General features: G+C 61.4%; 44 protein-coding genes (2 of these 44 only partly in view). 19 read left to right on the forward strand and 25 right to left on the reverse strand.

Annotated elements, in window-relative coordinates; all coding sequences use genetic code 11:
- From BSZ35_RS06360 to BSZ35_RS06370, 3 genes are all read right to left on the reverse strand, one after another.
- Positions 1–1,179: the 5' portion of a TonB-dependent receptor gene (locus tag BSZ35_RS06360; RefSeq protein WP_105011650.1), read on the reverse strand. Its footprint begins 1,092 nt before the window's first position; 1,179 of the gene's 2,271 nt are visible here — the first part of the coding sequence; the start codon lies at positions 1,177–1,179; the stop codon falls past the left edge of the window.
- Positions 1,180–1,354: 175 nt separating this feature from the next.
- Entirely contained in the window at positions 1,355–3,154 is a 1,800-nt protein-coding gene (locus BSZ35_RS06365) for a RagB/SusD family nutrient uptake outer membrane protein (RefSeq protein WP_105011651.1), read from the reverse strand.
- Positions 3,155–3,259: 105 nt separating this feature from the next.
- Entirely contained in the window at positions 3,260–6,421 is a 3,162-nt protein-coding gene (locus BSZ35_RS06370) for a SusC/RagA family TonB-linked outer membrane protein (protein ID WP_181149206.1), read from the reverse strand.
- A 1,114-nt stretch (positions 6,422–7,535) separates the two neighbouring features.
- Here BSZ35_RS06370 and murB point away from each other — a divergent pair.
- Positions 7,536–8,573, forward strand: a complete 1,038-nt coding sequence (murB, locus tag BSZ35_RS06375; RefSeq protein ID WP_105011653.1) for a UDP-N-acetylmuramate dehydrogenase — start codon at positions 7,536–7,538, stop codon at positions 8,571–8,573.
- A gap of 99 nt (positions 8,574–8,672) precedes the next feature.
- On the opposite strand, the gene BSZ35_RS06380 is transcribed toward murB, so the two are convergent.
- The gene (locus tag BSZ35_RS06380; protein WP_105011654.1) at positions 8,673–9,644 is read right to left on the reverse strand and encodes an ADP-ribosylglycohydrolase family protein; all 972 of its coding nucleotides are present in this window, start codon (positions 9,642–9,644) and stop codon (positions 8,673–8,675) included.
- A 103-nt stretch (positions 9,645–9,747) separates the two neighbouring features.
- Between BSZ35_RS06380 and BSZ35_RS06385 the strand changes: the two genes are divergently transcribed.
- The 5 genes from BSZ35_RS06385 (at position 9,748) to BSZ35_RS06405 (ending at position 12,873) form a co-directional block, all read left to right on the forward strand.
- Positions 9,748–10,416, forward strand: a complete 669-nt coding sequence (locus tag BSZ35_RS06385; protein WP_105011655.1) for a heme exporter protein CcmB — start codon at positions 9,748–9,750, stop codon at positions 10,414–10,416.
- Between the two features lie 318 nt (positions 10,417–10,734).
- A complete protein-coding gene (gene ccsA / locus BSZ35_RS06390) occupies positions 10,735–11,448 on the forward strand; it encodes a cytochrome c biogenesis protein CcsA (protein WP_105011656.1) in 714 nt (237 codons plus the stop codon).
- 190 nt (positions 11,449–11,638) lie between these two features.
- Positions 11,639–11,920, forward strand: a complete 282-nt coding sequence (locus BSZ35_RS06395) for a CcmD family protein (RefSeq protein ID WP_105011657.1) — start codon at positions 11,639–11,641, stop codon at positions 11,918–11,920.
- 55 nt (positions 11,921–11,975) lie between these two features.
- Positions 11,976–12,410 carry a cytochrome c maturation protein CcmE gene (locus tag BSZ35_RS06400; protein ID WP_105011658.1) on the forward strand — a complete coding sequence of 145 codons (435 nt, stop codon included), beginning with the start codon at positions 11,976–11,978 and terminating at the stop codon, positions 12,408–12,410.
- A 34-nt stretch (positions 12,411–12,444) separates the two neighbouring features.
- Positions 12,445–12,873, forward strand: coding sequence for a DUF1499 domain-containing protein (locus tag BSZ35_RS06405; protein ID WP_258096102.1), 429 nt, complete (start codon positions 12,445–12,447; stop codon positions 12,871–12,873).
- A 72-nt stretch (positions 12,874–12,945) separates the two neighbouring features.
- Here BSZ35_RS06405 and BSZ35_RS06410 read toward each other — a convergent pair whose 3' ends face one another.
- The 6 genes from BSZ35_RS06410 to BSZ35_RS06435 form a co-directional block, all read right to left on the reverse strand.
- Entirely contained in the window at positions 12,946–13,284 is a 339-nt protein-coding gene (locus BSZ35_RS06410; protein ID WP_181149207.1) for a phage integrase N-terminal SAM-like domain-containing protein, read from the reverse strand.
- Between the two features lie 212 nt (positions 13,285–13,496).
- Complete coding sequence (mgtE, locus tag BSZ35_RS06415) at positions 13,497–14,903, reverse strand: magnesium transporter (RefSeq protein WP_105011660.1); 1,407 nt, start codon at positions 14,901–14,903, stop codon at positions 13,497–13,499.
- A 117-nt stretch (positions 14,904–15,020) separates the two neighbouring features.
- A complete protein-coding gene (gene rsmA / locus BSZ35_RS06420) occupies positions 15,021–15,830 on the reverse strand; it encodes a 16S rRNA (adenine(1518)-N(6)/adenine(1519)-N(6))-dimethyltransferase RsmA (RefSeq protein ID WP_105011661.1) in 810 nt (269 codons plus the stop codon).
- A 101-nt stretch (positions 15,831–15,931) separates the two neighbouring features.
- On the reverse strand, positions 15,932–16,783 hold the full coding sequence (locus BSZ35_RS06425) for a hypothetical protein (RefSeq protein ID WP_146110013.1): 852 nt from the start codon (positions 16,781–16,783) through the stop codon (positions 15,932–15,934).
- Positions 16,784–16,821: 38 nt separating this feature from the next.
- On the reverse strand, positions 16,822–17,064 hold the full coding sequence (locus tag BSZ35_RS19215; protein WP_181149208.1) for a hypothetical protein: 243 nt from the start codon (positions 17,062–17,064) through the stop codon (positions 16,822–16,824).
- Positions 17,065–17,174: 110 nt separating this feature from the next.
- Positions 17,175–18,704, reverse strand: coding sequence for a sulfatase (locus BSZ35_RS06435; RefSeq protein ID WP_181149209.1), 1,530 nt, complete (start codon positions 18,702–18,704; stop codon positions 17,175–17,177).
- A 1,021-nt stretch (positions 18,705–19,725) separates the two neighbouring features.
- On the opposite strand from BSZ35_RS06435, the gene atpD reads away from it, so the two are divergent.
- Together atpD and atpC are read left to right on the forward strand one after the other, a co-directional pair.
- Positions 19,726–21,225 carry a F0F1 ATP synthase subunit beta gene (atpD, locus tag BSZ35_RS06440; protein ID WP_105011664.1) on the forward strand — a complete coding sequence of 500 codons (1,500 nt, stop codon included), beginning with the start codon at positions 19,726–19,728 and terminating at the stop codon, positions 21,223–21,225.
- An 81-nt stretch (positions 21,226–21,306) separates the two neighbouring features.
- Positions 21,307–21,753, forward strand: a complete 447-nt coding sequence (gene atpC, locus BSZ35_RS06445; RefSeq protein ID WP_105011665.1) for an ATP synthase F1 subunit epsilon — start codon at positions 21,307–21,309, stop codon at positions 21,751–21,753.
- A gap of 334 nt (positions 21,754–22,087) precedes the next feature.
- On the opposite strand, the gene BSZ35_RS06450 is transcribed toward atpC, so the two are convergent.
- Positions 22,088–26,062, reverse strand: a complete 3,975-nt coding sequence (locus tag BSZ35_RS06450) for a response regulator (protein ID WP_181149210.1) — start codon at positions 26,060–26,062, stop codon at positions 22,088–22,090.
- Positions 26,063–26,649: 587 nt separating this feature from the next.
- On the opposite strand from BSZ35_RS06450, the gene BSZ35_RS06455 reads away from it, so the two are divergent.
- Both BSZ35_RS06455 and BSZ35_RS06460 read left to right on the forward strand, forming a co-directional pair.
- Positions 26,650–28,671 (forward strand): peptidylprolyl isomerase, encoded by a 2,022-nt coding sequence (locus tag BSZ35_RS06455; protein WP_105011667.1) that lies wholly within the window; start codon positions 26,650–26,652, stop codon positions 28,669–28,671.
- Positions 28,672–28,991: 320 nt separating this feature from the next.
- Entirely contained in the window at positions 28,992–30,608 is a 1,617-nt protein-coding gene (locus BSZ35_RS06460) for a PAS domain S-box protein (protein WP_181149211.1), read from the forward strand.
- Between the two features lie 226 nt (positions 30,609–30,834).
- On the opposite strand, the gene BSZ35_RS06465 is transcribed toward BSZ35_RS06460, so the two are convergent.
- The 3 genes from BSZ35_RS06465 to rlmN all read right to left on the reverse strand — a co-directional run bounded on the left by BSZ35_RS06465 (position 30,835) and on the right by rlmN (position 34,142).
- Positions 30,835–32,526, reverse strand: coding sequence for a DUF87 domain-containing protein (locus BSZ35_RS06465; RefSeq protein ID WP_105011669.1), 1,692 nt, complete (start codon positions 32,524–32,526; stop codon positions 30,835–30,837).
- Between the two features lie 45 nt (positions 32,527–32,571).
- Complete coding sequence (locus BSZ35_RS06470) at positions 32,572–32,829, reverse strand: hypothetical protein (protein ID WP_105011670.1); 258 nt, start codon at positions 32,827–32,829, stop codon at positions 32,572–32,574.
- Positions 32,830–33,038: 209 nt separating this feature from the next.
- The gene (gene rlmN / locus BSZ35_RS06475) at positions 33,039–34,142 is read right to left on the reverse strand and encodes a 23S rRNA (adenine(2503)-C(2))-methyltransferase RlmN (RefSeq protein ID WP_105011671.1); all 1,104 of its coding nucleotides are present in this window, start codon (positions 34,140–34,142) and stop codon (positions 33,039–33,041) included.
- Between the two features lie 399 nt (positions 34,143–34,541).
- Between rlmN and BSZ35_RS06480 the strand changes: the two genes are divergently transcribed.
- Positions 34,542–35,021, forward strand: coding sequence for a hypothetical protein (locus BSZ35_RS06480; RefSeq protein WP_105011672.1), 480 nt, complete (start codon positions 34,542–34,544; stop codon positions 35,019–35,021).
- Between the two features lie 99 nt (positions 35,022–35,120).
- Here the strand turns inward: BSZ35_RS06480 and BSZ35_RS06485 are convergent, their stop codons facing one another.
- The 4 genes from BSZ35_RS06485 to BSZ35_RS06500 all read right to left on the reverse strand — a co-directional run bounded on the left by BSZ35_RS06485 (position 35,121) and on the right by BSZ35_RS06500 (position 39,029).
- Entirely contained in the window at positions 35,121–35,900 is a 780-nt protein-coding gene (locus BSZ35_RS06485) for an ABC transporter permease (RefSeq protein ID WP_105011673.1), read from the reverse strand.
- Positions 35,901–35,985: 85 nt separating this feature from the next.
- Positions 35,986–36,960: an ABC transporter ATP-binding protein gene (locus BSZ35_RS06490; RefSeq protein WP_105011674.1), complete on the reverse strand. Its 975-nt coding sequence runs from the start codon at positions 36,958–36,960 to the stop codon at positions 35,986–35,988.
- Positions 36,961–37,048: 88 nt separating this feature from the next.
- The gene (gene cyoE, locus BSZ35_RS06495) at positions 37,049–37,993 is read right to left on the reverse strand and encodes a heme o synthase (protein ID WP_105011675.1); all 945 of its coding nucleotides are present in this window, start codon (positions 37,991–37,993) and stop codon (positions 37,049–37,051) included.
- A gap of 46 nt (positions 37,994–38,039) precedes the next feature.
- A complete protein-coding gene (locus BSZ35_RS06500; RefSeq protein ID WP_105011676.1) occupies positions 38,040–39,029 on the reverse strand; it encodes a COX15/CtaA family protein in 990 nt (329 codons plus the stop codon).
- Between the two features lie 195 nt (positions 39,030–39,224).
- Between BSZ35_RS06500 and glmM the strand changes: the two genes are divergently transcribed.
- Positions 39,225–40,634, forward strand: coding sequence for a phosphoglucosamine mutase (gene glmM, locus BSZ35_RS06505; RefSeq protein ID WP_105011677.1), 1,410 nt, complete (start codon positions 39,225–39,227; stop codon positions 40,632–40,634).
- A 72-nt stretch (positions 40,635–40,706) separates the two neighbouring features.
- Here the strand turns inward: glmM and BSZ35_RS06510 are convergent, their stop codons facing one another.
- The 4 genes from BSZ35_RS06510 to BSZ35_RS06525 form a co-directional block, all read right to left on the reverse strand.
- Entirely contained in the window at positions 40,707–41,567 is an 861-nt protein-coding gene (locus BSZ35_RS06510; protein ID WP_105013761.1) for a 3-hydroxybutyryl-CoA dehydrogenase, read from the reverse strand.
- A gap of 139 nt (positions 41,568–41,706) precedes the next feature.
- Positions 41,707–43,035: a mechanosensitive ion channel domain-containing protein gene (locus BSZ35_RS06515; protein WP_105011678.1), complete on the reverse strand. Its 1,329-nt coding sequence runs from the start codon at positions 43,033–43,035 to the stop codon at positions 41,707–41,709.
- 138 nt (positions 43,036–43,173) lie between these two features.
- Positions 43,174–43,602: a secondary thiamine-phosphate synthase enzyme YjbQ gene (locus BSZ35_RS06520; protein ID WP_105011679.1), complete on the reverse strand. Its 429-nt coding sequence runs from the start codon at positions 43,600–43,602 to the stop codon at positions 43,174–43,176.
- Positions 43,603–43,636: 34 nt separating this feature from the next.
- A complete protein-coding gene (locus tag BSZ35_RS06525; RefSeq protein WP_105011680.1) occupies positions 43,637–44,836 on the reverse strand; it encodes an endonuclease/exonuclease/phosphatase family protein in 1,200 nt (399 codons plus the stop codon).
- A 279-nt stretch (positions 44,837–45,115) separates the two neighbouring features.
- Between BSZ35_RS06525 and BSZ35_RS06530 the strand changes: the two genes are divergently transcribed.
- Together BSZ35_RS06530 and BSZ35_RS06535 are read left to right on the forward strand one after the other, a co-directional pair.
- Complete coding sequence (locus BSZ35_RS06530; RefSeq protein WP_105011681.1) at positions 45,116–46,186, forward strand: polyprenyl synthetase family protein; 1,071 nt, start codon at positions 45,116–45,118, stop codon at positions 46,184–46,186.
- Between the two features lie 88 nt (positions 46,187–46,274).
- Positions 46,275–47,039, forward strand: a complete 765-nt coding sequence (locus tag BSZ35_RS06535; protein WP_105011682.1) for an MBL fold metallo-hydrolase — start codon at positions 46,275–46,277, stop codon at positions 47,037–47,039.
- A 2-nt stretch (positions 47,040–47,041) separates the two neighbouring features.
- Here the strand turns inward: BSZ35_RS06535 and BSZ35_RS06540 are convergent, their stop codons facing one another.
- From BSZ35_RS06540 to BSZ35_RS06555, 3 genes are all read right to left on the reverse strand, one after another.
- A complete protein-coding gene (locus BSZ35_RS06540; RefSeq protein WP_105011683.1) occupies positions 47,042–47,698 on the reverse strand; it encodes a hemolysin III family protein in 657 nt (218 codons plus the stop codon).
- 730 nt (positions 47,699–48,428) lie between these two features.
- A complete protein-coding gene (locus BSZ35_RS06545; protein WP_105011684.1) occupies positions 48,429–51,623 on the reverse strand; it encodes a hypothetical protein in 3,195 nt (1,064 codons plus the stop codon).
- A gap of 364 nt (positions 51,624–51,987) precedes the next feature.
- The gene (locus tag BSZ35_RS06555) at positions 51,988–52,431 is read right to left on the reverse strand and encodes a CBS domain-containing protein (RefSeq protein WP_105011686.1); all 444 of its coding nucleotides are present in this window, start codon (positions 52,429–52,431) and stop codon (positions 51,988–51,990) included.
- A 224-nt stretch (positions 52,432–52,655) separates the two neighbouring features.
- Between BSZ35_RS06555 and BSZ35_RS06560 the strand changes: the two genes are divergently transcribed.
- From BSZ35_RS06560 to BSZ35_RS06580, 5 genes are all read left to right on the forward strand, one after another.
- On the forward strand, positions 52,656–53,219 hold the full coding sequence (locus tag BSZ35_RS06560) for a YeeE/YedE thiosulfate transporter family protein (RefSeq protein WP_105011687.1): 564 nt from the start codon (positions 52,656–52,658) through the stop codon (positions 53,217–53,219).
- A gap of 50 nt (positions 53,220–53,269) precedes the next feature.
- Positions 53,270–53,734, forward strand: coding sequence for a DUF6691 family protein (locus tag BSZ35_RS06565; protein WP_105011688.1), 465 nt, complete (start codon positions 53,270–53,272; stop codon positions 53,732–53,734).
- 156 nt (positions 53,735–53,890) lie between these two features.
- Positions 53,891–55,345: an MBL fold metallo-hydrolase gene (locus BSZ35_RS06570; protein WP_105011689.1), complete on the forward strand. Its 1,455-nt coding sequence runs from the start codon at positions 53,891–53,893 to the stop codon at positions 55,343–55,345.
- A gap of 108 nt (positions 55,346–55,453) precedes the next feature.
- On the forward strand, positions 55,454–56,215 hold the full coding sequence (locus BSZ35_RS06575; RefSeq protein WP_105011690.1) for a sulfite exporter TauE/SafE family protein: 762 nt from the start codon (positions 55,454–55,456) through the stop codon (positions 56,213–56,215).
- Positions 56,216–56,495: 280 nt separating this feature from the next.
- Positions 56,496–57,671, forward strand: the 5' portion of a protein-coding gene (locus tag BSZ35_RS06580; protein ID WP_105011691.1) for a solute carrier family 26 protein. The gene runs 555 nt beyond the window's last position; 1,176 of the gene's 1,731 nt are visible here — the first part of the coding sequence; the start codon lies at positions 56,496–56,498; its stop codon lies beyond the right edge, outside the window.

Here is a 57,671-nt window from a genome sequence, read left to right on the forward strand (position 1 = left end):
TTCTTGTTCAATATCAAAAAATCCTCTTCGCAGCCCTGCCGAGCGCTCCGGGTCGCCAATCGTTCCCGCCGAGTTCGTAAACTGGGAATACCCGCCACTGACCTCCAAGGCGTAGTTGAGTCCAGTCCCGAACAACAAACAGTTGCCTCCAATTGCGGAGTTGGCCCACGTCATCGCAGTGTTCTGCTCGTTACTGAGCCGCCCCTCGTCGTACGTGCGCATGCCTGTGATGGAGCAGGACGCGCTTTCGTGCTGCAGGGAATATCGCCCGGTCATATCATAAAAGGTGAGGGGAACCTCTTGCCCCAACAAAGGATCGGCTGTTTTCCTCACCGTTGAGTGCCGGACCACCGCCAAAAAGGACTGGCTTCCTTTTTCAAGAGGTCCTTCAACGCGCGCAGAGCTGATAAACGGACTGACCGACGCACTTCCGGCATACTTCTTCATGTTTCCCTTTCGAAGCGTGACGTCAACCACGGCGGAGAGCTTTCCCATGTACTTTGCCCCGAACCCGCCGGCATATACATCTGCGCTTTTTACGGCCTCTTTTGGAAACGCCGAGTAGAAGTTTGAGATGTGTAAGGGCTTCACGATCGGGATATCATCCACGAGGAAGAGATTCTGACTCACCTTTCCTCCTCGAATATTGAGCCCTCCCCCTCTACTTCCAGCAGACACAACACCGGGAAGCGTTTGGAGGTAGGACGCCAGATCCCCACTTGGTCCGGGCGTAGGTATGCGCTCCAGATCCGCTACCCCAACCGTCTGAAGACCTGCCTGACGACGCGTGGCTCCTTTCTCGACCTCCACGCGCACTTCCTCCAGGCGCTTGGCCTGGGACGTGAGCTCTATACTGTACGCCCGCTCCTGTCCATCAAGCCGGAGCGTGTCGCGGTAGGTCTCAAACCCAATAAAGCTCACCCGGAGAATATAGGACGCAGGGGGAATCCCTCGAAGTTCGTAGTAGCCGTCTTGCCCGGACGAGGTCGCCTTCCGTACGTCCGACTCTCGCCCCCGCAGCACGACGTTTGCACCGGGAAGCGTCCGCCCATCCTCGGCGGACGTAATCACGCCTCGGAGGACGGAATCGGACTGGCCGATTGCCGACGCGGGGATGAGGAATGCGAGTACGGTGCATGCCACCACGCCCTTCAGCGTTTCCTTTAGGGTCCAGTTCATGATTGATGACAATCAGTCTGTAGCACGACGACGAACATCTGCAGTAGCTCCTACGTCCCCGTTTGATCCCTCTCGTAGAACGAGGATACGCCCAACAGAAAAAGGGCCGAGGGCTTTCTCGCCCTCGGCCCCTGAAATATTCGTCCAACGCTCGGACAACATCCAGAATGGTGCCCTACTGAATGGAAGCACGCTGAGGCGTCGGTCCGCTAGCGGACGTCTGCGCGCTCGGCGCGGTGCCCGAAGGGGCAGTGTAGGGACCGTCACATCCATTGGGCGAGACATTCCCCGTAGACGTGACGTTGCCATTCACAGGCTTACACCAGGCCTGATCGCCACTGGCCGTTCCCTCTTCAGACGTGAAGCTGGTGCCTCCGAAGGTATACACGGACGCCTGGACAGTCTGAAGCTCACTGGCCGGGACCGGCAGATGCAACGGCGTACCGGCCTGCATGGCACTGCGACGCCGCAGGTCGAAGTAGGACTGGCCGTGAACCATCCGATAGAGCTCCAGGTCTCGCTCGTAGAAGATGGCATTCAGGACCTCCTCCTGACCCGCACTCGAAGACAGAGGATCAAGCCCACCGTTCTCCACTCGGGTGCCGTTGTTGATGATCGAGCGAGCACCGCTCACGTCACCGTTTGCACGGATGAGTGCCTCAGCCTGCATGGTGTTGTTCTCCACCGCCAGGAAGAAGGGACGCGGACCGGCTCCGAAGGGAGTCGTGGAACCAGTCGCCTGCGGAATGGCGAAAGGACGCGCCCACCAGTAGTTGCTGTAAAGCCGGGGCCCACGCGAAACCGTGAAGAAGCTCAGGTCCGTAACGTAGGCAAAGTAGCAGCCTTCCGGCTTATAGCTGGCATCCGCGGGAGGCGCTCCCGTCCCCGTCGTCGTCGACGTACACAGTCGCTGGTCCTCCGATTCGGCCTTGGGCAGCAGATTTCCGTTCTGTGCCTCGCTGGTGGGATACTTCACCGGGTAGCTAGAGTCCATGAGGTTGAGCAGCCGATTGTCCACCCGATAGTACCATTTCACCACCACGCTAAGGTACTGATAGGAGTCAACCCAATCTCCGGCGAATCCATCCAGCGTGAGGGACACGGTATTCTTGACGCCGTTCTGCGTGAACGTCAGCACGTCGCCCCACGAGTAGCCGTCCACACTGCTCAGGTCCGAGTTCTCGGACGCGGTACGGCTGTTGCTTACCGCCACCCGGGCCGAAAGCGTGTTCGCGATCGCTGCGAACTTCGAGCTGCTCACGTCCGTCGACCACGGCAGGAAGCGAGAGAGCGTGAAGCCATTGTTGCTGGCAATTGTGGCCGCCTTCTGCAGATCTTTGACGGCCTGACCGGCCACTGCCGGGTACGGCTGAAACTCAAGCTCCGCCACATTCGCGTCCTTCGTCAGAATGTAGGCTTTGTCGAAGATATTGGCCAGCCGACCGTGCGCCCATCCTCGAAGAAGATAAGCAGCTGCCCGCACCTTCTGTGTTTGATCCGAACCGTCAATGACAATGTCCAGATTCTCATTCTCAATCTGGATGATCACGTCATTGGCAGTCGAGAGGGACGAGTTCAGCGGTCCCCACACCGGCTCCGAGATGTTGCTCGGAATATTGCTGGAGATCGAATTCTGAAATCGCACCTTCGGTTCCTTATTGGGCGTCCAGAGGCTCGCAAACGCATTCGTCATGGTCTGCGAATCCGCCCAGCCATCAAGGTGAGGTCCCGGAGCGTAAAAGGAGGCTCCCCCACCGGATCCTCCGTAAATGGCCTGATAGAACGTCCGGTACCCTCCGGAAAGCAGCGAGACAACGTCTTGAGGACGGTTCAGGGCCTCCGATCGGTTCGGCGCGTTCTTGTTGTCAACATTCAGGTCAGCAAGGCCATCGCAGCCTGGAAGGGTAAAGGCAAGCGCAAGGACCAGAAGGGGCGCCGCCCACCGGATCTTTCCCTGTGTAACTGAAAGACTCATAATTTCGGTGTCGTTAATCGAGTATCGCGTAGATAGAGCGGAGAAAAGGCCTGTGCTGCACGCAGCGTTCTCCGCTGCGTGCAGCCGGCCGTGGAGTGGAGGGCGTTAGAACAACAGCTCAAGCGAGAAGGTGTAGCTCCGGAAGTTGGGATATCCGAAGTCATCCACCTTGAAGTTGGTGGGCTGCGTGTCACCATCTCCGCTCTGCACCGACACCTCAGGGTCGTACCCACTGTACGGCGTGATGGTGAAGAGATTTCGCCCCGACACGCTGAGCTCCGCTTGCCGCAGCTGGTCGCCAATTCCGACGCCCTGCAGCAGATCCTGGGAAATGGTGTACCCGAGCGACACCTCTCGGAGCTTCAGGTACGAACCATTCTCCACAAAGTAGCTGGAGGGGTCGGACTGGTTGTACGGCCCACTCAGATAATAGCTCATGTTGTGGCGTTGGCCTTCCGGCTCATCGGCCTGATCCACAACTCCAGCCCGCTCGTTAAAGATGAGGAGCTGCTTCGTGTAGTTGTACACGTCGGCCCCCTTCTCCCAGTCCGCCACGGCGTGCACCGTGAAGTTGTTGTAGTTGAGGGTCGTGTTGAAGCCCACCGCAAAGTCCGGAATGGTGTTGCCGATCTGCTGCGTCACCTTCTGACCATTCGCGTCCGTCACGTAGAAGGCTTGCTCGTTCTGCGTGTACTGCGTTCCCTCCTCAATCACGAAGCCCTCGTCGTTGACCGTGAGGTCGTCGCGGGTAAGCGCATCGTCCGTATCGTTCCGAGACGACGAGTAGCCGTACAGCTCGCCATTGTCGTTGAACCGAAGCTGGTCAATCGAGGTGGCAAGCTTGTTTCCGTAAATCGCCCCGTACGGCACGTTCTCACCGACGCGGAAGAGGGAAACAGCGGACCCTACGTTCCGGGTGTAAGCTGGCCGATCAAGCTCGGTCACCTCCTGCGTGACCTTGCTGAACGTGACGCCTGCACTCCAGGACAGGTTGTCCTGGTCGATCGGCGTCCCTCGAAGCGACAACTCGATACTGCTGTTCTCCATCGTTCCGGCATTCCGCCACTGCGAGTTGAAGCCAGCCGCAGCGGAGAGGGGCACGTTCAGCACCTGATTGTCGGCGACTGAGCTGGCGTACGTCCCGGAGAAGAAGAACCGTTCGAGGAAGGCGATGTCGGTCCCCACGGTCCACTCCGTGAGGTTCACCGGCTCAATCTCGTCGTTCCCGAGCGTCTGCTTCGAGATGCCCGACGGGGACACCGCAAAGGTTTCGTACTGCGCGACGAAGGGCGGTCGATCTCCCGCCGTTCCGTACGTACCGCGCAGCTTGAGCTGGCCCACGTTGGGGATGTCGAAGTCTTGGGTCAGACGATACGTCCCGGAGAGGCGGTAGTACGTCTGATACCGAACCTCGGGCCCGAAGAGGGAGAGGCCATCTCGGCGCACCACCGCGTCGAGGATGTAGGTATCCCGATAGTCCAGCACGAGGTTTCCGCTAATGTTCTCAGCGAGAATCGTGGACGAGAACGAACTGGCATTCAGGTTATCCGAGATCGTATTGTCGAACTGGGGAACGTCCGCCGCGAGAAATTCGCTCCCGCTTGTGTTAAACCCTTCCTGTTCTCGCTCCTCGTAGGTGTACGTGCCCGTAAAGTCCGTCGACAACTCCCCAAAGTCCTGACTGAGAAGAATTCGTCCCGTCCCAATCGTGAGGGTCTGGACGGACGAGGACTCGAACAATTCTCCCTGGCTCGGAGAACCGGTCGGACTCGCCGGGAGAGTGCCCCGCCTCACATAGTTCGAAAACTGGTTTTCCTCTCGGTCATACGAGAAGCGCCCGTCAAAGGAAAGCCAGTCGGTCAGGTCGAACGTGGCCTTGAAGTTCCCCAGGAGACGTTCGTCCTGGAAGCTTTCATTATTCGTGGCCAGCGTGTACACCGGGTTCGATGCGTTCCCCGAATTGGAAAAGGGGTTCACTGGAGCATCGATGCTATCGGGCGCCGGCGCATCCAGATCGAGGTCCGGTGCAGCAAGCAGGGTGCCGTAGAATACATTATCGCCCTGGCCCTGCTCATCAATGTCCACACCGCCCTGTCGACTGTACAGGGTCGATACGTCAAGCTTCATCCAGTCCGTCACCTGGTTTCCCACGTTTACCCGGAAGTTTCGCCGACGATACCCCTCGGCCTGCTGAATGACTCCGCCCTGATGCAGATTTTCGAACGAGACGAGGTAATTCAGGTCGCCTCGGTTCGTCGCAAAGGAGATGTAATTCGTGAAGAAGGGCTGGGGAGTGTACAGCTCTTCCTGCTGGTCAAAGGTCCGACTAAAGTCATTATCAATGACGTTCAGCGAGCCGGGCAGCGGAGAGTACGGAGTACAGGGTGCTCCTTTACAACTCGACGACTCGCTAGGAGACGGACGGTACTGATTGACGACATTTCCGTTTTCAATCTTGCCGCGATTGTGGTGCGTGGCAAGATCAATCTTGTTCGCAAGCTGGGAGAATCCAACCTCATTGCGAACTCGGACAGCCGTTTCTCCTTCTGCCTGCTCAGCACCCGTTTTGGTGATAATCTGAACCACACCGTTAGCACCGAGAGAGCCATACAGTGAGGCCGCCGCGGCTCCCTTCACGACCTCAATCGACTTCACGTTCTGCATGTCGATGTCTTCCAGAGACCCCTGAGTGATCGCACCGTCGACCACAATGAGCGGGTCCTGACTTCCCGTAATCGACACCGTGCCTCGAAGACGAACGCGGGGAGTGGCTCCGGGCTCACCCGACGGGCGAACCACCCGCGCCCCCGAAACGCTTGCCCGCAGTGCATCCGCAGGGTTCTCGGCCGGCACATTTTCCAACTGATCGCTGCCGACCTTGTCAACGGAGTATCCAATCTTGCTCGTCTCGGTCCCCCTCGACACTCCGGTCACCACAACCTCTCCAATCTCAGCTTGGGCGGGCTGCAGTTCAAAACGCACCTGTGTGGAGGATCCGGACTCTACAGTGATCGTGCGACTCTTGTCTTGATACCCGACGAAGGACGCCTGGATCGTGTAGTCTCCAGAGGGAACCCGAAAAGAGAAGTTTCCTTCAGCGTCCGTTGCGGCCCCGATTCCCTCTGCTGGGATCTGAACGGACGCGCCCGGTAAACTCTCTCCCGTGCTCGCATCAAGAACAGTTCCTCTTACAGTCCCCTGCTGGGCAAAGACAAGCCCTGGCACCAGCAGTAGGCCTGCAAGAATTGGCAGTAGCTTTGTATTCATACTTAAGCTGTGTGGATATTCGAAGAGCGATGGTGTGGTTGACACCAAGGGTGAAACCCCGTGCTTCCGTCTGCTGAAATTCTCCGCAATCCGTGCTGAGCACATGCACGCACTCGTCTGTGCCCCGTTGTTTTCCACGTGCTTGTAAGCACAAGGGCTCAAATACTCGTCAAAGACCGACGCGCTGGCATGTCCGTGTGCATCCATCGGCGATCTCCGTTTTCAGACCGTCCCTCCCACTGGTGGATTCGTCGTGTCCACCCGGCCTGTGAACGCCTCCGGATTCAAACCGATGAAAGTGAAGCCACTACATAAAGACGCCACGTGCTAACATCGGCGACTCCGACAGTGATCAACCGCAACGGGCATGTCAACCGCAGCGCCCAACAGACCTCGGCGCTGATGATGTCGACCTCCTTCATGTGCCCTTTATCGAGACAACTCCAAGAGCGCTTTCCTCTCGGGTTTCTTCATGATTGCGTGCGAATTTGATAACGTGCAGTGAACCAATTGTCAAAGAATGCCCAAGTCCCCGACGCATCTCTTCTTGAGTCTATTCTCGGTTCAATCTCCATCTTGAGAACGATTATAAGCAAATTTTTTGTTATTAGTAATATAATATTTTTTTAACTTTAGATACTCAATTCTGGCATGCCTCCTCAATACTTCGGCCCTGCACAGGACATAGCTTAGCATCACCTAACAGATTTGGAAGCGCTTCCAAACTGAGAGAACAAACAAATATTACAAATATCTTATATTAAGGGAGTATAAAGCATTGGTAACACGAATACGAAGTGTACTCGGCCCCTTTCGATCTTTTTTATAACTTCATCTGACACGTAGAATAATTTTCCTCTCGTCGTCTCTCAGCCGCGCATCTCCACCCGTTTTGCTTTTCATTATCTGTGTTTTCACTTCTCCTCCGCACTTTTCCATAACGCCCGAGTGGTCCGCCCATCCAATCGGGGGCCTGTTTGACACGATTTCCGAGTGGACAATCTCGGAGTGAACAAACGCCCGCTCTGCCAAGACACAATATCTATTTCCCAAACATAGGACGTCGGCTCGCTTATACACCTGCAACTCCCCGTCTATCATCAATCACCCTCATATGCCTTTCTCCCTTTCCTCCTCCGCCCGCGACGATCTTCGCGCTGCCTTTGGCGACTCCGTTCAACAGAACGTTGTTCTGGCCCCGTACACGACCTTCAAGATTGGCGGTGCCGCCGATTGGTACGTGGCGGCTCAGTCGGCCGATGAGCTTGAAACCGCAATACGGACGGCGCGGGCGCACGAGATTCCGTTCTTCCTGCTCGGAACGGGCGCCAACGTCATCGTGGGAGATCGGGGCGTGCGCGGGCTCGTGATTCACAACCGGGCCCGCCACACAATCGTGGACCCGGACACGGCGCAGCTCCGGGCCGAAAGTGGGGCCATTATATACCCCGACCTCATTGAGGAGGCGGTGTCCGCCGGCCTCTCGGGACTGGAGCACTACGTCGGCATCCCGTCTACGGTCGGCGGCGCCCTCTGGCAAAACCTTCACTTCCTCTCTCCCCCACCCGAACGAGAACGCACGATGTTTCTGGAGGAGGTCGTAACCCAGGCCGACATTCTAACGGAAGAGGGCGAACGAAAAACGGTGGACGCCGAGTACTTCAATTTCGGATACGACTATTCCATCCTTCACGACCGGGACGATGTCGTGCTCTCGGCCACCTTCCAGCTCGATCCGGGCGACGAAGAGCGGATGCGGGCCATCATGGACGCAAATCTCCAGTGGCGTGCTGAGCGCCATCCCCCCCTCGACACGGAGCCGAGCGTGGGCTCTATTTTCAAAAAAATTGAGGGCATCGGGGCGGGGCGCCTCATCGACGAGTGTGGCCTCAAGGGCACACGGATTGGTGGGGCCATGGTGACGCATCGCCACGCCAACATTTTCGTGAATGCCGATCAGGCAACTGCAGCGGACGTGTGCGCCCTCATCGAGCACGTGCGGGACACGGTGGAACGGGAGAAGGGCTACCGACTAGAAACGGAGATCGACTTTGTCGGGGAGTTTGCCCCGCCCTCCAATGCGGAGCCCACCATTGTGCCAAAGGATCCGGAATTGGTGTCCGCCGAAGAACGAGCCCGACAGCGCGCCTAACGGCGAACACCCTCTGCATTTCCCCTTGGGGAGCCTTGCCCTCTCGTCGTTCGCCCCCCAGCATGCAAAACGATGGGGGCTCGCCTTGTCGGACGCTTCTTACCCGAGGAGACGGCCTGCAAACGCCTCTGCCTCTTGTTGCAGCCGATCCGCGGCTTCCAGTCCGTCGTGCCACTCGTCCGGAAACGACGACCATCCATGGAGGGCCCCCAGCATGGCGCCCATCATGGCCCCCGTGGTATCGGCGTCCCCGCCTACGTTGATCCCGGAGAGAAGGGTGTTTTCGAGAAGTCCGGGTCGGCGCGCGACCATCGCGCAGGCAAACGGCCAGGCCTCATCCGCCCGTACCCCCACCCCGTCACAGGCATCGCGCAGATCGAGCGGGAACGAGTCGATGATTCCCTCCAGGTCGCGAAGCCGATCCGACACGCGGGCATCGGCCCCGAGCCGATCCTCGGCCCACGTCGTGGCCTCAACGAGGTCCCCCCAAAACGCCGTGCGATCAAACGCGTCGACGTCGTCGAGTTGAAGCAGAGTGCGCACAGCAAACGCCTGTCCCCATCCGGCCGCAAGGGCCGATGGGTGACGGTGGGTGATCGAAAGCACGGGCCGTAGCGCCGCGAATGCCTCCTCCCGACCGGCCTCCGTTGCCGCCCACCAGCTTCCGAGCGGGGCGGCCCGCATGGCGGCTCCGTCGCTATCGCGGTCGGGCGTCCCGGCCTTCTCCGGCGAGGTGCCATTCGCCAATCGGTCAATGGCGGCGGTCGAGGTGGGCCCCCAGCGTCGTGCATCGGCGCGCAGGGTCACGTATTCCTCGGCAACCATCTCAGGCCACGCCGTTGGATCGGACTCGCGACTCAGTGCCCGCACAATCGCAAAAGTCATCTGCGTGTCGTCCGTCCACTGCCCCGCGTCGAAATCGCCTCGCTGATCGTCGTCGCGGTACTCCTTGATGCCTTTATAGTACGTGCGCACGTTCTGGTGGCTCAGACCTTCGATGGGCATGCCGAGGGCATCGCCCACAGCAGTGCCCAGAAGCGACCCGAGAACGCGGTCAGCAGAAATGGTCATAACACTCGTTGAATGACGGGAGGTGCACGGGTTGAGAATAGCGAATCGGCACTCCATTCGCTATGTTCGTATCGAATGGTTTCTTCAATCACCGTCTCTGTCTATGGACTGGCTCGCCGGGGCTTGGGCCGTCTTTCGAAAGGATCTCCGTATTGAACTGCGGACGCGGTACGCCCTTAATTCCCTTCTGCTGTTCGTGCTGGGCGCCTTGTTGCTCGTGCTCTTTGCGGTCGGGCCGCGCCCGCTAAGCGCACGGGTGCAATCGGCCCTTCTCTGGATCGTGATGCTGTTTGCCGCCTCGATCGGCCTTGGGCGCTCATTCGTCGCCGAACAGGAGCGCGGCACGGTGCTCTTGCTTCAACTCCATACTCACCCCAGCATGGTCTTCGCCGGAAAATGGCTCTTCAACCTTCTGATGGTGGGTGTACTCACTGTCGTGGCGGCCGGGCCGTTTCTTTTTCTTCTCGATATTTCGGTGCCCGCTCCCGGCCTGTTTGCAACCATCCTGGGGCTGGGCGCGGTCGGGCTTGCCAGCGCAACCACCCTGCTCGCCGCCCTCGTGGCCCGGGCCGCCCGGCAGGGCCCTTTGCTCCCGGTCCTCCTCCTTCCCCTGCTGGTGCCCCTTCTCGTGTCCGGCACCAGCGCAACCCGCAAAGCCATCGCGGGCCTCCCGTGGGTGCAGGCCCAAGACGAGCTCCTGACCCTCATCGGCTTTGCCGGGGCCACGCTCTCCGCTTCCGTCGTGCTCTTCGATTTCGTCTGGAAGGAGTAGCGCCTCGGGGTCCCATGAGGACGGCCTTGAACCTTGAGCGAATTCATTTCCCCGCGGGAAAGCCCAAACTCCAAACGGCGTTAGTATCGACCCGACCGGATAGGCTTTCCTCGATGAATGGCCATGATGTCGGAGAACAGCGAAGCGTCCTCCCATCTCAGGATGACGAACGTGAAGCGCTCTCTGGACGGAGGACTTGGGCATCCGCCCCCCGATACAATGCGCGCGCTCGAAACGCCCCCGCTGCGATGACTTGTAACGCAGTCGCACTGGGTCCCTTGTTTGCTTCTGCGTACCGCCAACCGTGACGTCCCCATCATGCCTGCCTCTTCCTCCATCGTCGACCTCCGAGTGTATCGACTCGTGCGAGGAGCCGTGATTCTCGTACTTACGAGCATCGTGGTAGCAGGATTTCTTGGCTCCATCCCTCAACTCGACATCCTGGAGCAGTCGGCCCGCAACCTCTACTTCCACGTACCGATGTGGTTTACTCTGATGGGCGCTACGATCCTGTCGGCGTACCACTCGGTCCGCTATCTACAGACCGGAGAGCCGTTGCGAGATATTCGGGCCCGAGAAGCGGCCTGGCTGGCCCTCATCTTTGGCCTGCTCGGCATTGTAACAGGAATGGTATGGGCCCGCTTCACCTGGTATGTGGGCACGGGAAAATGGTGGAACTTCGACCCCAAGCAATCAATGGCGGCCGTGCTGCTGCTCATCTACGGCGCGTACTTCGTGCTTCGAGACAGCATCGAGGAGCGAGAGACACGCGGCCGGATCGCGGCGGTGTACAATCTCTTCGCGGTGGTTACGATGCCATTCCTCCTCTACATCATCCCCCGCCAGCTTCCGAGCCTGCACCCGGGCGGCGAGGGCAGCCCCGCCTTTAGCCAAACAGATCTCGCCCCGGCCATGCGGTGGGTCTTCTATCCGTCGGTGTTGGGCTTCCTCGGCCTCTTCTGGCTCTTGTACACGCAGCGTGTACGCCTTGCCTGGATCCGGGACCAGCTTCGTGATGAACCCGACCTGTGACCCCTGCCCCCACCCAGCCCCGCCGCTCCGAAACTGCTTCTGTGCCCCCGAACGCTCTCTCCCACTGCCCTGAGCACATTCAAACGCTGATCACAATCGCACTGGGGCAGGCGGACTCGTGCCGATGACCGCGGCCCCTGAGATCGACACTTTGGAACAGAGACGCAGGCCCTCCTGTCCCTTGCTTCCCATGACCATTCATCCCGTCCGTCCCAACACTGCCCTTCCTTCGTCCCAGGAACGGCCCGACACGACCGCCGCCTACGACAGCACGTGGACGGAGCAGCCGACCACGCAGCCGCCCGACGCCCTGGAGCGTATGATGCTACCAAACGGCAAAATCTACGTCGTCCTGGCCGTCGTGCTGATTATCTGGGTGGGACTCATCACCCTGCTGGTGCGGACGGACCGCAAGATTGACCGTCTGGAACGGCGTCTCGACGATACCGGTTCAGAGAACGAACGAGAGTGACGAAAAGTACAACGGCGCCCGTTCCGCTCCCCTTCCATTTGGTTCTTAGTCCCTTATGAAGTGGAAATCGATTATCGGACTTATCGCTATGGCCGGATTTGCGGGCCTCCTCCTGCTCAACTTTGGAAGTCAGGTGGGCGGATACATGGGGTTTGAAGAGGCCGCTCAATCTGGCAACCAGGCCCATGTGGTGGGCACCTGGGTCGAGGACCGGCCCACCCACTACGACCGCACGGCCAACGTCTTCACGTTCTACATGCGCGACCAGAACGGCACGGTCCGCAAGGTGCGATACCCAAACCCGAAGCCGGCCAACTTTGAGCAGGCCGAGCAGGTCGTCGTCGAAGGACAAATGAATGGACAGGCCTTTGCGGCCAAGCACATTCTGGTCAAATGCCCGTCGAAGTACAACGAGGCAAAGGGCCTGAAGCAGAACGCAAGCCAGTCGGGCCGCCCCTCCTCCTCACAGCCGAACACCGTCCGGCAGTAAGCCTTGCCCTTCGCTCCCACCCCACGTTTGCTTCGTGTCCACTCCGCTCCCCCTTCTGTTGCTCTCCCTGAGCGTCGTGCTCCTGCTCGGCGGCTGTTCCTCTTCCGACCCGCTGCCGTCGGCCCATTCAAGCAACCCGCTCCCCGAGTGCCCGGATAGTCCCAATTGCGAGCGTCTCTCGACGGACTATCCAGTCGCCCCCGACACACTCTTTACCGCCGCCCGAACGGCACTGGACGCCCTCGGCCCAACGCGGATCGAGCTCCAACCGGACACGATGCAGGCTTCTGCTGTGTACCGCGTGGCACTGGTCTTTAAGGATGACGTTCGGATTGCCGTGGACTCGACGACAACCGGTAGCACGCTCCACGTCCGCAGCGCCAGCCGCGTGGGCCACAGCGACCTCGGGGTGAACCGACGTCGCGTGCGGCGTCTCTTACAACGCGTGGAGGCCGCCCTGTAGCTCCGACACTCTCCCTCCTCCTCTCACTGTCTCCCAAGACGGACCTCCTGGCTCGATAGCCCCCTCCCGGCCTCAAATCTGCCGGAGCACCTCAACGCGAAGAAACCGGAGGGCCATTCGCGCCTGTTCTCGCTTCTCCGGCGTCCCGCCCGGCTGGCCGGAAAGGTACGCAAGAAAGGTGCGCACATGTGCTCGGCCGAGGGTGCCCACTGGATCGGTCGGAAAAAAACGGAGGAATCGCTCGATCCAGTCGACAAAAACCGGCTCAAGCTGGGGCTTGCGGTGCTGAGCTCGGTAAACGGAACGTACTGCCTTCAAAAGCCGGTGGATGCCCCGACCACGAGCGGTGAGATGCCGGAAGGCAGCGGGAGTTGTAGACTTGATCGGGGCAGGGGAAACGGAAGGAGACATAACGCAAGGGGTCATGGGTTGGAAAGATCATCGCCCCTTCACAATACGACAGATTTTCTTGTTGGGCCTGGACGACTGACGCACCCTTCTATGCGCCGTGGCATACGGGCATCCAAGCGGTTTGGCTCGTCTCAACACGGAGCTTTGACCGCCCGTAGGCCCACCTATTCGCTACACGCTTCCTCCCGAGCAAACGGTTTCTGTGGGTCGGGTCAGAGGTACAGGGCCGTCGCGATAAGGAAGTAGATGGCAAGCCCGATAATATCGTTCAGGGTCGTCACGAAAGGCCCCATAGCACTGGCCGGGTCGATGCCAACCCACGTGAGCATAAAGGGGATCAGAGCCCCATTCGTCGTGGCTACCAAACTCACGCACAGCATGGTGAGGCCGAGCGTGGCGACAAGCGTCGCGACATCCCCCAATCCCAGTGCCGCTACGGTCCCACACAGCAGCGCTGCCACCACAACGCCGTTGAGCAACGCCACCAGCATCTCTTTGCCGAGTCGCCGAAAGGCATCGGTGAGCCAGAGCTCGCCGGACCCAAGCCCCTGCACCGCGATGGCCGCACTCTGCACGGCCGCGTTCCCGCCCATAGCCGTCACGACGGGGATGAACGTCGCCAGCACCACGGCCTGCTGCAACGTGCCCTCGAAACTGCCGATCACGACTCCGGAGAGCCCCGATCCCACGAGCCCGATAATGAGCCAGGGCAGACGCCCCCGGCTCACCTCAAAGGCCGTGTCGATGGTTTCCTCCTCACCCGTAAGCCCACTCATGAGCTGAATGTCCTCGGCCGCCTCGTCCCGAATCACATCCACCACGTCGTCGATCGTGATGCGCCCAAGCATGCACCCATCGGAGTCTACGACCGGGACCGAAAGCAGGTCGTAGCGCTGCACAATCTGCCCAATCTCTTCTTGGTCCACGTCCACCGCTACGGAAATAAAGTCGGTATTCATAATGTCCCGCACAAGAACGGACGCGGAGGAAAGCAGCAACTGCTTCAGCGACACTACGCCGACCAGCACGCCCTCGTCGTCAATCACGTAGGCGGTATAGATCTCATCTACGTCGTCGGCGTGGCGTCGAACTTCCTCAGTGGCCTCCTGGAGGGTCGAGTCCGGCGTTACCGCCACGTACTCGCGGGCCATGATTCCTCCGGCCGTCTCCTCCCCATACTCCAGCAGCTCTGCCAAATCCTCGGTATCCTCCAGGTCCGGCAGCAGCTGAAGCGCCACCTCGTCCGGAAGGTCGGCCAGCACGTCAACCGCGTCGTCCGTATCGAGCGCGTCGAGCAGGTCGGTGAGCACCGCCTGAGAGAGCCCCTCTAGCAGCGACGCCCGAAACGCATCGTCCATCTCTGCGAGGGTATCGCTGGCCACCTCGGGCGGCAACCAGCGAAACAGCCGCTTGGCCTCTTCGGCGGGAAGGTGGCGGAGAAGCAGCGCCACGTCGGCCGGATAGAGATCGGCAACGAGATTGAGCACCATGCCGCGCTGCCCCTCTGCCAGCAGCGTCACGATGTCGTCCACGACGGACTCGTCGAGCTCCAGGAGTCCACTGGACCGGCTTCCGTCGTGAGAAACCGACGGTGCAGGATCGGACGGAGACGTAGCCATACCGACTTCGAGTGATGACGTAAGAAGCAAGATGCACCCGTTCCTCCCCGAGAGCAGGACCCATCATTCCGCAACCGCACTCACACACGAGCACCGGTCCCCGATGTCGCCAACGTACTACCGCCCCTCGACGGGGTCAGCCTCTGCATTCAGAAATCGGGCGAGTTCCGCAAAATCGTCGGGCATAAGCGCCTCGGCCCGCTTTCGCCCCCAGTCGTTCGGCAGGGTCACGTCCTGGTCCTTCGCCCAGGCACTCAGGCTATTCCGAAGCATCTTGCGTCGCTGATTGAAGGCCGCTCGGACGTACGGCCGTACGTCATCGAGCGTCAGATCCTCCGGTGCCTCCTCGTCGCCGAAGGTGATGCGAACCACGGCACTGGACACATCGGGCTGGGGGGTAAAAACCTGCGGTGGCACCCCGTAACACAGCTTCGGGTCGGAAAAAAGCTGAAGCAGCACACTGAGAATGCCGTATGCCTTCGTCTTCGGCTCGGCCACCAGCCGCTCGGCCACCGCCTTTTGCATCGTAAGCACCGCCTCCGCTACGTGCGATCGGTGCTCCAGCAACGCAAAGAGCAACTCACTCGTCAGGTAGTACGGCATGTTGCTGATGACGTACAGCGGTCCCTCCTTCTCAGCGGCAAGGGCCGGCCAGTTTGTCTCCAGCACATCTGCCTGCCGAACATCGAGGGCCGGCATTTTTTCTCGCAGAACAGCCACCGCCCGCTCGTCGATCTCGATGGCCGTCAGGTGTTCGTAGCGATCCGCCAGCAGCGTCGTCAACTCTCCTGTGCCTGCCCCCACCTCCACGACGTGTGCTTCTGGTGGGGCCTGGAGGGTGTCGACAATCTTCTCGGCCATGTTCGGGTCGTGCAGAAAATTCTGACCGAGGCTCTGCTTGGGACGAAAGGGAAAACGGCTGGACATCCGGTGGAACGAGACGTATATGAAAAAGGAGCGGTCCTCTCACGCTCGGAGGACTCGCCAGGCGCACGTCGACGTACAAAACGAGGGCTGCAGATCCACTGTCAAGGACCGAACAGGGCGCCGAAGGCACTGAACGTACTCGTGATGAGCCCCTGCTTGCTTGGCTCCCGAGGCGTCTGCATGCGCTCGGCCTCATCTACATCCGCAGGGGGGCCCTCCTTGATTTGGACGGTGGCCCCCGCCTCTGTCTGGCGGTGCGTCATGGTTACAGCTTCCGTCCAAAGGGCATCGTCGGGCGTAACGTAGAGGGACAAATGGGGGGCAGGTAGTTGAACACGCTCCAGCGCCAGGGGCTCCGCAGTGGTGTTCCGCACCTTGAGCGGCGTGAGGGCCCGATGCAGCCGACGCGGCAAACGGTCAAGGTGAAGCCGACCCGCCGTACGGGTGGCGTAGCAAAGGGTGCCGTCGCGGGTCGACGCCCCAAACCAGGTATCCGACATTTGAAGCGACGGCACCTCCGCCAGCCGCCGGTCCGACTCGACCAGCTCAATGCGGATCCACAGGGGCGTACTCAAATAAAGCGTCACCGCCTCGTCCGGCAATACCGAGAGCGAATGCTCGGGCCGGGCCACCACGGGCCGGTCGGCAAGAGCAGGCCGTAGCGCAACCGATCCCCTCGTACGCCGAACGCTGTACCGGCGCGTCGTCAGGGTCTCCTCCTCAGCATCGAGCACTGCCGCCATGGCATCGTCGGGGAGCGGCACCGTGACATCGCTGCGCTGCGCCATCGGGTCGGCCGTTCCCGAATCGGTCGACGGACGGTGCACGACGCGCCAGTCGCGGGATGCACGATACACCCATAGGGTCGACGGACCGATGTGCCACTCTCCCCCTGTATACTCCTCTATCGAAACAGTCCCCCACCAGGGCGTAGGTTCCGACGACTCAGTCATGCAGCGTTGGCGAAACGGATCCGGGAAAGCACGAACGGTTACTCCTCATCGTCCTCGTCAAACTGGTCGTCACTGTCGCTGCCCTCCCCATAAAAGTCGTCGTCCTCGTAGTGGTCCTCTTCCGTTTTATAAAAGGCATCTTCGTCCTCCCAGTCGACCCAGTCGTCCTCTTCTTCTTCAAATTCCGCTTCCTCTTCTTCGTCGTCGATATCCCAGTTGTCGTCATAGTCGAGTTCCTCCTCATCCTCCGAGTCTCCCTGTAACTGAAATGGATCTGTCATCGTGTAGTCGTTGTGGTAGTTCAAGAGGAAGATGGAAGGGACGACGATGCGTACAGCAACATAGGAGGTAGCCAGACGCCCTACAAGCCCCCCTCCCAGGACGGTCGACCCTAGCGGTACGGTGTCAGCGTGCTGTCGCCTGGCCAGGACGGAATGCCGCCAAAGTACGGGGGGCGATCCAAGGTGGGGTTTGTCCCAATCGCCCGGGGATCATCACGGCGGCGAAGAAGCGTGGGGAGCCGCTCGCCCAGACGCTTCCGGACCTCCGCGTAGTCTGGATCGGTCGCTACGTTGTGAAGTTGATGCGGGTCGCTTCTTAGATCATAAAGCTCCACGGCCGGTCGTTTTGCAAACGACTGCTCGTACAGCTCCTGCAGCCGGGATCGCCCCGAGCGGTGCGCCCAGAGATAAAATTTAGTGGGCCCGTTGTCTGTGTCGCCCAGCCAGCCGTTGTTCGTGGCGGCCCTTCGGTAGTGCGGGGTACCCGCCGGCCACCGATCAGGATAATAGTTGCGAATGTACAAGTAGTCGTCTGTACGAAGGGCCCGAACCGGATATCCGCCGTCGTTGGGACTCTCCTGGGCCGGAGTATGCCGTTCGCGTCCCATGACCACGTAGTCGCGTCCCCTCTCCGGGCGATCGTGCTCGGACGGAACCAGTAGGTCCATCAGAGACTGACCGGTCATCTCCTCGGGCACAGGTACCCCTCCCACTTCGAGAAAGGTCGGCGCAAGATCTGTAAGGTTTACAAATTCGGAGATCGTTCGTCCCGCCTCCACCCGGTCCGGCCACCAAATGGCAAGGGGCACACGCGTGCCAGCGTCGTACAGATTCGCCTTGCCTCGCGGAAAGGGCCAGCCGTGATCGCCACTCATCACGACGATTGTATTCTTCAGTTCGCCGCGCTCGGCCAATGTCTGAAGCAGGCGCCCCACCTCGCGGTCAAATCGCTGCACCTCAGCATAGTAGTTGGCAATGTCCCGTCGAACAGCGGGCACGTCGGGCAGCATGGGAGGCACCTCAACCGTAGCGGGATCGATGCCCATGGCCCGTCGAAGGCTGTCCGAATAGGTACGATGCGGATCGTGACTCCCGAACCAAAACGCAAAGGGCTGGTCCCCCGATCGCTGATCAAGGAACTGCGTAAAGCGGTCAAACGCGGGCCCGGCCGGATTGTGAGACCGATCCCCAATCCGACCCGGCCCCCAGCCCTTCCGGGTATGACCTACCGCGTAGCCGGATCGCTCGGCCAGGAGGGACGGATAGACCTCCACGTCCTCCGGGAACGTCGACCAGAGGTTTGCCGCCGCTCCCAACCGCCAAAAGTCTTGCCCAGCAAGCACCGCCCCTCGTGAGGGAGTACAAGACGGCGAAGACACAAAGGCTCGGGTAAAGAGCACGCCCTCCGCCGCCAGCCGATCAAAGGTTGGGGTGTTAACGGTCGGATCGCCGTAGGCTCCGGCATGGGGATACCCCCAGTCGTCGGCAAAAGCAAAGAGAATGTTCGGGCGCTCCTGGACGTCTTGACGCTCCTGGACGTCTTGACGCTCCTGGACGTCTTGACGCTCCTGGGCGTGGAGTCCGCCGGGCCCAAGATACAGTGCTATGCAAACAAAAAGCAGCGCCCATAGACGTTTCATGGAGTGCAGTCGATCCGTGAACAAGCACTTGGCAAAACTTCTCATCGGGACTTTCGAAGAACGTTGCCATGCGGTTTATATTCAAGTGCAAATTCCCCACCTTCCCAGGCTCGCCCTTTGAGAGAAAAAAGCAATGCAGTCAGACGGAGCCACTCGTAAAGGGCATAATGATCCTGCGTAGTTGGTATTTGTGACTTTATGAGTTTAATCGATGAACCGCCCCCACGGCCCCATTTTCCCCCTTTGAAAAGGGCATAGCGCCGTTGGACTGTGCCTTTGCGAGAATAACCGCAGGAGCGACACCCCCCGGCACTGGATTCGTCTTCTGCAAAGGTCAATATTCTCTGTGTAGCGCTACACAAGGGCATCCATCACGTCCGGCGGACAATCTCACAGTCTAACAGATACCAACGTGCCAAGGACGATTGCGCACTTCGCTACGAGGTTCTTCGAAAAGACTCGTCGCGAGGCGCGTCTCGTGCTCGCCGTCAGGCGGCCGGTGATGCCCCAAATCGGCGCGCCGGCTCCGTCTCTTCTCCATCCCCGAATCGCATCGTCCGGTGCCCCGCCGGCTCCGTCATGATGGAGGGCCCTTAAAATGAATGCCCCCACAAATTCCACTCATAGACACCAGAAGCGCGCGCGGATCGACGAACACCTGCAATGATAATCCGTCGATGAGAATGTGCAGGACGTGATCCGGATGAGAACCCCTCGGAGGAACGGCAACACTTGTGCTGCGCCTCCGAAATTCCACGATTCTTTGCGGCTCTACTGTGGAATTCTCATCCATCCCGTGCGCAATTCCCGTGCTCGGATTTTACGTTGGGGCATGTAGCGTGGCGACATTGCGCTGCTCGAGCCGGTCGACTGCAGATGCACCGGTCGAGACTGCCCCCTCTGCACTGGGCAACAGCGACGCGTGGGGGCGTGTGCACCGTGAGTGACGCTATTGCATCCCAGGAGCTCTACGAACCTGCCCGTTCCGGCAACGCCAACACATCGAACAACCGACGTTCTCATGGAAGTAGGTACCAACGAAGTTCAGGGCACGATCATCGAGGTCGTCGGCCCGGTCGTCGACGCTGAATTTCCAGAAGACGGCGTCCCCGACATTCTGGACGCCCTTCGCGTGGAACGCGACGAGGGAACCGATCTCATTCTGGAGGTGCAGCAGCACCTCGGCGAGCGGCGTGTTCGCGCCATCGCCATGGACTCGACCGACGGCCTGCAACGCCAGCAAGAGATCATCGCCACGGGCCAGCCGATCACGGTGCCCATCGGGGAGGAAATCCGCGGGCGTCTCTTTAACGTCGTGGGCGAACCCATCGACGGCCTTCCGGAGCCCGACGTGGATGAGCACCGCCCCATCCACCAAAGCCCGCCCGACTTCGACCAGCTTGCCGGGTCTCAAGAGATTCTGGAGACGGGCATCAAGGTGATGGACCTGATCCAGCCCGTGCCGAAGGGCGGAAAGGTTGGCCTCTTCGGCGGTGCCGGCGTGGGCAAGACGGTGCTCATCATGGAACTCATCAACAACATCGCCAAGGCGCACGAGGGCCTCTCGGTCTTCTCCGGCGTCGGCGAGCGGACGCGTGAGGGGAACGACCTTCTCCGCGAGATGCTGGAAGCCGGTGTAATGACGTATGGCGATGAGTTTATGGAGTCGATGGAGGAAGGGGGATGGGACCTCGATAAGGTCGACTTCGAGGCCATGAAGGACAGTAATATTTCCCTCGTCTTCGGCCAGATGAACGAGCCCCCCGGAGCGCGGGCCCGCGTGGGCCTCACCGGCCTCACCATTGCGGAGTACTTCCGCGACCTTGGAGGCCGCGACGTGCTCTTCTTCCTCGACAACATCTTCCGCTTTGTGCAGGCCGGATCGGAGATGTCGGCCCTGATGGGTCGGATGCCGAGCGCCGTGGGCTACCAGCCAACGCTCGCCTCCGAGATGGGCGACCTGCAGGAGCGCATTACCTCTACGCAGAAGGGATCGATTACGTCGTTCCAGGCCGTATACGTGCCGGCCGACGACCTCACAGACCCTGCCCCGGCCACCACGTTCGCCCACCTCGACGCTACGACAGTGCTCTCGCGTCAATTGGCCACCCAGGGCATCTATCCGGCCATCGACCCGCTCGACTCAACGAGTCAGATGCTCAACGAGCGGGCGCTCAGCAAGGAGCACTACGAAACGGCGCAGGACGTGAAGGAGATTCTGCAGCGCTACAAGGAGCTGCAGGACATCATCGCCATCCTAGGCATGGACGAGCTGAGCGACGAGGACAAGCAGGCCGTCAACCGCGCCCGTCGCGTGCAGCGGTTCCTCAGTCAGCCCTTCTTCGTGGCCGAGCAGTTCACCGGCCAGCCCGGGAAGTTTGTCTCCATTGAGGAGACCATCCGCGGCTTCCGCATGATCCTCGACGGCGAGCTCGATCACCTGCCCGAGCGGGCCTTCCTCCTGAAGGGAACGATCGACGAGGTCATCGAGGAAGGAGAAGAGATGCTCGAAGAAGAATAACTCCCATTTCGAATTGCGAATGTCGAGGGCCGAATCGCTCCCACGACTCGCAATTCGCAACTCGAAATTTGACATTGACCTATGGCAGACGAACTTGACGTCGACATTGTCACGCCGGACGGACAGACGTTCCAGGGCTCGGCGAACGGGGTGCGCGCCCCCGGCGTGGAAGGGTCCTTCGAGGTGCGCAACGCCCATGCCCCGATGATCGCCGCCTTCGGGATCGGACCGCTCATCGTCAAAACCGACTCGGCCCACGAGTACGCCGACGTACACGACAACCGCATCGTGTTTGCCACGAGCGGGGGCTTTCTGGAGGTCGTGGAGAATCAGGTAACGGTTCTCGGGGAAACGGTGGAGCCGGCATCGGAAATTGACGTCGAGCGTGCCGAAAATGCGGAGGAGCGTGCCCTGCAACGCCTGGAAGATGGCGTGCAGGGCGAGGAGCGGGAAACGTACGAGGCCGCCCTCGAGCGCGCCCGCAATCGTCTTCGCGTCGGGATGGGTCAGGTCGGCACGAAGTCGTAATCGTCCCGGCTGCCTCCAGCCGACAACTCGTGCGCCGTCTCCTCCTACGACCATGGAGCACTGCGGCACGACGGTCTTGGCGGACGCCCCCCACGTGTCGCAGTCCGTCACGGGTGGTCCCCTCGTAGAGCACAGGCGCCCGTCGAATCCCATTGATACCAACTTCGGGAGCTCTATTCCGACAAGACGCAGACTTTCGTAGCACCGTTGGAGTCCAACGGCGCTTCTGGTGCCCTCCTTGACGGCACCGACGATCCGAGAGGCTTTTGCGTATTGCACCGCTGGACCTCCTACCTGAAGTCTTCAGCAGGATGCGGTGTGAGTCTTCAGGAAGCTACCCGGCCCGTCCGTCCGTTTCGGGGGACTCCTTCGTTTCCCGGGGCTCCTCTCCTCCAAACTCGGCGACGACTGTCCGCAACGCCTCGATGCTCACCGGTTTCGCGAGGTAATCGTCCATTCCGGCGCGCAGGCACTCGTTCCGGTCTTCCTTGCTCGCCCGGGCAGTGAGGGCAATAATCGGTACGGGGTCCCCCTCTTCCATCGACCGTATTTCACGGGTTGCCGCAACGCCATTCACCTCCGGCATTTGCACGTCCATCAGCACAAGGTCGAAGTCCTCCTGCTTCCATTTCGTCACGGCCGCCCGTCCTGTGGTCGCCACTGTCACCGCATGCCCCTGTCTCTCTAGCAGCCGAACAATCAGTTGCTGACTGGTCTGGTCGTCCTCGGCCAAAAGCACGCGAAGGGGATGTGTCTCCCCGTCGGTCTGTGCCCCCTCGCTCTTTTCCGCCGTTGCCGATGATCGCGAGGAACCTGCTTCGCCGGTCGTCCCTCTCCTTACACGGTCAAGACAAGTCCGCAACTGGGGTCGTGTAAACGGCTTCAACAGTCGCTCATCGACCGCGGCCCCTGATTCCACGCCGATGTCGGCTTCGGTCATGGCACTAAAGAGAACAATGTTTTCCTGGCCGTCCCTCTTCTCTTCTCGTACCTGCGCCGCCAGCACCCGTCCATCGACCTTCCCGATCGTATCGTCGATCAACACGAGGGCGTACGCCTCTTCGTCTCCGTCCGCTGCTGCTCGTTTCCGAGCTCGGGCCTTCTCTGGTGCGTCTACTAGCGTAGGGTCCACCCCCCACTCCTCCAGCACACGTCCCAGAAGCTGACGAGCCGCATCGTTCTCCATTGCAACGAGTGCCCGCGCTCCGTCCCATTCCTGGAGCGACGGTCGTTCGTCAGTCTGAGACTCTTCTGGGGCCTCTCCGTCTTGCTGACCGGCTTCTCCGAGCTTCACTGTAACATGAAAGGTGCTGCCCTCGCCTACGGTGCTGTCGAGCCAGATCTCCCCCTCCATCAACTCCACAAGTTGGGCCGCAATGACCAGCCCCAGGCCCGTCCCTCCGTACTTTCGGGTGGTGGACATGTCCGCCTGTTCGAAGGCCTCAAAGATGCGTCCCTGCTTTTCAGGAGGGATGCCCGTCCCGGTATCCCGCACCCAGAGGTGTAGCCGAACCGGTGCTCTGGTCTCTCCTGAGTCGGCCGTTCCTTCGGAAGGGGCCGCTGCCTCGCGCTCAATGCCCACCTCGACCTCTCCGGTCTCCGTAAATTTGATTGCATTATCGACGAGGTTCACCAACACCTGCGTTAGACGGGTCGGATCTCCCACGACGCGGTCGGGGACAGCCGGATCTATATCCACGATGAGCTCCAACCCCTTTCGGTGCGCCCGTCGCGCAAGGGTTCGCAGCGTGGGAATTACCTGCTCTCGAAGCGAAAACGTCGTCGTCTCCAGCGTAAGCTTGCCGGCCTCGTTCTTTGAGAAGTCCAGGATGTCGTTGATAATCGACATCAGAGAGCGTGCGGACGACTTCGCCATCGAGAGGTACTGCCGTTGTTCGGTCGTGAGGTCGGTGTCCAGCACGAGCTCAACCATCCCGATCACGCCATTCATCGGCGTCCGGATCTCATGACTCATGTTCGCGAGAAACTCGCTCTTGGCTCGACTGGCTGCTTCCGCCTGTTTTTTGAGCTGCTTCTCCGCATCCAGCTTTTCCCGAATCACCTCGGTCTGCTCCTGCACGGTCCGGCGAAGAGCAATTCCCCAGGACACCGCTCCAAGCCCCAGAACTACCAGCACCACGACGAGCCCCGTCGTATGGCGCCAATCCCACCACGGCGCCGGCTCAACGACCCTAACGTCCGTGGCGTCGCGAAGGGTCAACTCAAACGACTGCGGCGATACTCCCCGGCTCGTCTGATCAACGCGAACATTGTAGATCCCCGTCGCCTGCACCCGACTGCCCGTGCGAATGGACGCTAACGAATCGGCCCCGTTCTCCCCTTGAAGGGTTGCCTCGTACACGTGAGGTCCAGTCCGCAGGGTAAGCACGTGCTGATCGTCGAGCCGAAGGTGATCCAGCAGGGTGGCCTCCAACTGGACCAGATGCCCATCATAGGATGCTCGCAGCGCATTTTTCCCCTGCAGCAAAAACGGAGAGGGGGCCGCCCCCTCCCCACGGACCCGGTACCAGGCATTCTCAAGGATGGGATCGTGCATTCCAGGCGCTTCAAACCCGACGACCGACACCCGATCGCCCACCTCCACAGGACGGTGCTTGCGGGCCTGTACAAAGACTGCCCCCGTGGCGTCCTGTACGTACAGATCCCCACCCGGCGTCTGGTGGGTCACAATTCCTTTCACCCGTGCCATCGACTGGGGACCTTCCTCGGAATCGAAGTTCAGTAGGCGACGAATCGAGTCCGCCGGGAGAGCAAAAGGGGTGTCGGGACCGCGCTCTCGGACGCTGATTGCCGACCAGCCCGGAACGAACATCTTCACCCCAACAAACTGCTCCCGCTCGTTGAACCGAGCACTACACACGCCCCGCACTCGAATGCGAGCGCCGATCAGGTTCTTCGGGGCCCCCTGATCGGAAAACCGGGGTGGAATGTGCAAATCAATCTGCTCCGGTCCCGTATCGAGCGTCACAAACGTGTGCCCCATTCGGTCCTTTTGCAGGGCCTGCACTGTCCCGCTGACAGAACGCCACTGTGCGTCTTCTTCCCCCGTGAGAATCCGCGCGAGGGGAACCGACGGGGCCTTCGGAAGAGGTCCCTTTCCCTGTAAGTGGACCCGCGCCTCTTGAATGACGGGCGCGAAACTTCCCGGTCCACTCACTCCACGAATGGTCACGCGCTGACCGGCGGTCGCACGCGCCCATGAAACCGAATCGGCCGACACGTAAATGCCTCCCGTGTCCCCCTCCACGAACATAATGTCCCATGCCGGATCCACGTAGGTGAGAACTCCCTCAACATGAACGGGATGGCGCCGTTCAGCCTCGGTCTCCGTCATCTGTAATACCGACTCCACGCGCCGGAGTACGGAGGGATCCTCCACTAACGAGGCGGACTGCGGGGACGAATCAGTCCCCAACCGGCGTACCTTTGCCCCTCGTAGATACACCCGATTGGTGCTTCGGGACCGGAACCCAATGACCTCCACCGAATCGCCCTGCTCCACCGTCACGTCACTGGCAGACTGAACCTGAATGGTCCCCGTCTTGTCCCGGAGCCGAAAGAGTAAGCCTCCGGTCCGCCGTGCAACCGTTCCTCGCATCCGAAGGCCGGGCATATCGGCCTGAAACGCAGGATTCTGAACGTGCCGTACGTTGTACGTCGGCGCATCGGAGGCCGGACGCATCACCTGTACTTGCTGCAAGGACGGCACGTACAGTTGGAGCTTGTTGGGGCCATCCGTCACTCGTTCCAAACGAGCAACTGTCCCACGCACCTGGACCTTCGCCCCAACGAGGGTCCGTTCCCCACGCTCCGGAAACCGAAGCACTCGCGTTACAAGCCGCTCCTCCTGACCAACGAGCGTAATTACAAGCCGTCGGGCCTCCGTCTGCACATCGCGAACCACCCCTTCCACCTGAACCCAGTCGGCCGCATGCCGCTCAAGCTTTAGGGACCGGAGGGTTCGCTGGTCGGGACGAGGCAATGACGCCTCGCCAAGCGTCTGGACCTGTACAGAATCGACCCCGATGCTCGGAGACGCGACCACTCCTGTGAGCCGAATACGCTCTCCCACGGACGGCCGGGTCTCCAAGCCGTCGGTGTTCACGTAGAGCCCTCCCGTACGGTCCTGCACAAACAAAAGTCCCCAGCTCGGATCGATATAGGTCACAACTCCCTCCATCCGCACCGGACGTCCGTGTAACGTCTCGTCGATGCTCGCCTGCTCGATCGCGTCGGCAGTGGTATACACCTCGGGGGCCCGCTCGGACTCGCATCCTACCCATAGCATTCCTCCAAGCAAAAGGAGCGCCCCCCAATGCCAGCAAGAACATGCCTTCACGAGCATACCTGTATTCATTCCGGAAAGCTAGAACTGGAAATCATCTCCGCACGACTCCTCTGCTCTTCGATGCCATCGCTCATGCCCGAAATTCTCTTTTTGTGCGTGTCTTCTGCAGTAATAGGGCAAATATCATGCGAAATAAATTACCTCAGTTAAACATTTCCTATCATTTTCTTTCCTCCCCCTTTCTATCTACGCGCATTGCAGCCCTCGCCAGATTCCCCCAGGAAGCCGTCTGCCCGGACACTCATGCTCCTCGATTCGCGACAGGTTTCGTCCGACCGCTGGGCCACTGGACGGAAGAACCACTGCGAACAATCGCCGACCCTCTTTTCGTTCTGATCCGTCCCAATTACATGCCTACCAATCCTCGGGATTTGGAATACGGCCGTCTCCCAATAGACGGGAGGAGCTAATTGATGGGCCTCCCCTCCTTTCAATGCCGAACTCCTCGCCAAGACCGGCGTGGACAGAAGCACTCCAACGGAATATGCGTCCGTCTCATTGCTCTCTTCCTTGAACACTCCGTTCTCATGCGATTTGGGCTTCTCCTTCTGGCCTGTTGTGTCCTCGCGTTCTCTTCTCAGGCCCAGCCTGATCCGGAGCGCCCGCGGGACCAGTTGCTTTCGCGTCCGGCTCTTCAGTCAATCGTGGAGGCCCAAATCGACCGGGACACGGAAACTCTTGTCACAGCACTCAACGCTGACGACCCGGGCGTACGAGCGCGTGCGGCCTTTGCATTGGCATCCGTTCAGGACACGAGTGCTGTCCCCGCCCTTCTGGACCGCCTGCAAGATGGTGTGCCCATCGTTCGTACGGACGCCGCTTTTGCACTCACGCACATGCCCAAGGGGGTGCCTGACGAACGGTTGATGGACGTTCTGCGCTACGAACGGGACCCCGCCATGCAACGCCGCCTGATCGCCGCCCTCGGCCATACGGGAAGTGCCACGTCTCAGCAAGCCCTCCTCGATCTGGGCCTTCCCGACCGGCGAGATCCGGACGTGGCTCTTGCGCTCGCTCGCTACGCCATGCGCGACCTCACGGATGCTCGTGCCACCAACTGGCTCGTCGAGCATCTTACCGCCGACGCTGCCAAGACGCGCCTGCACGCCGCTTACGCGTTTGGGCGAGTCGACTCTCTGGCCACGGGCCGGACCGACACGTTACGCCATGCCCTCGATGCGTACGCTACGAATGATCCGGCGGCCATGTACCTCGTGCGTGCTCTCGGCCGACAGAATGCCCATGCCGACACAGACCGACTCACCCGTTGGCTCCGCGAGGGGGCCGACTGGCGAACGCGCGTAGAGGCTGCACGAGCGCTGGCAGGACTCGACACGACAACCCACCCCGCCCTCATTCGTGCCCTGGACGATCCCCATCCGCTCGTGGCCCGCACCGCTGCTGAGACTCTGGCCGGGGCCGACTGGACGACCGACTCGAACACAGCCATCGGCGTCTGGATCAGTGCCCATCCGGATCGATGGCGAATAATCGCTCCGCTGCTGCGAGGACTGGCCCGGAATGGTCGTCCGGGACGGGTTCTGAAGATTATAAAGCAGTGGCGCAACAATGCCTCTCCCTTCGCCTACGCCGCGGCAATACCAGCCCTGCCCCCCCTCGACCGTCCGGTGGCCGACTCCCTCCTCGTCGCTGCCACGCAACACGACGATTCGCGCATCGCTGCAGCGGCCGTACAGGGAATGTCGACTCGATGGAACCGCGTTCGTCCCGACAACGCCGACCTCTACTTTGATGCCCTTTCCAGCGCCGTGCGCCGCGGCGATCCGGCCCTTCTCTACCACGGGGCCTCTGCTCTCACCGATTCGCTCTTCGTGGCCCGCGGCAGTGCCGACACTCTTGTCGCCACATACCGCACGCTCTCGATGCCCGAAGACCTGGAGGGCATGACTGCTACGCTGGAAGCACTGGGCGACATTGGCTCCTCCACGTCACACTCGGTTCTCCGCAAGGCCCTCGACCACCCTCATCCTTCCATCCGACAGGCCGCCGCTACCGGTCTTTCCCAAACAACTGATACCACTGTCAGGGCCGATCCGCGCCCCCTTCCAAACACGCCGACCCTCGACTGGGATTTCCTCCGCTCCCTCGGCCCGGCCCCCCAACTCGTCCTTTCGACAGACCGTGGGGAGATCACAATCGAGCTCGATCCCGAACAGGCCCCGCAGACCGTGCAAGCAATCTGCCGCTTCGCTCGAAAGGGTCGCTACGACGGCGTACCGTTCCATCGCGTCGTCCCTAATTTCGTAGTGCAGGGCGGAGACTTTGCACGGCGGGATGGTTTTGGGGGACCCGGCACGTTCCTCCGTACCGAAATCACACGCCTCGGGCATCGGCGCGGCACGCTCGGCATGGCCAGCGCGGGCAAAAACACGGAGGGCAGCCAGTTCTTCATCCCTCACAGCCTGCAGCCCCACCTCGATGGGCACTACACGTCGTTCGGGCACGTGGTGGAGGGCATGGACGTGATCGATCAACTCCGGGTGGGCGACCGCATTACGGAGGCAACAGTCTCCGACACAGCGCCATAGACGCCTCCCCGATCAGACCCGACTGCACCTGCCCCTGCGGCTACTCATTTCGTCAAACAACGGCAATACGCCCAGCAGCAACTTAGGCTTCTAAAGTGCGTAAAACGCGTACAAAATCTGTATGACCGTGTCTTACTGTGCTGGTCCTGTCTCCCTCCCATTGCCGTTGCTTTAGCCCAATGTCTCCCCTCTCTTCCGAAAGACAGGAATCGCACGGCTCTCCCTCTTCAGAAGACCTCTCCGCTTCGAACGATCAACATGAAGCCCTCTCCCAGGAGGCCCCTTTCAACGAGAAGGCCTCCTCCATCCCCAAACAAAACATGTCTGTACATGCAAATCTCCCGGTCTCGCTTCGCGGTGACCAGGCGCCTCCCTTTTACTCGGACAGCGAGATGAGCAGTCGGATCCGCGAGCTCGAATGGGCGGACACCCTGCTCGGGCCGATCGCAAGCTGGCCCCCGGAATTAAAAAACGCGGTCGACATTATGCTTGGTGCGAAAGAGGCCATCAGTATCTACTGGGGACCCGACCACCTCCTCCTCTACAACGACGCGTGGCGGGAATTTATCGGAGACAAGCACCCAGACGCACTGGGACAACCGGCCCGCGAAGTGTTTCCAGAACTCTGGGAGGCGATTGGCCCAAAACTCGCTCATGTACTTGCCGGGGAAGGGGCCGCGTACGAACGCGAACAGCGACTGCCGTTGGAACGGGACGGCCGCCTCGAGGATACGTGGTTCGACTACAGTTTCAATCCAATTCCAATGGCCGACGGCTCCGTCGGCGGTGTGTTGAACATCGGGACAGAGGCCACCGAGCGCGTCAAGGCTGAATCGGCTCTTCGGCAGAGCGAGGAGTTTCACCGACTGGCCGCCGAGGCTGGAAATATGGGCACCTGGAGCGTGAATCTTGAAACGGGAGATGCCGTCCTCTCGCCCCGAATGGCTGAACTGATGGGGTACGCACCCAACGAGCACGAGGCCGCCCCAAGCCATTCCGCACCGGGGCATTGGCAGCAGAAGGTGCCCCGAACGGCCTGGATGGGCTCCGTCCACCCCGAAGACCGGGCGGTGCTGGAGAAAACCATCGACACTGCCCGCGAAACGAAGGGGCCGTCCGATCTGGAATTTCGCGTCCAGCACGATGACGGGGTTCGATGGCTTTACGCACGGGGAGAGGTAAACCAGGAGGGACCGGAAGAGGGACCTCGTCTCCAAGGGGCCTCCATCGACATCACTCGGCGACGCGAGCTGGAAGAAGCACTCGTCGGGACCACCGAAGCGGTACGTCGGGACATTGGGCGCGAGCTCCACGATGTCTTGAGCTCAGACCTGGCGGCTCTTGCCATAAAAACCGACAATCTCGTGGGCAAACTAGCCCAGAAGGACTCCTCATCCGGATCTATTCCTCCCGAGGAGACTCTTCCCGCGGAACTGGGCGACACACTCGATGAGATTGCCGAAGGCATCCGGACGGCGACCAGACGGACCCGCAATCTCTCCCATGTGCTTATGCCCGCGGCCCTTCAAGAGGAGCACCTCGCTGCCGCCCTTGAGCACCTGTGTCACGAACAGGGGGAGCTGGGCCAACCTGCCCCAATCTTCGAAGGCGACCGAAAAGAAACGCTTCCCGAACGCAACGAGACGGCAATGCACCTCTACCTTATCGCCCGGGAGGCAATGACGAATGCGCAGCGCCATGCCAAGGCTGAGCACATCTGGGTTCGCCTCTTCCAGACAAAAGAGGCACTGACCCTCACCATCCGGGACGATGGAGACGGTCTCCCCAGGCAGACGGACTCACAGGACGGAATCGGCCTTCGAACCATGAAGCATCGCGCTGACCTCATCGGGGCCTCCCTCCAGGTCACGCCTTTGGAGGAAGGAGGAACGTTGGTCCGGTGTGCACTGCCCCTCTCCCGAGCCAAAGACAAATAGTCCGGACGTCCGGCAGTTTTCGAGCAGCAGGCTGTCCAATCCGGGTTTCGACCGCGAGTACGCCAAGCGTTCCCACCACAGAGAGGTCCAGCCTCTACGCGGATCGGCACGGACCCGGGTGAGGGGATCGTCTGGAGCACAGCAGACAAGGAGGTTACGAGAAACCACCAGAAGACAAAGCAAACGACTGGCCAAGGCCCCGTACTTGAGAGGAATGAGGTCGAATTCAATAAAACAAATCCTCCATCTCCTCATCCGGATCCGCTGACGACTCCGCCGTCCCATTCGTGGCCGGGTGCGCGCGCAACGCGTCGTAAAAGCCCTGATCGTACGTCCGCGTCTTCACGACAATCGGCATCGGTACGGCGTGCCCCAGAAGAAGTGCCTGCTGCTTCGCGTCGAGAGAAGCCAGGATCTCGCGCAGCGAAGAGGCATCGCTCGTGCCCACGAGGGCGGCGCCGATGTCCTTATCGTCGCTCAGCTTGGCGACCATCTTCGTGCCGATCTGACTGAGCACCTCCTCGTCAATAGCGCTCGGCCGCTGGTCCACCACCAGCAGGCTCACGAAAAACTTCCGCATCTCGCGCGCAATCTTGCCGAACGGCGTCTCGTGGGCGATGCCCGGTTCGAGGAATTTGTGCGCCTCCTCGATCGTAATCATGAGCGGCTGCGGCTTGTCGGCCTCGTTCTGGGTCTGCCGGTATCGGTTCGTCTTCTCCTCGTACGCTCGCCGGATGCGCCGGGTGAGGGCATTGGCCACCAGCAGGTACACCTTCAGGTCGTCGTACCGGCCGAACTCCAGCACCACCGAGGTGCCCGACTCCAAATTTTCGAGCAGGGCATCCAAAACGTCGTAATCGTCGGGCGAGGGGCGGGTGGTAAAGAAGTCGTACTCCTGAAATGGCGCCAGCTTGCGCCGCAGCGCCTCGATCGAGCTTCTGTGCGCCCCGGTCTCGTCGGCCAGCCGTTCGAAGTCGTCGGTGGACTGTGCCTCCAGGAGCGTGGTGAGCCACTGATCGCCGTACTGGTTCTTGAGGAGATAGCTGCTCTCGGCGGCGGTGGAATTGAGGTTGAGCGTGTCGCGGAGGGGCAGGATGTCGGCCGGGCGAATCTGGTCGGCGTGGAGGTGCACCTCGTAGTCCGGCGTGTGGCCGCGGTCGCGAGTCGTGGAGGGATCGAGCGAGAAGAGGCTCACCATGCTCGGGAAGAGGTCGCGAAGGCCCTTCACGAACATAGACTGCCCGTCCTCGCCTCCCTCCGCCTGACTCCCGTAGCCGTACTCGGAGTGCATGTCGAACACGAGGTTCACGGCCCGCCCGGTCACGATCGTCCCCGCCAGCAGCAGGCGCGTGAGGAACGTTTTTCCGGTCCCCGTCTTGCCGAAAATGGCGTTTGAGCGCTCGGCAAACTTCGACAGGTCGATGCACACCGGACTCTCCTCCATCCCGATGGGATGCCCCACGTGGAAGTAGGTGCGCCCGTCGTCCCACGTCTCGTCGCCGAACACGCGCGCCACGTCGTCGGCCTCGGCCTGCGCCACCGGCGAGAAGTGCGCGGGAATCGTCTTGACGGATTTCGGCTCCTCGTCCGACAGCTCCGGATGGTCGGCATTGGGCATCATGAGCATGGGCTTCAGCTGCACCGTCACGTAGGTGCCGGAGCCCTGCATCACCTCGCGCAACAGGTCGTCGGACGGATCGGGCGGATTGAGCAGAATCTGCTCGTTGGCCGCCTCAATCTCCACGTCCGTGATCATGCAGAAGAAGTCGAACTGCTCGCCCTGAATCACGACGAAGGTGCCCGCGACAACACTCTCGACGGACTCGGAGGGATCGAGCTTCATCTCGATGCCCTCGTTCAGCGAGCCATGCGTGATGACGCCGATGTGCTGGGTCCGGAAGCTCGACTCTTCAAACATGCGTAGATGCAACTACGAGCAGGGAGATGAACGAGACGCTCCTTGTCACGAAGAGGAGGATGGGGAGGGCTCTTTTCCGTTGAGCGGTTCCCGGCGGCGCGGACCGTCCGTAGCGCGGCGGGTGAGGAAGAGGCCGAGGGCCACCAGCAGGATCTCACCGATGAGGCCGAAGAGAAAGCGGCGGGTCATGCTCTTGAGCACGCGGGGCAAGAACCGGATGGCCGCGTAAAACCCGAGGATGCCGAGGGCTCCCTGGAAGAGACGCGTGAGCCAGTCGGGGGTGTCGAAGCGTTGGAAGATCATGGCAGAGAGGTGGGAATCAGAATAGATCGTTGAGGACAACGTGGGAGCAATGAGCGAATCGGACCTGACCAAGCCGAGGATCGAAGATCGAGAATCGAAGGAGACGAGAGGCGAAAGGCGATGGGAGAAAGGCGTCTTTCGTTTCGGTGTGGGGTGATCGATCCTCAACCTTTGAGTCTCAGTCCTCTTCGCCCTTTTCCTCTCGCCTATCACTCCTCGTCACTGGCGAGCTGACCACATGCCGCGTCGATGTCCTGTCCCCGACTCTGCCGCACCGTCACCGTCACGCCCTCCTGCACGAGCACCTGCACAAACCGGTCAAGCTGCTCCTGGCTCGTGCGCTCGAAGTTGAGCCCCGTCACCGGATTGTACATGAGGAGATTGACCTTGCTCGGCGCCCAGCGCGCGACCTCCGCAAGATTCCGGGCGTCTTCTTCGCTGTCGTTCACGCCCTTAAAGAGGCAATATTCGTAGGTAATCTGGCGACCGGTCGTCCGCGAGTAGTACTGAAGCGCCTCCTTCAGTGCCGGCAGGCTCGTCTTTTCGGCCTCATTCACCGGCATGATGCTGCTGCGCGTCTCGTTGTCCGGCGCGTGCAGCGACACTGCCAGGTTGGTACGCAGTTGGTCGTCGGCCAAATCCTTGATGCGACGGGCAAGCCCGACCGTCGACACCGTAATCTTCTGCGCCGAGAGGTTGAGGCTGTCCTCGTCGGTCAGGATGTCGATGCTATCAAGCACAGCATCGTAGTTGAGCAGCGGCTCGCCCATGCCCATAAAGACGACGTTCGTCACGGGTCGCCCGAAGCGCTCCTCGGCCACCTCGTTCATGTGCCACACCTGATCGAAAATGGCCCCCGGCGTCAGGTTTTCGCGGAAGCCCATCAGGCCGGTCGCGCAAAACTCGCAGCCCATCGCACAGCCCACTTGGCTGGACACGCACACCGTGAGGCGTTGTGCTTCGCCCCGCTCGTCGATCGCCGGAATGAGCACCGTCTCCGCCTCCCGCCCCGACGGCAATTGGAAAAGCGCCTTCACCGTCTGGTCGGCCGCCTGTTGCTGCTCGACAATTTCGATATCCTCAACGGTCGCCTGTCGCTGCAGCCCGCGGCGCATCCGTTTCGGCAAATTCGACATTCGCTCGAAATCGGAAACGCCCTTTCCGTACATCCAGTGAAAAAGCTGCTCGCCGCGATAGCGCGGTTCGCCATGCTCGGCCACGAAGTCCGCTAGGGCTGCACGGTTCATCGTCTTCAGATCCACGCGGTCGTCGGCGGTGCCAACAGTATGTGAAGCAGTCTTGGGTTTCGGCATATCAACAAACGGAACGCCAAAGGGAAGGGGGACGTTTCGGGGGCGTCGTCATTCGATGCTTCGCTCCTGTGCCGTCCCATGCTCTCTTAAGCATACACCTGTTGCGATTCGACAGTCAATGTGTATCTTTGAAATGCAGTGTCATTCCACCGGGCCCCACGCCCCGTGAGCGGGACCTACACGCGGCGCTTCCGCCCCACTCCCTCCACTGTTGCCTGGCGCCGCCGATACGTCACATGCCCCCCTGCTGCGGACAGGACTGTCCGAGCGGGAACCGCGTTGACGGTTTCGCCCTCAGGTGACGCGGAGCTGCGGTGGAGTTCCTCCCGAACACAGCTCGCGGCACGCTCGAGCGGCCCTCTTCCACCTTCTTTGACTCTCATATTTCGCCTCTTTCCAATGCGCGGACTCCTCATCGTCCTGCTTTCCACCTTCCTCGTCTGTCCCGCCTTCGGGCAATACGTCTACGGAGAAGCGGGCCTGACCGTCCCCACCGGATCATTCTCCTACGCCAAGACGGGATTTCAGGCCGGTGTCACCGGTCGGCTTCCGATTCAGGAGTCGGACGTGGACGTTTCGGCCACCCTCCGGCTCGGATACAACGTCAGTCCTCTCCCGCAGGGAGAAATTCGACGCATTACGGGCATTCTCGGACCTGAAGTGAGTTACACGCAGGGCCAGCTCTTCACGAAGGTCCAAATCGGAGGAGGACGAAGCATTCTGGTAGAGGAAGAGCAAAATCAGGCCTGGATCTTCCGATCCCGAGTCGCAGCCGGTGTCGAGACATCGTCCGGAAGCCAGCTCGCGCTTGGCCCTACCTACACCATCACGACCAACGAAGAATCCTGGTGGGGCATTTCGTGCTCGTTCAGCTTCTAGGAACCGTTTGATTGTTGACCGTTGTGCGGTTGGGGACTGTACTTCAGTGCATGTGCCCCCGCGGGGGAACCATCACATTCCTTGACCGCCCCTCCCATCCTACGTCTCAAAGAACGGCTGCCGTACCTGCCAGACCGCCAGCCCAATCATGAGAATTGCAAACCCGCCCGTCACTGCCAGACACACCGCCGGCCCGGCCAACGTAGCAGTCTCTGTCGCAAAGCCATGCAGTCCGTGCCGCAGGCCACTCACGGCGTAGGAGACCGGATTCCCCCACACGAGCCATTGCAGTACAGGAGCCGCCCCCTCTACCGGAAACATTGCCCCCGAGAGAAACCAGAGCGGCAGCAGGAAGAGGTTCATGACGGCGTGAAATCCCCGCGTCGTGTCCATCCGCCAGGCAATGGCGACTCCGAGCGCCGTAAACGCCAGCCCCGTGTTTAGGCAGATCGCAGCGACCATGGCAATGCCGCTCCCCCCCGGCGAGAGATCAATGAGAGGAAGGGCCCCCAGAAACAGCAGGGCCTGTACGGTCGCGAGTAGCGTGCCCCCAAGGACTGTCCCAAAAACAAGCGCCGTGCGGGGCGTGGGGGCAACCATCACGGCCTGTAAAAACCCAGACGTTCGTTCCTCAACGATGGAAATCGTCGAAAAGATGGCCGTGAAAAGAAGAACGAGGGCCAGGATTCCTGGAAACAAGAAAGACACGTAGCTTTCGCCGACGCCGCCCGGCGGACGAAAGGTATTTTGAAATCCCAGTCCTAGCAGCACCCAAAGCGCAAGGGGCTGCGCGAGTGCTCCCAACACGCGACTCCGGTCACGCACAAACTTCAGCATCTCTCGACCGGTGAGGGCCCCAATGGTACGAAGTGCCTGCATTTCGTCTAAGGTGTGGACGTATGAGCGTGGGGGAATGAGTACGTGAAGCAATCCGGTGAGGTACGGTACCGGTACCTCGCGTTCATCAGGACGGCCCTTCGGGATCAGCGTTGCGCGTAAGCACCTTCTCCCGGGAGTCCCCCGGCAGAACCCCTGCGTGGACCATGAACACGTCTTCCAGCGTGGGCGTGCGGATTGTTGCACTGCGGATATAGTTCCCCAACGCCTCGTACAACGCCGACAGGAACGAAGGAGGATCCGACGGAGCTACCTGCACCATCGCGCCTACGATGCGCGTTGAGACCCCGAACTGTGCATCAATCCGGTCGCGGAGCGCGGTGGGCTTATCGGTGTCGAGCCACAGCGTCTCACGTCCCAGCTCGGCCTTGAGGGCTGCCGGCGAATCATCGGCAACGAGCCTCCCCTCAGACAAAATGCCCACCCGGTCGCACCGCTCGGCCTCATCCATGAGATGGGTCGCCAACAAGAGGGTCGTGCCCTCAACCTCCCGCAGACGTTCGATGGCGGCCCAGAAGGCTCGGCGTGCGCCCGGATCGAGGCCCGTCGTGGGCTCGTCGAGCAGCAGGAGCTCGGGACGGTGCAGAAGCCCCCGGGCAAGGTCTGCACGCCGCCGCAATCCGCCCGATAGCTCGGACACTGGATCGTCAGCCCGATCTGCTACGTCGAGCCGTTCCAAGAGCGTGTCGATTCGGGCCTGCCGATCCGCGCCGTGCAGGCCATAAAGCGCGCCCTGAATGCGCAGATTCTCTCGTACAGTCAGGTTCTCGTCGAGGGCAGGCTCCTGAAAGACCACCCCCAGCATTTGTCGCACGGCATCCGCCTCTTCGCTCGTATCCCGGCCGAACACGCGGGCCTCCCCGTCCGATGGAGGCATGAGAGTACTCAGAATTCGGAACAATGTCGTCTTGCCGCTGCCATTTGGGCCTAGAACGCCGTAGAGCGTCCCTGGCGCGACCCGCAGCGACACGTCCCGCAGGGCCTCGTGCGTGCCGTAGCGGTGCGTGACGCCCTGAATGTGAACGGCAGGAGCGGAAGCCATAAACGGTGGTTGGAAATAGATCTCGTGATGCGTGATTCGTAAAGCGTGACTGCGAGCATCTCTCACGCATCACGCGTCACGGCTCACGTTAAACGAACCAGTCGACCATCAGCAGCGCCACGAGGGCCGGGACGTAAAGCACCGACGCTTTCAGAACGCGCTTCGCCTTTTGGCCCGTACGCTCTCCGTAGAAGACAATCGTCGTCCACAGAAACCAAAGTCCCAGGGGCACAGCGCCGACCCCGTAGATCCAGCCGGCACTGCTGACCATGGTCGGAAGCACACTCAGCGGCAAGAGCAAGGCCGCAAAGCCAATCATTTGCCGGGCCGTCGAGTCGCCCTCCGGCTCCACCACAGGCAGCATAGCATAGTCGCCCCGCTCGTAGTCGTTTCGGTACATCCAGGCCAGGGACAAAAAGTGCGGCATCTGCCAGCAGGCCAGAATGCCAAAAACGGCCCACCCCCCCGCCCCGAGATGTCCCGTGGCAGCTGTGTACCCCCCAAGCGCTGGCAGTGCTCCCGGCACGGTCCCAATCAGGGTATTCCACTTCGTCACCCGCTTGAGTGGGGTATACACGAAGAGATACAATACCGCCGTGAGGGTGGCAACGACAGCCGTGATAACGTTGACGAGCGGACACAAAATCCCGACGGCCGTGCATACCATCGCAATGCCAAGCCGACGGGCCTCCGTGGGGCTCACCCGCCCCGCCGGCAACGGACGCGCCGCCGTACGCTTCATCTGCGCATCGTAGCGTCGCTCAAACAAGTGATTGAGCACGCCTACTCCCCCGGCACAAAGCGCCACCCCAAGCATGGTCCACAGCAGCGTCCAGCCATCAATCCCCGTGGGCGACCCGACCAGAAATCCGGCAAAGGCCGACATGGTGACGACGGACGAGATTTCCGGTTTGGCGAGCTCCAGGTAGTCTCGCAGCACCCCCCCTACCGATCGCTTCCCCGTCACGGTCACATCCTCAGATGCAGACACGGCCGTCACGGACGAAGACGACCGATTTGAGGAATCAGCCATGGGTCAAGCAATCGTGGAGCAAACAATGAGAAAAACGAGGGAAGCGTTACGACTCCGTACCGGCCAGTGCCGGCTCGTGAGATGTTGAATTCACAGACGGGGCTGACGATCCCTCCTCCGAAGGCCGGGCCACCAAAAGGGTCGTAACAATCGACGTTCCAAACAGCAAGGCGCCCACCACGAGATGCCCGACGGTGAGCAGGACCGAGAAGAGGCTGAGTCCACTCTGCGGCTCCGCATACAACATCACGAGCAGCGCGGCCAAGCCAAGGATAAACTGCAGTCCCATTGCCCCCAGCAGCGACCAGGCGGCTCGCCGCACCGTCGGAATGTCGTCGAAGTTCTTTTCGGCCGCGACGAAAACCGACAATACCAATCCCACCACCACAAACGCCCCGGTCACGTGGAAGGCCGTAAATCCGGGCGATACCCCCCCGCCGCTATGTCGCAGCAGGGCCCCGAGTACAATTTGCAGGTAAATCCCCCCCGTGGCGGCGTAGGCCATCCTGCGCAGCCACCGCCCCTTCGTCCCCGCCGGCAAAACGCCACGGCTCTTCCGCCACGTCTCAGTGGTAAACAGCGTCATCGCCACGAGGAGAGCAAAGAAGAGCTGCGCGACGCAGGCGTGAACGGCGGCCAGGTCGATCGACACCCAAAGGACCCGAAGCCCCCCGAGAATGCCCTGCGCAACCACGAGCACCACGGCGGCAACGCCCAGCTTGCGCATCCAGGCCCGAGGATCGGACCACCACGTCCATCCGGCCAGAACCACCGTCATCATCCCCACAAGGCTCGCAATGAGACGATGGCCGTGCTCCGCAAGATAGGCCGGCACCGCCCACCACTCGTCCACTGGGTTTAGGAGGTTATAGGACCCGAGCGACGTGGGCCAATCCGGAAATGCCATGCCGGCCCCAATGCTGGTGACGACGCCTCCCCAACTAATCAAAAGGACGGTGGTAAAAACGGTAAGCCACGAGAAGCGACGGCGCCAAGCCCAGTGCAAATCAGACGACGATGACGTAGCAGTACTCATGGAACGGGTGGTGCACCACGGAGATGACAGCGGGATTTTTCGTCTTCATTTCCACCGTTTTCTGGCACGGAAGGGGGGGCTCTCGGTTCCATGAAGCAGCCGCGAACGGAACCCGTCCGATGAGCACTGGCGATCGGTGCCTCGTACGCGTCCCGTTCTCACAACTCGCCCCTTTTTCGCTCTCCCTCCCTTGCCATGTCCACGAACGGTACTCTCATTGCCTCCATCTCCGGCGTCCGCGGCATCGTGGGCGACGGGCTCGACCCCTCCGTCCTCGTTCGATACGCCGGCGCCTACGGCTCCTGGTGCTACGAACGCGCCCAATCCGAAGAGCGTGCTCCGCTTGTGGTCGTGGGACGCGACGCACGCCCCTCGGGCGAGGCCTGTGCCCAAATCGTCATTGGGACGCTGCGCGGCATGGGCTGCGACGTGCTGGACATAGGACTGGCCTCTACCCCCACCGTGGAGATGGCCGTGCTGGACAACAACGCGGCGGGGGGCATCATCCTCTCTGCCTCTCACAATCCCGAAGAGTGGAACGCCCTGAAGCTGCTCAACGAAAAGGGGGAGTTTCTGACCCCGGAGCAGGGAGATACGATTATCGATCGGGCCGACGCGAGCGACGCCTCTCCGGTGCGGTACGGCGACCTGGGCAGCTACACCACACGGGACGCGCTCCCCGATCACATCGACGCCATCCTGGCACTTGATCTCATCGATCCTCAGAAGATTGCCGCGACGAATCTCTCGGTCGTCGTCGATGGCATCAACTCCGTAGGAGGCATTGCGTTGCCGCGCCTGCTTCACCGCCTCGGCGTGGCGGAGGACAACGTCCATTGTCTTAACTGCGAGCCTACGGGCCAGTTTGCCCACCCGGCTGAGCCGCGACCCGCGCACCTCACAGAGCTCACGAACGCTGTGCCGGAACTCGGTGCCGACCTGGGCCTCGCCGTGGACCCGGACGCCGACCGGCTTGCCCTCGTGGACGATCAGGGGCGGTTCGTGCTCGAGGAGCTTACGCAGGTTCTTGCCGCCGACTTTCTCTGGCAGCACCGCAAGGGGCCATTCGTCACCAACCTCTCCTCCTCCCGCGCCATTGAGGATGTGGCCGCCAAGCACGACCAGTCCGTCTACCGCTCGGCCGTCGGCGAAATCAACGTCGTGCAGCGCATGTACGAGGTCGACGCCGTACTTGGGGGCGAGGGTAACGGCGGCGTCATCGTTCCCGACCTCCACTATGGTCGCGATGCACTGGCCGGCACTGCTTTTGTCCTTCAGCACCTGGCCGAGACGGGGCAGCCCCTGAGCGCCCTCCACGATGCGCTGCCGCACTACGCCATGGTGAAGGACAAGCTGCCCCTTCCCGACCTTCCCCCCGAACGGCTCCTCACGGAACTGGGCCACGAATACGAGGAAGCCGACACATCTACGATCGATGGGCTCAAAATTAACTTCCCCGACCGCTGGGTGCACATGCGTCCCTCCAACACCGAGCCCATCCTCCGCGTCTACGCCGAGGCCCCGACCGAGGACGAGGCCCAGGCCCTCGCCGACCGCTTCAAAACCGAGCTCCGCGATCTGATTGAAGCCCTCGAAGCGGCGTAGCGTCGTGATGCGTGAGCCGTGATCGGGGAACCGCTCTCACGCGTCACGTCCTCACGGCTCCCGACTCCCGATTCACGCATCATAGGAAAAGAAGCCCTCGCCCGTCTTGCGTCCGAGTTGGCCGGCCGTCACCTTGCGGCGAAGGAGGGGACACGGACGATACTTGTCGTCTCCCAGCTCCTCGTGGAGAACCTCCATGATGTGGAGACACACGTCCAGTCCAATGAAGTCGGCGAGCGTGAGCGGCCCCATCGGGTGATTCATGCCGAGCGTCATCACCGTGTCGATGTCGTCCGGGTCGGCCACGCCCTCCATCACGCAGAACACGGCCTCGTTAATCATCGGCATCAGCACACGGTTCGACACAAAGCCGGGATAGTCCTCCACCTCCACTGGCTTCTTGTCCAGTTCCTCTGCCAGTCCCGACACGGTGTCGAACGTGGCCTCGCTCGTCCGCTGGCCGCGCACCACTTCCACCAGGGTCATGACAGGCACAGGATTGAAGAAGTGCATCCCGATCACCCGCGCCGGCCGCTCGGTCTGCGCCGCAATCCAGGTGATGGAAATCGAGGAGGTGTTGGAGGCGAGAATGGCGTCATCGGGCGCGTGGCGGTCGAGCGTGCCAAAGATCTCGGCCTTCAGCTCCTGCTCCTCCGGCACGGCCTCCACCGCAAGCCCCACGTCGGCGACCCCTTCCGCCGTGTCGGTGGTGGTCTGCAGCCGATCCAGTGCCTCCTCCCGTTCGCCCGATCCAATCTTGTCCTTATCCACCTGTCGATTCAGATTCTCCTCTATGGTCGTCACGGCGGCGTCGAGCCGGTCCTGATCAACGTCAATGAGGGTCACGTCGTGGCCGTGCAGGGCAAACACGTGGGCAATGCCGTTTCCCATCGTGCCGGCACCTACGACGGCGGTCTGTTGAATGCGAGACATGGATACAATCAGAAAGAGCTGTGTGTGAGAGAATCGCGTGTACCGAAAGAAAAGAAAGCGCTTCCGTCCCTGTCGACTTCCGCGAGACGAATTTCCGGTGGGCTCTTCCGGTTCCCGGCCGCCCCCCGGCACACAGCGCCTACCGCGACAGCAAATTCGATTCGTCGGACGTACGAAGATCCTCCTCCACCTTGCGTTCGAGTCGCTGGTCGGGATTGACGTCGATCTGCTGTGCCTGTTCGACAACCGGACTGGCAGGTCCCTTCGGCGCGTGCGGGGCAGCATCGCCGGCCCGGTAGAGTTGAAGCCGGTAGGTCGGCTCCGGCATTTCCACGTCGTGCTCATCGTAGGCCTGTTTCACGAGACGAACCGCCTCGCTCTGCACCTTGTGAAAGTCGGCCTGATCCTGATCCACCCACCCGTGGAGGCGCACAATCACGGCCGAATCGCCCAGTTCCCGGACCCGAGCGAAGGGCGGCGGTTCGGCCAAAACGCCCTTCATCGCATCGAGCGTGTCGATCCCCACCTGCTGCACCTCCGTGAGGTCTTCCTCCACGCTTACCCCAACGTCGAAAGAAAAAAGCCGCTGGGCATTGAGCGTGTAGTTGGTAATTACGCTTTTGAAGACCGTAGCGTTTGGCAGGCGCACGTGGTTGCCGTCAAACGTGAGGAGAACGACCTCGCGGGCCGTGAGCCGCACGACACGGCCTTCCTGATCGGCCATCGCCACGACATCGTTCACCCGAAAGGGCTGCCGGACGCTCAGCAGGACACCGGCCAGGTAGTTTTCAATGATGTCCTGAAACGCAAAGCCAACAGCCAAGCCCGCCACTCCCGCCGTGCCGAGCAGTGCCCCCACCAGCGAGGTCACGCCCAGCAGGTCGAACGTCACGACGAGTCCCACGAGCGCCACGGCGATCTGGACAATGCGCCGCACGAGCCCCCACGCCAGCGGGCTCACGCGCATGCGCTCCGGCACGCCCCATCCCCCAATCCACCGTGCCGTGCCCATTGTGACCAGGATCACGACCAATGCCAGGAGTCCCACCGGCAGGAATTCGATGAAGGCAGTCCCATAGCTCTGCAGCCGCGAAAAGGCGGGCGTCACCCGGTCTGCGAGATCCGTCTGGGCCGACACGTCGTTTGCCACGTAGAGAACGCCGGGGAGCGACCGGGCCAGTTCCGCCGCCTCATCGGCCTGTTGAGGCTGCACTACACTTCCCTCCAGGTGCACCACGCCCTGCTGCACACGCACCTGAATGTCGCGAAAGGCCTCGATCTGGTCGTAGAGGCCTTGCAACCGCATCTCCAAAACTGCATCCGCCGAGTCGGGCGCCGTTGCGACGGGGGCCACCCTCCCCGTGTCGGCCGAAATGGACGGGGCCTGCGCCTGTACGGGACGCCCCTCCCCGAACAGAATCCCCAGGCTTACGCCAAACGCGAGGAGCACACGAAGAGAGAACGACATCAATCGAGAGGCTCAAACAAGGAGGACGCAGAGACCGCATTCTAACACGGCGTCCGCGCAGGTGCAAGTCGCGCATCCAGCTGGCCGCACACGCGACAAGACGGAGTCCACATGCCCCACCTCCGTGCGTTCTCCCGTCTACGCCCACTCCCCCTGCAGCGTGAGTACCAGCGACCGGGCGCCCCCGTTGTTTCTGTGCTCGTTCAGGTAGATGCCCTGCCACGTGCCAAAAGCCACCGCCCCATCTTGTACCGGGACGGAGAGACTCGTGTCGAGCATCGACGCCTTGATGTGGGCGGGCATGTCGTCGGGGCCCTCAATCGTATGCTGGTAGTACGGCTGATTCTCGGGCACCATCTCGTCGAAGTGCCGCTCCAGATCGCCGCGTACGGCAGGGGCCGCATTCTCATTAATGGTGAGTGAGGCCGAGGTGTGCTGGAGAAAAACGTGAAGCAGTCCCACGCGCACGTCCCGAATCTCAGGAAGCGCGGCCAAGACCTCGTCGGTCACCAAGTGAAAGCCGCGCGATTTGGGGTCCAGAGTGATCGTCCGCTGAAGCCAGTCCATACAGAAGAGCCATCGGTTATGAAGAGTCGAAGCGCTACGAACGGGGATGCACGTCTACCCAGACAGGAAAATGATCGCTGGCGGACACGGCGGTCGTATCTCGCGACACAGGGCGCCAGACCCCACTGGTATCAATCGACAGGGTGGCCGACGGTAACACGTAATCCACTCGGCTGCCCCAGCGGGCCGTATCGTTCGGATCGAGGCTGGGAAAAGCGGCCTGTCCGGCGGGGGATGCCGTCGGAGCCGGCCCGCCGTGGACGCGTCCATGGCTCACGAGCTCGCGAATAGCCTGCCGGTAGACGCCCTGATCGTCCGGATCCGCGTTGAGATCGCCCACGACCACAAACGATGCATCGTCGGCAAGGCCTCCGCTCCGGCTGGAATCGTCTTCAATGTAGGCCGCCCCGTCCAGATAATCGACCCAGAACTGAATTTCGTCGTGATTGCGACGGGCGTTGCGCTGAGCCGTCCCGTCAAAGGCCGGAGGGGTCGGATGGCTCGCCAGCACGTGAACGACGGTGCCGTCCGGCAGACGCACCGGCACGTCCCAATGACTCTTCGACGAGAGTCGAAAGGACTGCCACTCGTCCGGTGTGTACCACGGCTCCCCGCTCGCCGAATCGATGGGCTCTGCCGCATTCGGCATCTGAGACCACGGAAAGAACCGAAAGGTACGGATGGAATCGCGGAGAATCTCCAGATCGTTCCGTACGAAAAGAGCCATGCCGTACTGCCCCGGGAAGGTGCCAAAGCCCCATGCATCGTTTCCGTAGGCCCGGCCCTGGGCCGTTTGCTGCGCTACCCTCCCATTTTCGGGAGAAGGCGGCACCGTGGGGACCTCCGTCACCACCCGCCCGTCGTTGTTGAGGTCATACCCACTCGAAAGCCCCGTATTTACCGGGAGCATGACGGTCTGGTACGTGACGCCCTCCAACGTATCGGCCTGCGGCGTCGAAAGGTAGTTCTCGACGAACCGCTGTGCGTTCAAGCCCTCCGGATCCCCGCTCTCGTATCCCGGCGCCCCGGGCTGGTCGTACGTCATCTCATTTACGAGCAGAATGTCCGGCGACAAGGCCTGGATTCGAGCCGCCGCCTGTTTCAAGCGCGGATGATCCGTGCGTCTCAGGTCCTGGGTGCGCACGTCTTCAATATTGTAGGTCATCACCCGCACCGAGGCAGGGGGGACGGGCTCGTCAGTCTCCCCACACCCGCTGAGCCAAAACAGACACATCAGCAGTCCGCAGAGGATTCCAAGTGGCTGGATGTTGGTTTCTCGTAGAGGAGGTGGCAGCACAAGAAGTTTGGGATTTGCGTTTTGGCAGCGCCGAGAGGCCCATCAGCAGAGTAGCCCGCTCCAACGACGAGCCCCTCTCCTCGTTCGTACCGTTCCCTGCGAAAATGTAGAGAAGCTGAGCATCCGTTGCGAGTCTGTCGACTGAGCCCCCGCAAACCTTTTCCCGAACGACCCGTATCGTTCGGCGAGTCCTTTCAACCAAAACTGAAAATCGAAATGGACGACGCGTCTTCGCTCGTCTCGAACGGCGTCCCGTCTGCGGAAGACTCCTCTCCCTCGTCGGACGTGTCCCTCACGGTCGACCGGCCCGTGCCCACCACCCTCGACGCCATCCGCACTCCGGTCGAGGACGACCTGGAGGCCTTCCGCACGTACTTCCGCGAGGCGATGCGGAGCGACCACTTCCTGCTGGACAAAATTGTCCAGTACGTGCTGTGGCAAAAAGGCAAGCGGATCCGGCCGCTTCTCGTTCTGCTGTCGGCGAAGGCGTGCGGAGGGGCAACGACCGAAATTACGCAACGGGCCGCTGCGCTTGTGGAGCTGCTGCACACTGCAACCCTCGTGCACGACGACGTGGTGGACGATGCGGAGGAGCGGCGCGGGGTGTTCTCCATCAATGCCCTCTGGAAAAACAAAATCGCGGTGTTGATGGGGGACTTCCTACTGAGCCGCGGCCTGCTTCTCTCGCTCGATCACGACGACTACTCCATCCTCCACACCCTCTCGGATGCGGTGCGGCGGATGAGCGAGGGCGAGTTGCTGCAGATTGAAAAGTCGCGCCTGCTGGACATTGACGAGGAAACCTACTTCCGCATCATTTCCGACAAGACGGCCTCCCTCATCTCCGCCTGCACGAAAAGCGGGGCCGTGAGCGTGACGGAGGACGACGCGCTCATTGAGCGTATGGACCAGTTTGGCGAGACGCTGGGCCTGGCGTTCCAAATCCGGGACGACCTCTTCGACTTCCACATGGAGGACGCCGGAAAGCCGATCGGGATCGACGTGCAAGAAAAGAAGATGACGCTCCCTCTCATCGTGGCGCTCCGAGAGGCCGAACGGAGCGATCGGAAGCGGATCCTGAAAATCGTGGACCAGGACGAGAAGAGTCGCGAGGATCTCGAAACGGTGGCAACGTTCGTTACCGAGCACGGGGGCATCGACTACGCCCGGGATCGCATGGAGTCCCTCGCAGAAGAGGCCAAGTCTTACCTCGCTCCCCTTCCCCCGTCCGACGCCCGCGCCGCCCTGGTGGGCCTCACCGAATTTACCATTCAGCGCTCCCGCTGAGGCAATGTCGACTGTCGATTTTCGAACGGCGAATGGTTTACTTGTCCCCTGACTCGCCCCTCGCCCTTCGGAATTCGAAATTGCCACAATGCCCAACCTCCATCTCCTCGGCACCGGCGCCGCCATTAGCGACCCGCACCGCACGACCACGATGCTCGCGGTCTCGGAGGACGAGCCCCCGTATCGCACGATCGTCGTGGACTGCGGCGGCGACGTGCTTCAGCGCCTCCAGGCCTGCAATCGGCCCATCGACAGTGTCGAGGGCCTCATCGTCACGCACGCCCACATGGACCACACCAGCGGCTTTCCCCTGCTGATGGAAAAGGTGTGGCTCGACGGACGCGACCGCCCCCTGCCCGTCGTTGGGATCGAACCGGCCCTTGCTCAAGCCGACCGCCTCTGGACCGCTTACGAGCCGGTGCATGCCGACTGGGACGACCTTCCGGCCATTCACTGGCACGAGGTGGAGCAGGAGCGGAACGCGGCGGTCTGGACCAGCGATCCGTGGAGCATTACGGCGGCGCCTGTCAACCACGGCGACACGCCGAACGTGGGCCTGCGCTTCGAGCATGCGTCCGGTCGGGTTCTCGCGTATTCCTGCGACACCGCGCCCTCCGAAAATGTCGTGCACCTTGCCCAGGAGGCCGACGTGCTCGTCCACGAGGCCAACGGCACCCCGGGCGAGAACCACTCGACCACCGTCGACGCCGCCAACGCAGCCGCAGCGGCGGAGGTCGATCGCCTCCTGCTCGTTCACCTTCCGCCCGGCGATAAGAGTCGCGCCCTCAAAAAGGCCCGCGACATCTTTCCCCATACCGATCTGGGGACGGAGCTCGGCACCTACTCGTTCTAGTCCTATGGAAGAACGTAAAAGGCGACTGCGATGTAGTGGCAGATGCTGCCCACAAGCACGAAGACGTGCCAAATGGCGTGACTGTAGGGGAGAGAGTGCCAGCCGTAGAAGATAATGCCGCTCGTATACGCCAGTCCGCCCGCCACAATCAGCATGAGTCCGCCCGTCGGCAGTGCACTGCTCATCGGGTCGGCCAGAAGCACGCCCAACCACCCCATGATGAGGTAGAGCGACGTCGCGGCCGGGTGGAAGCGATGCGTGGAGAAGAGTTTAAAAAGAAGCCCGGCAATCGCAAGTCCCCACACGAGGCCGAGGACCGTCCACCCCCACCCATCATGCAATAGCACCACCGTGAACGGCGTATAGGTCCCTGCAATGAGCAGAAAGATGGCCACGTGATCCAGAATCCGCAACGTATGCTTTGTGTGCGGCGTCTGAACGCTGTGGTAGAGTGTAGAGATGGCGTAGAGAAAAACGAGCGAACCGCCGTACACCCCCGAAGCGGCCAGGTCCCAGCCGTCTCCGGCCATGCCGGAGAGAATCATGAGGGCAATCCATCCTACAACACTCAGGGCAAGCCCAATGCCGTGCGTCCATGCATTGGCCAGCTCTTCGGCATAAGACTGGCGCTTGTGCGGCGCTTTGGTCGGATCCATCATAGGGCCCGAGATTGATGACCGGGGGACGAAAGAGATTTGATCCCACCCTCTTTGTCAAAGATAAGAATCAAAACGGAAAGAACTGTTACCCTGACGTTTCCTCTTCGGTCCGTCCCCCTCACCGATTTCTAAGGCCTTTCTCTCTCCAACAGGATGCGACAAGGGAACGAACGGCACGTCTGCGCACCCTCGCAGGAGACACTCGCCTTTTCGTTCGACGATGGACGCTGCTCAAGAAGCTGACCAGTCAACCTCCACGTGTGCGGAGCCGATGCACTGTCGATTGGCGAATGTCGAATTTCGAATGACAGGAAATCGCCGGAGCTATAACGGCAAGGACAGATCTCCTCCTGCGAGAGCAAACTGTCTCGCCCGATCCATTCCCAACCCCACATTCGCAACTCGCCATTCAAACCGAGTCTATCCCCGCTGCCGGACGCGTCCGGCTGTGCGGAGTCACCCCTGCTACAATCTGTCACCCGAGGTCGTTTCTTCCTCTCGGTTTACGCCACTTTGTCGCAGGAGCCAATTGCAGCATCAACGATCACCGTCAGCGAACGGAATTCAAATCCAGACCATCCGGAACGATCGGACTGTAGCAGTCGAGACGGTAAGCGAATGTTGGCGCTACATCGCCCTCCCCCCTCCCCCTGATTCCCGCGATCGACAGTCTCCGAAGCAGTAGGCAGATCGAGGGGGGGTATCTTCGATGGTTCGAACCTGCCCCCGATTACTCCTCCATCCGAATCGGTGCGAACTCCTCAAAGAACGAGGGATCAGCCTGCTCCACCGCCTGCCGGTACTCGGGCCACTCGGTATCGAAGAAGGCATTGACTTCGTCGAGGGCGACGCGGAGGCGGTGCTCGGCGCGTTCGAGGGCAATACGCTCCGTTTCGTCCGGGCCGTCATCCTCAGTGCCGAGGTAAAAGCCCACGGTTCCGAGCCGGGCGTCTACGACTGTGGGATCGCTCCGAATGCCCTCCTCGTAGTCCTTCGGCAGAATCTCGTGACGCAGGGCGTCAACGGAGTCGGCCAGCGCCATGCCCCTCTCGCGAGCCTGCACGGCAGTTGAGTCGTCACGCCCCTCTAGTTGACCATTCACCTGCTTGATGGTCTTCTTGGCCTTTCGGAGACGATCCGCGGCCTCAGTGGCCGTTTCGATGCGGCTCATCAGACGATCATACATGGCCTGACGCGCCTCCCGCTCCTCGGGCGTCACGCCGTCAGTACGCGGATCGGGACGGACCTGGACCATCGTCGAGTCGGTATGGCCGCGATAGGAGATGTGGGCGGTGTAAGTGCCGGGGGACACCGTAGGCCCGGCGGGCTGTTCGTCCTCTTCCATCTCTTCCTTCGGAGTGCCTGGATCGCGGACGCCTTCTCGGCGCAGGCCCCACGTGGTCCGGTTGAGTCCGTCGTCGGCGGGGCCGTGAATGGTGCGGATTGTGTCACCACTGGCGTTGGTCACGCGGATGGTCGCCTCTTCTGGGGGCGTGCCTTCGATCTCGCTCGTGTCCGGCTTCACGACGGAGTAGGTGAGCATCGCCCCGTCCGGCTCGTTTTCGCCCTCAAAGACGGCTTGCCCACCGGTGTGGGCGCCCAGGTGCGTGCCCTGCTCCATCAGGTACGCCGTCGGCGCCTGAAAGACGTGCGTCGAGTCGGTCAACAGATCCGTTCCCTGTTGGGCGAGGGCCCGAAAGGGTTGAATATCGTCGAGCACGTAGGCCGCGCGGCCGAAGGTACCGATGACGAGGTCGCGCTCCCGCTTCTGAATCGCGAGGTCGCGCGTCTGAGCGGTGGGGTATCCGTGGGTCCACTGTGTCCACGAGTCGCCGCCGTCGAGGCTGAAGTAAAGGCCGAGCTGGGTTCCCAGGAACAGCAGGTCTTCCACCACCGGGTCCTGCACAATCGAGAGTGCATAGCCGTCCACGTCGTCCGGCCCCACGATTCGGGTCCACGACTGGCCGTAGTCGGTGGTGTGGTACACGTAGGGCGTCCAGTTGGCACGGCGGTGGTCGTCGAAGACGACGTACGCCTCGCCGGCGTCAAACTTCGACGCCCTCACCTGTTGGACCCACGTATGCTCGGGCACGCCCTCGATGTTGTCGATCACGTTCGTCCAGGTTTCCCCGCCGTTGCGAGTGACGTGCAGCTGCCCGTCGTCCGTGCCGGCCCAAATGACGCCTTCGCGCACGGGACTCGGAGCGATATCGAAGATGGTCGTGAAGTTCTCGGCGCCAGTCACATCGTAGGTCAGTCCGCCGCTCTTTTGCTGGCGCTGCCACTCCGCCCGGTCGGTCGTCAGGTCCGGCGAAATGGCGGTCCACGAGTTGCCCTCGTCCGTACTCCGGTGCACGTGCTGGCTTCCGTAATACACCGTGTTCGGGTCGTGGGGGCTCTGCGCCACCGCCGCGTTCCAGTTAAAGCGGAGCTGCTTCTCGGTCGGATCAATCACAGAGTCGGGCTGGGGACGCATGTACTCGAAGCCGCCCGTCTCGGCGTCATAGCGCATCAAGTTGCCGCCCTGCCACATCGAGTAGCCGTAGCGCGGATTTTCGGGATCAGGCACCACGTCAAAGCCATCGCCGAAGCCGACTTTGCTCCAGTACGCATTCCGCACGCCCCCGCTGCGGTAGACACGGTTCGGCCCCTTCCACGAGCCGTTGTCCTGCATGCCGCCATAGACGTTATAGGGGAAGGCGTTGTCGACGTTGATATGGTAGTACTGCGCGAGCGGCAGATTGTCGGGCACGCGCCAGTGCTTGCCGTAATCGTGCGAGACCGCCAGTCCTCCGTCGTTCCCCTCAATGATGAAGCTCGGGTCCGCCGGATCGATCCACATCGCGTGGTGGTCCGGGTGGATGCGGCTGTAGGAGGCCAGCGTCTCGAACGACTCGCTCCCATCCTTGCTGTAGGTAATCGTGGAGTGCAGGCTGTAGAGGCGATCCGGATTCTGCGGGTCTACGCGCAGGTCGGCGTAGTAGAAGGGCCGATCGCCGATCGTCGTGCTTGCGTTGACCTCGCGCCAGTTCGTTCCGCCGTCGTCGGACCGGAAGAGCGCGTTGTCGTCCTTCTCGACGTAGGCGTACACGCGATCCGGATTGCTGGGGGCAATGGCAAGGCCCATGCGGCCGAGCTTGGTGTCGGGAATTCCGTTGTCCTCGTCAAGCTCTGTCCAGCTCTCACCGCCGTCATGCGTCACGTAGAGGCCGGAGCCAGGGCCGCCCGACTCGAAGAACCAGGGCCAGCGGCGGTACTCCCACATCGCCACGAACAGCTTGCCGGGGTTCTCCGGATCCATGACCATGTCCGCCACGCCGGTTTTCTCGTCGACGTAGAGGATCTTGTTCCAGGTCTCGCCGCCATCGGTCGTCTTGTAGACGCCACGCTCCTCGTTGTAGCCCCACGTGGCTCCCTGCGCCCCGGCATATGCCACGTCCGGATTGTCGGGGTGCACCAGCAAGCGGTGAATGGAGCGGGTGTCTTCCAGGCCGAGGTGCGTCCACGTCTCACCGCCGTCAATGCTCTTGAAGACGCCGTGGCCGCCGGTGGCGCTGTTGCGCGGGTTGCCCTCGCCGGTCCCCACCCAGATGACATCCGGGTTCTCCGGATGCACCGTCACGTCGCCGATGGAGGTGGCAGGCTGGTCGTCGAAAATAGGGTCGAACGTGGTGCCGCCGTTGGTCGTCTTCCAGAGACCGCCGGAGCCCGTGCCGACGTACCAAACATCCTTGTCGGTGGGCGACACGTCGATCGCCGTCACGCGTCCGCTCATCCCCGCGGGCCCAATGGCACGGGGCTGAATCCCGGCGAGCTTGGTGGTGTCGAGCGACTGGGCATCGGCGGGTGGGACCGCTAGCGCGGCGAGCCCAGCCACGATCAGCGTGGTGAGCAACGACGACAGAGAGGACACTTCGAATCGCATGGGCGACAAGATCACTTCTGGAAATCGCGAAAGGCGCTCCTTCCCCCCTTCTTGGCCCCCTAACCGGTCCACAGTTAAAGGATTTGGGGATGGAATGTGAACTGGCCTTCGCCTCCCTTTCAGAAAGAAGCGGCCCCTGCAGCGAAATTTCACATCGTTCTGGTCGGACGTGTGGTCTGGTGCGCGTCTAGGAGCTGAATGGGACGGTCGGATGCAGTCGTCTTGAGAAGTGTCTTCAGCGAAAGAAAGACCCTCCCGGCCGCGATCGCTATGATCGTGGAAAGCACGACCGGCGTGCCTACCCCGTTTCTGGGCACCATTGCTACCATCAGTCTGCTAGTGAGGGATATTGGCACCATGTGCATCATGCCGGATACCGCCCCGTCACATAGTTTTGAAGTGAGTGCACCTGTGCCTGCGCGGAGTCTAGAAGGTGCTTTACACAGTCCCCAATGGACACGAGGCCAATGAGTCGGTCGCCTTCCACGACCGGCAGATGGCGACACCGAGCCTCCGTCATGAGCGACAAGCACGTTTCGACGGTTGTGTCGGAGGTTGCCGTCACAAGATCCGTCGTCATCACCTCCGCCACTGCCGTCGTCCGAGACGTGCGTCCCTGAAGCACGATGCGGCGCAGATAATCGCGCTCGGTGAAGATGCCGGCGAGCGCCTCGCCCTCCATCACGACAATCGACCCAAGGTTGTGGTCTACCATCCGCTGGATGGACTCGTACACCGACGCGGTGGGAGCCGTCCTCAGTACGAAGGTCCCTTTTCGCTTTAGGAGCTGTTGAACAGGAGTATCCATGGATCTGCCCTCCGTACGTCCTAGTGTTATAGAAACAGGTCGAACGGTACGCTCCCCCGGGCCCTCGGTTCACCCGAACCGGAAACATTCTCCAATAGAGTATGCGGCTCGGAACGGAAGACTGTAGGCCACCGGGCCTCTCCCGTCGGAAACTTTTCCGTTCCAGAAGCATTACAGGAGCTACACCACTTGTTATGACATGAAATAACAAACGACCGATTTTCATGAGCGGACTTCTCAGCGCCTCCTGGCCCTGGTACGTGGCCGGGCCGATTATTGGGCTTTTCGTTCCCCTGTTGCTATTCCTTACCGGGAAGGCGTTCGGGGTATCGTCGAGCTTGAAGCACGCCTGTGCGGCAACCGTGCCCGGACGCGCCGATTATTTCAACTATGACTGGAAGGCCAGCGGCCTCTGGAATCTAATCTTCGTGGTCGGCATTCTGCTCGGCGGCGTCGTGGCGGTGCAGTTTCTGGGCGGCGGCGGTCCCACCGGCATCTCGGCGGCAACAAAGACAGACCTTCAGGCCCTTGGGTTGACCGACTTCTCGGGATTGGTCCCGCCCGAGCTCTTTAGCTGGTCGAGCCTGACAACCCTGCCCGGCCTGGTGGCGATCGTGCTCGGCGGCTTTCTGGTAGGGTTTGGGGCGCGGTACGCCGGCGGCTGCACCTCCGGCCACGCGATCACGGGCATGGCAACGATGCAGTTGCCGTCGTTGATTGCCGTCGTCGGGTTCTTCATTGGCGGCCTGTTTACGACCTACGTCCTGTTGCCTCTGTTGCTCGGATAGTATCCGCTGCTTCCGCTCCTCGGTTCTCTTACGAAGATTCTTCTGCAGATATGTCTACCCAAACCTCCACGAGTCCATCGACCGCCCAGATGCGACTGGCCGATGCGCTGATTTATCTCGGCATGGGTACGCTCTTCGGGATTATCCTCATCAAAAGTGAGGTGGTGTCCTGGTTTCGGATTCAGGAGATGTTTCGGTTTCAGGCCTTCCACATGTACGGCATTATCGGAAGCGCCATCGTGGTCGCCGGAGCAAGCATCGCCCTCCTGCGCCGCGCCGACGCGACGACCATCCGGGGCGAGCCCATTACGATCTCGGATAAGCCCATGAACAAGGGCACAAACCAAATTCTCGGCGGCATCGTGTTCGGGCTGGGCTGGGGCCTGCTCGGTGCGTGCCCGGGCCCGATTTACGCCCTCATCGGCGCCGGCGTGACCCCGGTTGCCGTTGCCCTCTTGGGGGCGGCTGCCGGCGCGTGGACGTACGGCCACCTAAAGCCGCACCTGCCGCACTAACGGTGTCTATTGCGTATTTCGTACTGCGTATTTCGTGCAGGAGATCAGTCGTTCGGAGACACGCAATACGCAATACAAGTTGTGAGCATTCTGATCCGGCCTCAGCGCCCCACTTGAAGACACGCATACCTCTCAAACTCAGACTCCCTACCCATCATGCTATTCCGACAGATTTTTGACGAGAAGCTTGCCCAGTACGCCTACCTCATCGGGTGTCAGGAAACGGGGGAAGCGCTGCTCGTCGACCCGGAGCGCGACATTGACCAGTACCTCGACCTCGCCGAAGAGGAAGGCGTCGAAATCGTCGCGGTGACGGAAACTCACATCCACGCTGACTTCCTATCCGGCGCCCGGGAGTTTGCCGAGCGCTTCGACACGAAGCTGTATCTCTCGGACGAGGGCGACGAAAACTGGAAGTACGAGTGGGCGCAAGAGCCGAAGGTCTCCGGCGGCGCGTACGACGTGGAGTGGCTCTACGATACGGATACCTTCCACATCGGCAACATCGAAATCACGGCCGTCCACACGCCCGGCCACACGCCCGAGCACCTGTCCTTCCTCGTGACGGACAAGGGCGGCGGCGCCAACGAGTCGATGGGCATTATCACCGGCGACTTCGTGTTCGTCGGCGACCTCGGCCGGCCCGACCTCTTGGAGTCCGCCGCGAAGGTCGAAGGGGCGATGGATCCGTCGGCCCGCACGCTCTACGACTCCGTGCAACGCTTCCTCGACCTGCCCGACCACCTGCAGGTATGGCCCGCCCACGGCGCCGGCTCGGCCTGCGGGAAGGCCCTCGGCGCGGTGCCCCAATCGACGATCGGGTACGAGAAGCGGTTCAATCCGATGATCGACGCGGCTCGCCGGGACAAGGATCACTTTGTGGATGCGATTCTGGAGGACCAGCCGGAGCCGCAGATCTACTTCGCCCGCATGAAGCGGGACAACAAGGGCGGCGCCCCGGTGCTGGGCCAGCTTCCCTCCCCCCGTGCCCTCACGTCTCGTGAGCTGGAGACGGTGGCCAACGACGAGGAGGCCCTCATCGTCGACACGCGGCTGGACCGGTCGGCCTTCATGGCCCACCACATTCCGGGGTCGCTGTACGCTCCGATGAACAACACCTTCAACACGGTGATCGGATCCCTGGTCGAGGATGAGACCACGCCGATTTATCTGATCATCGACGAGGACGACGTGGAGGAGGCCGTGCGCGACCTCGTCCGCATTGGCTATGACAACGTGAAAGGCTTCGCCGACATCGAGACGCTGCAGCGCTACTTCCAGGACGACGGCGCCAGCGAAACGATCGAGGAGATCACGTTCGACGACGTCGACGCGCGGATGCAGAAGCAAGACACGGAAGTGCTCGACGTGCGGTACCGCTCGGAGTTCGACGCACGCCACGTGGACGGGGCGCTGAATGCCTCTTACACCCGCATGCCGGAGTACGAGGCGGACCTCCCGACGGACAAGACGCTGCTCGTGCACTGTGCCAGCGGTGCCCGTGCCGCCGCGGCCTCTTCGTTCCTACGACGCACTGGCCGCGACGTGGTGTACGTCAACGATGACTTCGACAACTACGAGTCGAAGCAGAAAGAAGCCGTCGCCGCGTAGCCCGGCTTTCATGCGGTGCCTCGGAGATCGGTGGGTTCCGTCCCCCACCGGTGTCCGAGGGCCGTTTTGTTTGCGTCCGCTCTTCTTCTCCCGCAACTCCTCAGTCGAATGTACTCGGCCTGGCTCGGTGCTCTGCTCGTCGGTCTCGTCCTCGGTCTTCTCGGATCGGGTGGATCGATCCTCACCGTTCCGGTGCTCGTATACCTAGTTGGGGAGCCCAATAAGCTGGCCATTGCCGAGTCGCTCGGCATCGTGACCCTCGTGAGCTTCGTCGGGGCACTCCCGTTTGCGTTTCGGCGCCAGGTGAGCTGGCGGAGCGTGGTGCTGTTCGGGGTGCCCGGCATGGTGGGGGCCTACCTGGGAGCGTATCTCTCTCAGTTTATGCCCGGCGCCCTGCAGCTGGCCATTTTCGCTGGGGTGATGCTGCTCGCCGCCGTCATGATGTTTCGTCGTCAGGCCCCCTCCTCCGACGACGCCGAGAGCCGGGCCTACTGGAAGGTGATGATCGACGGGCTGGGCGTAGGAGTGCTCACGGGCATCGTCGGGGTGGGCGGCGGCTTTCTGATCGTCCCGGCCCTGGTTCTGCTCGGGGGATTGCCGATGCACCTGGCGATTGGCACGAGCCTCCTCATCATTTCGGTGAAGAGCGTCAGCGGCTTCGTCAAATACATCGACGTGCTCGGCGGCGTCGACTCGATTCATTGGGACCTCCTGTTCATCTTCTCGGCCATCGGCATTCTGGGAAGCTTCGTGGGCGGCAAGCTCGGCGCCTACGTGCCGCAGGACCGGTTGAAACGCGGGTTTGCCGTCTTTCTCGTGGTGATGGGGGTGGTGATTCTGGGGCAGAATGTGATGACAATGATGGGGTGAGGCCCCGCCCTTGTGCTTCTATGAGACGGCCGAGGCTTCGGTGCCTTTTGCCACACGCTGTGCCGGAATGGGGATGGGAGTATGTGCGTGTGGATGAGAGGTACACGGTCCCCATTTTTGACGCGCAGTTGAGCAGGCGACGTGACGCGTGATGGTGATGCGTAAGAGTGGAGCTCTACCATCAATCACGCAATACGAATCACGGATCACGGTTTTTTACCGAAGAAAGCAGAAGTCTGCGGGATGCCACTCCCCTTCATGACTGTCTTCCCCTGAACAAATGACCATTCTCCAGCGCCTCTTCCCTCTTTTCTCCCAGCTCTCGGACTACAGCCGGGAGCAGCTGCGCGGCGACCTCTCGGCGGGTCTTACGGTGGGTGTGATGCTTATTCCGCAGGGGATGGCCTACGCCCTCATTGCCGGCTTGTCGCCGATTTACGGCCTCTATGCCTCGCTCGTCCCCCTGGTACTCTACGCGGTCTTCGGGACGTCCCGTCAGTTGGCTGTGGGGCCCGTCGCCATGGTGTCGCTCCTGGTGGCCGCCGCCGTGGCCCCGATCGCAAACGGCAATACGGAGCTCTACATCGGCCTCGCCCTCCTGCTCTCGCTCATGGTGGGTATTCTGCAGTTCGGGCTCGGCGCCGCGCGGTTCGGGTTCCTAGTCAACTTTCTCTCCCACCCCGTCCTGAGCGGCTTTACGTCGGCAGCCGCGCTCATTATCGGCTTCAGCCAGCTGAAGCACCTGCTGGGAATCGATCTGCCGCGATCCAACTTCATCCACGAGATCCTGTGGAGCGCCGCCCAACGGCTCGGCGAGGTGCATCCCACGACGCTCCTGCTAGGCCTCGCCAGCATCCTTCTGCTCGTCGGCCTACGGCAGTGGAACCGATCCATCCCCGGCGCCCTCGTGGCGGTAGCGGTCACGACAATAACGGTCTGGGCCCTCGGCCTGCACGAACAGGGCGTCGCCATCGTCGGCAGCGTGCCCGGCGGCCTCCCCTCTCCGTCCCTCCCGCCGCTGGACTGGGGCTACGTCCAGCAGCTTGCGCCCAGCGCCCTTGCCATCGGCCTCGTCGGCTTCATGGAATCGATCGCCGTGGCCAAGGTCTACGCCAGCCGTCATCGCTACGAGGTGGACGCCAATCAGGAGCTGATCGGGCTCGGTCTGGCAAACATCGCGGGCGCGTTCTTTAGCGCCTACCCGACCACCGGCGGATTCTCGCGAACGGCCGTGAACGACGAGGCCGGCGCCCGAACGAACCTCGCGGGCCTCCTCAGTGCCGGCATCATCGCCCTCACGCTCCTCTTCCTGACGCCCCTCTTCTACTATCTGCCCAACGCGGTGCTGGCCGCCATCGTAATGGTCGCTGTCTTTGGACTCATCGACGTGGAGGAGGCACGCTACCTCTGGAAGGTGGACCGCCGTGACTTCGGGCTCATGGCCCTTACGTTCATC

Source organism: Salinibacter sp. 10B (assembly GCF_002954405.1).
Classification (GTDB): domain Bacteria; phylum Bacteroidota; class Rhodothermia; order Rhodothermales; family Salinibacteraceae; genus Salinibacter.

What these genes read in the sequence shown, in the direction of transcription:
- BSZ35_RS06530 (WP_105011681.1), top strand. Translation starts at nt 45,116, where the DNA reads ATGGACGACGCGTCTTCGCTCGTCTCGAACGGCGTCCCGTCTGCGGAA.
- BSZ35_RS06365 (WP_105011651.1), bottom strand. Translation starts at nt 3,154, where the DNA reads ATGAGTCTTTCAGTTACACAGGGAAAGATCCGGTGGGCGGCGCCCCTT.
- BSZ35_RS06570 (WP_105011689.1), top strand. Translation starts at nt 53,891, where the DNA reads ATGCTATTCCGACAGATTTTTGACGAGAAGCTTGCCCAGTACGCCTAC.
- BSZ35_RS06370 (WP_181149206.1), bottom strand. Translation starts at nt 6,421, where the DNA reads ATGAATACAAAGCTACTGCCAATTCTTGCAGGCCTACTGCTGGTGCCA.
- BSZ35_RS06535 (WP_105011682.1), top strand. Translation starts at nt 46,275, where the DNA reads ATGCCCAACCTCCATCTCCTCGGCACCGGCGCCGCCATTAGCGACCCG.
- BSZ35_RS06515 (WP_105011678.1), bottom strand. Translation starts at nt 43,035, where the DNA reads ATGTCGTTCTCTCTTCGTGTGCTCCTCGCGTTTGGCGTAAGCCTGGGG.
- BSZ35_RS06380 (WP_105011654.1), bottom strand. Translation starts at nt 9,644, where the DNA reads ATGACCATTTCTGCTGACCGCGTTCTCGGGTCGCTTCTGGGCACTGCT.
- BSZ35_RS06455 (WP_105011667.1), top strand. Translation starts at nt 26,650, where the DNA reads ATGCGATTTGGGCTTCTCCTTCTGGCCTGTTGTGTCCTCGCGTTCTCT.
- BSZ35_RS06575 (WP_105011690.1), top strand. Translation starts at nt 55,454, where the DNA reads ATGTACTCGGCCTGGCTCGGTGCTCTGCTCGTCGGTCTCGTCCTCGGT.
- rlmN (WP_105011671.1), bottom strand. Translation starts at nt 34,142, where the DNA reads ATGCCGAAACCCAAGACTGCTTCACATACTGTTGGCACCGCCGACGAC.
- BSZ35_RS06565 (WP_105011688.1), top strand. Translation starts at nt 53,270, where the DNA reads ATGTCTACCCAAACCTCCACGAGTCCATCGACCGCCCAGATGCGACTG.
- BSZ35_RS06425 (WP_146110013.1), bottom strand. Translation starts at nt 16,783, where the DNA reads ATGACTGAGTCGTCGGAACCTACGCCCTGGTGGGGGACTGTTTCGATA.
- BSZ35_RS06555 (WP_105011686.1), bottom strand. Translation starts at nt 52,431, where the DNA reads ATGGATACTCCTGTTCAACAGCTCCTAAAGCGAAAAGGGACCTTCGTA.
- BSZ35_RS19215 (WP_181149208.1), bottom strand. Translation starts at nt 17,064, where the DNA reads ATGACAGATCCATTTCAGTTACAGGGAGACTCGGAGGATGAGGAGGAA.
- ccsA (WP_105011656.1), top strand. Translation starts at nt 10,735, where the DNA reads ATGCCTGCCTCTTCCTCCATCGTCGACCTCCGAGTGTATCGACTCGTG.
- BSZ35_RS06525 (WP_105011680.1), bottom strand. Translation starts at nt 44,836, where the DNA reads ATGTGTCTGTTTTGGCTCAGCGGGTGTGGGGAGACTGACGAGCCCGTC.
- BSZ35_RS06435 (WP_181149209.1), bottom strand. Translation starts at nt 18,704, where the DNA reads ATGAAACGTCTATGGGCGCTGCTTTTTGTTTGCATAGCACTGTATCTT.
- mgtE (WP_105011660.1), bottom strand. Translation starts at nt 14,903, where the DNA reads ATGGCTACGTCTCCGTCCGATCCTGCACCGTCGGTTTCTCACGACGGA.
- atpC (WP_105011665.1), top strand. Translation starts at nt 21,307, where the DNA reads ATGGCAGACGAACTTGACGTCGACATTGTCACGCCGGACGGACAGACG.
- BSZ35_RS06500 (WP_105011676.1), bottom strand. Translation starts at nt 39,029, where the DNA reads ATGAGTACTGCTACGTCATCGTCGTCTGATTTGCACTGGGCTTGGCGC.
- cyoE (WP_105011675.1), bottom strand. Translation starts at nt 37,993, where the DNA reads ATGGCTGATTCCTCAAATCGGTCGTCTTCGTCCGTGACGGCCGTGTCT.
- BSZ35_RS06520 (WP_105011679.1), bottom strand. Translation starts at nt 43,602, where the DNA reads ATGGACTGGCTTCAGCGGACGATCACTCTGGACCCCAAATCGCGCGGC.
- BSZ35_RS06480 (WP_105011672.1), top strand. Translation starts at nt 34,542, where the DNA reads ATGCGCGGACTCCTCATCGTCCTGCTTTCCACCTTCCTCGTCTGTCCC.
- BSZ35_RS06465 (WP_105011669.1), bottom strand. Translation starts at nt 32,526, where the DNA reads ATGTTTGAAGAGTCGAGCTTCCGGACCCAGCACATCGGCGTCATCACG.
- BSZ35_RS06460 (WP_181149211.1), top strand. Translation starts at nt 28,992, where the DNA reads ATGTCTGTACATGCAAATCTCCCGGTCTCGCTTCGCGGTGACCAGGCG.
- BSZ35_RS06470 (WP_105011670.1), bottom strand. Translation starts at nt 32,829, where the DNA reads ATGATCTTCCAACGCTTCGACACCCCCGACTGGCTCACGCGTCTCTTC.
- BSZ35_RS06410 (WP_181149207.1), bottom strand. Translation starts at nt 13,284, where the DNA reads ATGTCTCCTTCCGTTTCCCCTGCCCCGATCAAGTCTACAACTCCCGCT.
- BSZ35_RS06485 (WP_105011673.1), bottom strand. Translation starts at nt 35,900, where the DNA reads ATGCAGGCACTTCGTACCATTGGGGCCCTCACCGGTCGAGAGATGCTG.
- BSZ35_RS06395 (WP_105011657.1), top strand. Translation starts at nt 11,639, where the DNA reads ATGACCATTCATCCCGTCCGTCCCAACACTGCCCTTCCTTCGTCCCAG.
- BSZ35_RS06450 (WP_181149210.1), bottom strand. Translation starts at nt 26,062, where the DNA reads ATGCTATGGGTAGGATGCGAGTCCGAGCGGGCCCCCGAGGTGTATACC.
- BSZ35_RS06545 (WP_105011684.1), bottom strand. Translation starts at nt 51,623, where the DNA reads ATGCGATTCGAAGTGTCCTCTCTGTCGTCGTTGCTCACCACGCTGATC.
- BSZ35_RS06510 (WP_105013761.1), bottom strand. Translation starts at nt 41,567, where the DNA reads ATGTCTCGCATTCAACAGACCGCCGTCGTAGGTGCCGGCACGATGGGA.
- atpD (WP_105011664.1), top strand. Translation starts at nt 19,726, where the DNA reads ATGGAAGTAGGTACCAACGAAGTTCAGGGCACGATCATCGAGGTCGTC.
- BSZ35_RS06490 (WP_105011674.1), bottom strand. Translation starts at nt 36,960, where the DNA reads ATGGCTTCCGCTCCTGCCGTTCACATTCAGGGCGTCACGCACCGCTAC.
- BSZ35_RS06400 (WP_105011658.1), top strand. Translation starts at nt 11,976, where the DNA reads ATGAAGTGGAAATCGATTATCGGACTTATCGCTATGGCCGGATTTGCG.
- murB (WP_105011653.1), top strand. Translation starts at nt 7,536, where the DNA reads ATGCCTTTCTCCCTTTCCTCCTCCGCCCGCGACGATCTTCGCGCTGCC.
- glmM (WP_105011677.1), top strand. Translation starts at nt 39,225, where the DNA reads ATGTCCACGAACGGTACTCTCATTGCCTCCATCTCCGGCGTCCGCGGC.
- BSZ35_RS06560 (WP_105011687.1), top strand. Translation starts at nt 52,656, where the DNA reads ATGAGCGGACTTCTCAGCGCCTCCTGGCCCTGGTACGTGGCCGGGCCG.
- rsmA (WP_105011661.1), bottom strand. Translation starts at nt 15,830, where the DNA reads ATGTCCAGCCGTTTTCCCTTTCGTCCCAAGCAGAGCCTCGGTCAGAAT.
- BSZ35_RS06385 (WP_105011655.1), top strand. Translation starts at nt 9,748, where the DNA reads ATGGACTGGCTCGCCGGGGCTTGGGCCGTCTTTCGAAAGGATCTCCGT.
- BSZ35_RS06540 (WP_105011683.1), bottom strand. Translation starts at nt 47,698, where the DNA reads ATGATGGATCCGACCAAAGCGCCGCACAAGCGCCAGTCTTATGCCGAA.